Genomic DNA, 55,651 nt, shown 5'->3' with positions numbered 1-55,651 from the left:
CATCGATGTAGTCGATCGGCGGGTGGCTATCATGGCGCAATGAGCAGCGAGCGCAACTGGGCAGGCAACCTGACGTACCGGGCCTCGGCGGTCGCGCACCCCGAGTCGGTCGACGAACTCGACGCCCTGCTCGCGCAGGGCGGGCCGGTGCGCGTGCTCGGCTCACGGCACTGCTTCAACGACATCGCCGACACCGAAGGCGTGCTCCTCGCGCTCGACCGTCTGCCCTCGGTGTTCGAGGTGAACGCCGACCGGACGGCCGTGCGGGTCTCCGGTGCCGCGCGCTACGGCGACATCGCGCCCCTGCTCGACGCGGAGGGACTCGCGCTCGCCAATCTGGCCTCACTCCCGCACATCTCCGTCGCCGGAGCGGTGGCCACTGGCACGCACGGTTCCGGCGACGCCATCGGTTCGCTCGCGAGCGCGGTCCGAGGCCTCACGATCCTCACGCCCTCCGGCGAGACCCGCAGGCTGGAGCGGGGGGACGCCGACTTCGACGGCGCGGTCGTGAGCCTCGGGGCTCTCGGTGCGGTCCTCGATGTGACGCTCGACGTCGAGCCGACATACGAGATCGCTCAGCACGTCTTCGAGCATCCGGACTGGGACGCGGTGCTCGCCGACTTCGACGAGGTCACCTCGATCGGCACCAGTGTGAGCCTGTTCTCGACGTGGGAGCGCACCGATGTGATCGACCAGATCTGGGTCAAGCAGCGTCTGCCCGAAGCGCGCGAGGCCGCCCGGGTGTCCCTGTTCGAACGGCTCGGAGCCGTCGCTGCCGTGAGCAAGCGGCATCCCATCCTGGGCGTCGACCCCATCGCCTGCACCGAACAGCTCGGGGTCGCCGGGCCGTGGTTCGAGCGGCTGCCGCATTTCCGCCTCGACTTCACCCCCTCGGCCGGCGCCGAGATCCAGAGCGAGTACCTCGTGCCGCGTGAGGATGCGGTGGCCGCGATCCAGGCCGTGCGGACCCTCGCGGGGCAGATCGCGCCCCTGCTGCTGGTGAACGAGATACGCACCGTGCGCGCAGACAGTCTGTGGCTCAGCCCGTCGTACGGGACGGATGCGGTCGGTCTCCACTTCACCTGGAAGCCGGATGAGGAGGCCGTGCGCGCTCTGCTGCCGACGATCGAGGCAGCGCTTCCCGCAACGGCACGTCCGCACTGGGGCAAGGTGTTCACCCTCGACGGCGCCGAGACGCGCTCGCGATACACGCGCGGAGACGACTTCGCCGCACTCGCCGCCCGCTACGACCCGGACCGCCGCCTGGTGAACCCCTACCTGGAGCGGCTCGGCCTCTAGTCCGCTCGCGTCCCGCCCCTGCGCGCTCCGGTCCGTCCGGTCCCCGCACGGTCCCCGTGGCTTCCGGTCGCGATATGGCAGCCGAAACAGCGTTTCTCGCTGCCATATCGCGACCGCAGCACCGGGCGTCGATCGGAGCACAGGCGTCGGGCGGAGCACAGGCGTCGGCCGGACGACCGGGGGCTCACACGTGGTCGCGCCAGGAGTGCTGCGGGGCGTAGCCCAGGACGCGGCGGGCCTTGTCGATCGACAGCAGGGTCTCGTTCGGAGCCACCGCGCGGGTGACGGGCACGTCGGGGAAGACCTCGGCGAGCAGCTCGGCGTTGGGCCGCGACATCACGGTGTCGGCCGCCGCGATGATGAACCGATCGAAGCCCACCGGCGCGTTCTCGAGCGCCCGCTCGATCGCCTGGGCCCCGTCGCGGGCATCGATGTAGCCCCACAGGTTCCACTTGCGGCGCAGCGCGTCGGTGTCGAAGTCGGGGAACTCCGCGTAGTCCTCCGGCACCATCACGTTGGAGAACCGCAGGGCCGTGATCGACAGCTCCGGCTGCCACCGCACCAGCTCGGTCGCCAGCTGCTCCTCGAGCGTCTTCACGAGCGAGTACACGGATTCCGGACGCGGCGGATACTCCTCGTCGACCGGCACGTAGGGAGGCGGCGCATCGAACGGCAGCCCCAGGACCGTCTCGCTCGAGGCGTAGACGATGCGACGGATCCCGAGCCGCACGGCGGCCCAGAACACGTTGAACGTCGCCGGCATGTTGTTGTGGAACGTGGCGACGTCGGTGCGGATGCCGGGGGCCGGGATCGCTCCGAGGTGCACCACCGCGTCGATGCCGTCGTGCGTGTCGTTCACTCCCGCGAAGGCGTCGACGACCTGGCCGTAGTCCGTCAGATCGACCTGTACGAAGTCCGGCTCTCGGGCCCCCACCACGTCCATGCCGATGACCTCGTGGCCGCTCGCACGGAGTTCCCGTGCCACGACGCGTCCGAGCTTGCCCGTTGAACCGGTGAGAGCGATGCGCATGTCACCAGGGTGCCATGCCGACGGAGTGGCGGACGCCCACGCCGTACACTCGTCGGCGTGAGTGACACGAGCAACGGCCGCGGCCGATCCATCGGCGTCCGTGACGTCGCCGCCCGGGCCGGGGTGTCTCGTCAGACCGTGTCGCGCGTCTTGAATGACCACCCTGACGTCGCTCCCGAGACGCAGGAGCGCGTGCGCGCGGCCATGGCGGAGCTCGGGTACCGCATGAACAACGCCGCCCGGGCGCTGGGCACCCGACGGTCCCGGACTCTCGGGGTGTTGGCGTCGGACGCCTTGCAGTACGGTCCGTCGCGGAGTCTTGCCGCGCTCGAGGCGTCGGCGCGGGAGGCCGGCTACTGGGTGAGTGCCGCGTTCGCCGACGCGGCGGATGCGGAGGCCGTGGTCGCCGCGGTCGATCACCTCGTCGTGCAGGGTGTGGAGGGGATCGTCGTCGTCGCCCCGCACGCGCAGACACTCGAGGCGCTCGCCGCGCTCCGGATCGGGGTGCCCGTCGTGACCCTGCACTCGGCCGGGCTCGGTGAGACGGGGCTGTCGGTGGATCAGGTCGCGGGTGCGCGGCTGGCGGTGGCCGCGCTCGCGGACGCCGGGCACACGCGGATCGCGCACCTCGCCGGGCCGACCGACTGGCTGGAGGCGGAGTCGCGCGCCGACGGATTCGCCGCGGAGCTCGCCGCCCGTGGCCTGACGCCCGGCCCCGTGATCGCGGGGGACTGGTCGGCCGGGTCGGGGCACGCCGCGGTCGAAGCGGTGCGACGGTCCGGCGTGACCGCGGTGTTCGCCGCGAACGACCAGATGGCGCTGGGGTTGCTGAGCGCCTTGCACGAGGCGGGGCTCGACGTCCCGGATGACGTGAGTGTCGTCGGGTTCGACGACACTCCTGACGCCGCCTACTACTGGCCCGCTCTCACGACCGTGCGCCAGGACTTCGACGAGTTGGCCCGGAGGGCTGTCGCTGCGGTGATCGGGGACGGAGCCGCGGCCCCCTCCGATCTCGCCGCCGTGGCGCCGGTGCTGGTCTCGCGCGCCTCCATCGCTCCTCCGCGCTGAGAGCTGCGCTCGCCGGGGCGGCGGGTTGACGGGTGCCGAGCAGCCGTGACAGACTTCCGTGACCGGTCACAGTGACCGGTCACGACGATCGAGGTAGCCGTGAGCGACGACGCCCCCACCTTCGCCCCCGACATCGAGAGGGCGATCGCCACCGTCCGCGCGGATGTGTCCCGCCTGCACGGCGAACTGGTCCGTTACGGGCTGGTCGTCTGGACCGGAGGCAACGTCTCCGGGCGTGTCCCCGGTGCCGATCTCTTCGTGATCAAGCCGTCCGGGGTGAGCTATGACGACCTCGCGCCCGAGAACATGATCCTGTGCGATCTCGACGGGAACGTGATCGCCGGCACCGAGGGCAGTGAACGCTCACCCTCGAGCGACACCGCCGCGCACGCCTACGTCTATCGGCACATGCCGGAGGTCGGCGGAGTCGTGCACACGCACTCGCCCTATGCGGTCGCCTGGGCGGCGCGCGGCGAGGAGATCCCCTGCGTCATCACCGCCATGGCCGATGAGTTCGGCGGTCCGGTGCCGCTCGGGCCGTTCGCGATCATCGGCGACGACTCGATCGGTCGTGGCATCGTCGAGACCCTCAGCGGCCATCGTTCGCGGGCGGTGCTCATGCAGAACCATGGGCCGTTCACCATCGGCGCCGACGCGAAGGATGCGGTGAAGGCGGCGGTCATGGTGGAAGATGTCGCTCGCACCGTGCATCTCGCCCGGGAGGCGGGGCCCCTGATCCCGATTCCGCAGGCAGCGATCGACAGCCTCTACGAGCGTTACCAGCACGTCTACGGCCAGAGCACGGACTCCCGGCGATGAGCGCGCGCGACGACATCGCCGCCGGCCGCACGAGTCTCGGCATCGAACTGGGGTCGACGCGGATCAAAGCCTGCCTGGTCGGCTCGGACCCGGCCGAGGTGCTCGCCACCGGAACCTTCTCCTGGGAGAACCGCCTCGAAGACGGCCTGTGGACCTACGCGCTCGACGACGTCTGGACCGGGCTGCGAGCCGCATATGCCGGGCTCGTGGACGACGTCGAGCGGCGGCACGGCATCCGCCCTGAGACGTTCGGGGCGATCGGCATCTCGGCGATGATGCACGGCTACCTCGCCCTCGACGCCGACGGTGGGCTGCTCGTCCCGTTCCGCACCTGGCGCAACACGAACACGGGGCCCGCCGCCGCCGAGCTCCGCGCGGCTCTCGGGGTGAACATCCCGCTGCGCTGGTCGATCGCGCACCTGCATCAGGCCGTGATCGATGCGGAACCGCACCTGCCCCGCCTCGACTTCGTCACGACGCTCGCGGGGTACGTGCATCACGCACTGACCGGCGAGCGGGTCCTGGGGGTGGGCGACGCCTCGGGCATGTTCCCGATCGACGCGGCCACGGCCGACTACGACGCGGGGATGCTGCGGTCCTACACCGAGCTCGCGGGCGATCGGCTTCCCACCCCGCTGACCGCGCTGCTCCCGGCGGTGCGGGTGGCGGGGGCGGCGGCAGGGACGCTCACCGACGACGGTGCCGCCCTCCTCGACCCCACCGGAGCGCTGCGGCCGGGCATCCCCCTCTGCCCGCCCGAGGGGGACGCCGGAACCGGGATGGTGGCGACGAACGCCGTGGCTCCGCGCACCGGAAACGTGAGTGCCGGCACGAGCATCTTCGCGATGGTCGTGCTGGAGCGGCCGCTGGCGGAGCAGCACGACGAACTCGACCTCGTCACCACCCCGGCGGGAGACGCCGTGGCGATGGTGCACTGCAACAACGGGGCCAGTGAGCTCGCCGCGTGGGCGGGCCTGTTCGGACGCTTCGCCGCAGCGGCGGGGCAGCCTCTCGACGAGGACGCCGTGTTCGACGTGCTGTTCCGTGAGGCACTGGTAGGAGAAGCTGACGCCGGCGGGCTGCTCGCCTACAACCACCTGGCCGGAGAGCCGATCGCCGGGCTCGCCGCCGGGCGACCGCTGTTCGTCCGCACGCCCGACAGCGACTTCCACCTCGCCAACTTCGTGCGTGCGCAGGTGTACGGCGTGTTCGGCACCCTCGCCCTCGGTATGCAGGTTCTCACCGCGGAGGGCGTGGAGCTGGACAGGATGCTCGCCCACGGAGGCATGTTCCGCACCGCCGGGGTCGCCCAGCGGTTCCTCGCCGGGGCGCTCGCGGCTCCGGTCGCGGTCGGCGACCTCGCCTCGGAAGGCGGGGCATGGGGCATCGCGGTGCTCGCTTCCTACCTCGCCGCGGCCGACGAGTTCACGCTGGGGGACTACCTCGACCAGCGGGTCTTCGCCTCGGCATCCGTCGCTGTCGTCGACCCTGATCCGGCGGACGTCGCCGGCTTCTCGTCCTACCTCGATCGCTACCGCGCGGGTCTGGCCGTCGAGGCTGCGGCCGTCGCATCCCTCTGACGCATCTGCGCTTCACTCGAAAGGCACGCCCCATGGCTCTCACCACCTCGCTCGACGGCTACGAAGTCTGGTTCCTCACCGGCAGTCAGCACCTCTACGGCCCCGAGACGCTCGCGCAGGTCGCGGCGCAGTCCCAGGAGATCGCCCGGCTGCTGGATGAGTCCGCCGAGATCCCGGTGCGCATCGTCTGGAAGCCGGTGCTCACGGATGCGGCGGCCATCAAGCGGACGGCGCTCGAAGCCAACGCCGATGATCGGGTGATCGGTCTCGTCGCCTGGATGCATACCTTCAGCCCTGCGAAGATGTGGATCGCCGGCCTCGACGCCCTGCGCAAGCCCCTCGCCCATCTGCACACGCAGGCGAACGTCGAGCTGCCCTGGGCCGACATCGACTTCGACTTCATGAACCTGAACCAGGCCGCGCACGGCGACCGTGAGTTCGGATACATCCAGACGCGCCTGGGCGTGCCGCGCAAGACCATCGTGGGGCATGCTTCCGACCCGCGTGTGCGCCGGGAGCTCGGCACCTGGCAGCGTGCGGCCGCCCGGCTGGCGGCATCCCGCGATCTGAAGCTCGCCCGTTTCGGGGACAACATGCGATTCGTCGCCGTGACCGAGGGTGACAAGACCGAGGCGGAACTGCGCTTCGGCGTGCAGGTCAACACCTGGGGTGTGAACGAGCTAGCGGATGCCGTCGCGGCAGCATCCGACGGTGAGATCGACGCGCTGGTCGCCGAGTACGAGGAACTGTACGAGGTCGCCCCCGAGCTCCGCCGCGGCGGCGACCGGCACTCCTCGCTGCGCGACGGTGCCGCGATCGAGCTCGGGCTCCGGTCCTTCTTGGAGGAGGGCGGCTTCAGCGCCTTCACGACCTCGTTCGAAGATCTGGGCGCCCTGACGCAGCTGCCGGGTCTCGCAGTGCAGAGACTGATGGCGGAGGGCTATGGCTTCGGCGCCGAGGGAGACTGGAAGACCGCGGTGCTCGTGCGCATCGCCAACGTCATGGGCTCCGGTCTCCCCGGTGGCGCGAGCCTGATGGAGGACTACACCTACGACATGACGCCCGGCGACGAGCTGATCCTCGGCGCCCACATGCTCGAGGTCTCGCCGTCGCTGACCACCGCGAAGCCCACGCTCGAGATCCATCCGCTCGGCATCGGCGGCAAGGACGACCCGGTGCGACTCGTCTTCACGGCGGACCCGGGGCCCGCGGTCGTCGTCGCCCTCAGCGACATGCGCGACCGTTTCCGTCTCACCGCGAACGTGGTCGAGAACGTGCCACCGCGCGCCGCGCTGCCCAAGCTCCCGGTCGGGCGTGCTGTCTGGAAGCCGCAACCGGACTTCACCACGAGTGCCGCCGCGTGGCTGACGGCGGGGGCCGCACACCACACCGTCATGTCGACCGCGGTCGGCATCGAGGCGTTCCGCGACTTCGCCGAGATGGCAGAGGTCGAGCTGCTGGTGATCGACGACAGCACGACGCTGCCGGAGTTCCAGAAGCAGGTGCGCTGGAATCAGGCGTACTACCGCCTGGCGCAGGGGCTCTGATGGTGGCGCCTCGCTCCGGTCGACAGCGGCGTCTCACCGGCCACGGCTATGCGGCGGAGATCGCGAGCGTCGGCGCTACTCTCCGGACGCTGACGTTCGACGGGCGCGACCTGGTGGTCCCCTTCGATGCGGATGAGGTGCGCCCGGCCTATCGTGGGGCGACACTCGCTCCCTGGCCCAACCGCATCGTCGACGGACGCTACCGGTTCGCCGGTGCCGAGCACCAGCTGGCACTGACCGAACCGGAGCGCGGCCAAGCCCTCCATGGACTCCTCGTCTGGGTGGAGTTCGAAGATCGCCTCGTAAGCGAGGATCGCGTCTCACTGGCCGCTGTGATCGAGCCTCAGGCCGGCTACCCGTTCCGCATCGAGGTCGAGGTCGACTATCGCCTCGATGCCGATGGACTGCACCAGACCGTCACGGCGCGCAACCTCGGTGCGGATACGGCGCCGTGGGGTACCGGACCGCATCCTTACCTCGTGGCCGGGCCCGGACGCGTGGACGACTGGACGCTCACCCTTCCGGCATCCGAGGTGCTGACGGTTACCCCGGAGCGGCTGAGCCCGGTCACCGTGGAGTCCGTGAGGGAGCACCCGGAATGGGACTTCCGCGAGGGGAGGCGGATCGGCGGTGTGTTCATCGACCACGCGTTCACCTCGCTCGCTCGTGCCGACGAGATCGCGGAGGTCCGCGTCGTGACAGCTGCGGGGGAGGGCGTCGGGATCGCGTGGGACCGGCGGTGCCCGTGGGTGCAGGTGCATACCGCCGACACCCCCGCCGTTGCGTCGACCCATCGCATCGGACTCGCGGTCGAACCGATGACGTGTCCTCCCGATGCCTTCAACTCCGGCGTCGACCTGGTGACCCTGGCGCCGGGCGAGGCGCACGCCGCCTCGTGGCGGATCTTCGGGATCTAGAACCGGGCGGCCTCCGGTCGCGAAAATGCATGGCTCCCGGCTCAATTCGGTGCCATTCCGCGACCGGAGCGAAGGGCGGCACGTACGCGGCGCACGAGCACCTCGGGCTGAGCGAGCAGAGGCGCCGTCACCTCGATCACCGTCCACCCCGCCGCACGCAGCGCCGCGGCACGCTCGACGTCCGCCGCCCACTGCGCGCCGTGCATCATGCCGTGGTACTCGATGAGCACCCGGTGTCGGCGGTAGACGAGGTCACCGCAGGCCAGGAAGACACCATCCTCGACGATGTCGACGTTGAGCTCGGGCTCCGGCAGTCCGGCCTGGACCAGGAGGCAGCGCACCCGACTCTCACGCGGCGACCAGGAGTCCTCGCGGATCAGCGGGAGCGCTTCCCTCAGGTTGCGGATTCCGACGCGGCGCCCTGTGCTCAGGGCAGCTTCGAGCTCAGCGATCGTCGTTAGCGGTGCCCGCCCCGGTGTAGGGCGACCATGACCGGAGCGCCAGGCGCGGCAGAAGTAGTCGCCGAGTGCGACGAGATCGAAGATGGGCAGTCGGCCGAGAGCGGCCCAGGTGGTCGCGGGATCCGAGAGACGGATGCCCTCGAGGTGCGTCGTGGCCGTGCGATCCTCCTTCCCGCGATGCCTGACCACGCCGCGGACCCGGGATAGTGGGCCCGTGCCGATCGTGGTGACATGCACGCCGAGCGCGTCCGCCTCCGCGATAGCCCCCTCCAGGGTGCGGGTCAGGGGCAAGGGAGCACCCCAGAGCGCAGCCGCCGATTCATGGCTGATGTGCTGCCGCTCGTGCATGCGGTGGGCGTAGGCCCGGGCGGCGGTGACACGCGCATCCCGTTGGCGTCGGTACGGGTCCGGCTGTTCTGAGCGGTCTGGAGGGAGTCGCCGCCGTACGGCCGGGAACGGGCGCTCCAGATCGTCGGCGCTGAGTCGGCCTCGTCCGACCCCCGCGCGATATGCGGCTCGCAGACTGAAACTGTCGCCGAGGTTCGGAGGAAGGGGGTCTCGTGTGCGTCCCATCCCTCGACGCTGGCACCGGACGCGTGCCGCGTGGACGGCTCTCCCCAGGGTTGCTCCTCCTCCGGTCGCGATATGTCAGCTCTGGGAGGCGAATTGGCTGCCAGATCGCGACCGGAACGTGGGGTGCGTGCGCCGACAAAACCGGCTGTGGAGGACGGGATGCGGATCGGCTGTGGAGGACGGGATGCGGAACCGGCTGTGGAGGACGGGGCGGGGACGTGGAGGGGCGGGTCAGAGCAGCGCGGCAGCCTGACGGGCAGCGCCCAGGGCGACGTACTCGCCCGCGGCGGGCACCTCGACGGGGATGCCGAACACCTGCGGTGCGATCTCCCGCACGGCCTCCGACTGCGCCCCGCCGCCGATCAGCAGCCCTCGCCGCAGCGGCACTCCCGCCTCCCGCAGGGCGTCGAGTCCTGCGCGGAGCCCCGACAGCATGCCCTCCACCGCGGCGCGCGCCAGGTTCTCGCGCGTGGTCGAGGCGAGGGTCATACCGCTGAGGGTCGCCGTGGCATCGGGCAGGTTCGGGGTGCGCTCACCCTCGAAGTAGGGGACGAGCGAGAGCCCTGCCGCTCCGGCCGACGCCGACAGAGCCAACCTGCTGAGCTCGTCATGGTCGACTCCGAGCAGGGCCGCCGTCACGTCGAGCACCCGCGCCGCATTGAGCGTGCAGACCAGGGGGAGGAAGTGGCCGTCGGCCGACGCGAACCCCGAGATGATGCCGGACGGGTCGGCGGAGGGCTCCGCGCTCACCGCGAAGACCGTGCCGCTGGTGCCGATCGAGACCACGACGTCGCCGGGGCCCGCGCCGAGTCCGAGTGCGGCCGCCGCGTTGTCGCCTGCCCCCGGCCCGACCCGGCGGCCGCTCGCATCCTCCACGGATTCGTCCGCACCGAGCACGCGCGGCAGCACGACGTCGTGTCCGAGGGCTGCGATCAGCAGCTCGCGATCGTAGCGTCCGGTCGTGGGGCTCCAGTATCCGGTGCCGGACGCATCGGAGCGGTCGGTCACGAGCTGATCCAACGCGGGTCCGAGGGGCGCGCTTTCGGCCCCTGCCGGTCCGTAGCCGCGGAGTCGCCACGTCAGCCAGTCGTGGGGGAGGGCGACCGCCGCCACACGAGCCGCGTTCTCGGGTTCGTGGTCGCGCAGCCAGCGCAGCTTCGAGATCGTGAACGACGCCACCGGCACCACGTTCGTGCGCTCGGCCAGCTCCTGCGCACCGAACTCGGCGACGAGGTCGGCCGCTGCCTCCGCGGAGCGCGTGTCGTTCCAGAGCAGCGCATCGCGGATGACGGCGCCCGAGGCGTCGAGCGCCACCATCCCATGCTGTTGCCCGCCGATGGCCCACGCCGTGATGTCATCGAGACCCCCGGCAGCCTCGATCGCGGCGGTCAGTGCGGACCACCACGCTTCAGGATCGACCGAGGTGCCGTCGGGATGAGGGGCGCGACCGCTGCGCACCACCGCTCCCGTCTCGGCGTCGACGACGACGACCTTGCATGCCTGCGTCGACGAATCGACGCCGAGGACGAGCGCCATCAGCCGATCACCGGGCGCCCAGCAGGTGCTCGGTCGCGAGCTGCTGGAGGCGGACGAACCCGAAGCCCTTGCCGCCGAGGTAGGCGTCGGCATCGAACTCCTCGTAGGCGCTGCGGTCGGCCAGGAAGGCGTCGTAGGACTCGCCCTCGTCGAGCGTCGGCGTCGAGAGTTCGGCGACCTTCGCGGCGGCCAGCGCCTCCTGCACCTCGGGGTCGGCGCGGAAGGCCGCAGCACGCTCCTTCAGCAGCAGGTAGGTCCGCATGTTGGCGGCAGCCGAGTCCCAGACCCCCGTCTCGTCCTCCGTGCGAGAGGGCTTGTAGTCGAAGTGACGGGGGCCCTCGTAGGCGGGCACGCCGTTCGGGCCGCCGTTCTCGAGCAGGTCCACCAGGGAGAAGGCGTTGTGCAGGTCGCCGTGGCCGAACACGAGGTCCTGGTCGTACTTGATGCCGCGCTGGCCGTTGAGGTCGATGTGGAAGAGCTTGCCGTGGTACAGAGCCTGGGCGATGCCGGCCGTGAAGTTGAGACCCGCCATCTGCTCGTGTCCGACCTCGGGGTTGACGCCGACGAGCTCGGGGCGCTCCAGGGAGTCGATGAACGCGATCGCGTGGCCGAGGGTGGGGAGCAGGATGTCGCCGCGCGGCTCGTTCGGCTTCGGCTCGATCGCGAACCGGATGTCGTAGCCCTTGTCGGTCACGTAGTCGCCGAGCAGGTTGACGGCCTCCCGGTAGCGCTCCAGCGCGGCACGCACGTCTTTCGCCGAGTCGTACTCCGCGCCCTCGCGACCACCCCACATGACGAACGTGCGCGCACCGAGCTCTGCGCCCAGGTCGAGCTGACGGAACACCTTGCGCAGCGCGAAGCGGCGCACCTGGCGGTCGTTCGAGGTGAAGCCGCCGTCCTTGAAGACCGGGGCGCTGAACAGGTTCGTGGTGACCATCGGCACGACGAGACCCGTGTCGGCGAGCGCACCCTTGAGGCGGTCGATCTGCGTCTGGCGCTCGGCATCCGTCGACCCGAAGGCGAACAGGTCGTCATCGTGGAAGGTGAGACCGTAGGCGCCGAGTTCCGCCAGCTTCTCGACGGCGTGCACGACGTCGAGGGCCGGACGCGTCGGACCGCCGAAGGGGTCGGAGCCGTTGTATCCGACGGTCCAGAGACCGAACGAGAACTTGTCGGCGCGGGTCGGGGTGAGGCTCATGATGCTCCTTCGCACGGGCGCACGGCGGCGTGCGCGTATATGTTGTTGACAGCAACTTATACGGAGAAGAGCAGGATGTCCAGCCTCCTAGACTGAGACACCGAGCGGGAATGCGAGGACCACGTGACCGAACCCGGGGAGGGCGCCGCCGCCAAGGACGCGAACGGCGGGGTGCGTGCCGGCAACCTCGCCCGTGTGCTCCGTCTCGTCCATCTGGGCGGCGAGCAGTCGCGCGCCCAGCTGACCGCCGCGACCGGACTGAACCGCTCGACCATCGCGGACCTCGTCGCAGAACTCGCCGGTGACGGCTGGGTCGTCGAGCGCGAGCCGGGACCGGTGGGCCGGGTGGGGCGCCCGTCGCCCGTGGTCGCCGCAGCTCCGACGACGGTCGTGATCGCCGTGAACCCCGAGGTCGACGCGGTCGAGATCGCAGCGATCGACCTCGCGCGCACGATCGCGGTGCGGGAACGGATCGAGTCGACCTCACTGCTCGGTGCGGACGAGGTGGCGCCCCTCGTCGCCGGAGTGATCGACCGCTGGACACGCGGTGCGCTCGCAGGGATGCGCGTGATCGCGGTGGGGGTGGCGGTGCCCGGTCTGGTGCGTGCCGCGGACGGACTCGTGCGCAATGCGCCGCACCTGGGATGGACCGATCTGCCGTTGCGTGCATCCATCGCCGCGGCGACCGGGCTCCCGGTGGCGGTGGGCAACGATGCGAGTCTCGGTGCGCTCGCCGAGCACCTCTTCGGCGCCGCCCAGGGCGTGGACGATCTCGTCTACCTCAACGGCGGCCCCTCCGGCATCGGCGGGGGGATCATCGTGCACGGGGCGCCGGTGGGCGGTGTGGGCGGATTCGCCGGTGAGTTCGGCCAGAACCGCGTCGACGTCTCCTCCGATGCGGTCCTGGAAGACGTCGTCAGCAGGGCGCGGTTGCTGGCGGCGCTCGGTCTCGCGGTGGCGGACGAGGCGACGCTCGCCAGCGCGCTCGCCGCGGCTGCCGATGAGGACGCCGTCCGCGCCGAGTGCTCTCGCCAGCGGGCCTTCCTCGCGCAGGCGATCGCCGACGCCGTCAACATCCTGAACCCCTCCGTCGTCGTCCTCGGCGGATTCCTCGCCCTCCTCGAGAGCGTCGACGCGGAGGGCTTCGCCGCGGACGTGGCAGCTCGAGCGATGACCGAGAACGCAGAGGGACTGCGCATCCTCCCCGCCTCCCTCGCGGCAGACCGCCTGCTGCTGGGTGCCGCCGAACTCGCATGGACGACCGCCCGCGTCATCTGACACCCCCTCCGAGAACACCCTGCAGTCGCGGAGAGTCGGACACTACGCTGAGTCACGTGACGAACTCGCGCGACATGGTCCACATCCCGGGCGGCACGTTCCTGATGGGGTCCGAGGATTTCTACCCCGATGAACGCCCGGTGCACGAGCGTGAGGTCGCCTCGTTCTTCATCGACCGCTATCAGGTGACCAACGCGCAGTACGCCGAGTTCGTGGACGCGACGGGGTACGTGACCGTCGCCGAACGGGAGCTCGATCCGGCCGCGTTTCCGGGCGCCGACCCTGCCGACCTCGTGCCCGGAGCGATGGTCTTCACGCCGACGTCGGGACCGACGAATCTCGGGGACTGGCGCAACTGGTGGCGTTGGCAGCCCGGAGCCTTCTGGCGTCGACCCTTCGGACCGGACTCCTCGATCGACGACCGGATGCAGCATCCGGTCGTGCACGTCGCGTTCGAGGACGCGGTGGCGTACGCGGACTGGGTCGGGATGCGGCTGCCCACCGAGGCCGAGCACGAGTACGCGGCGCGCGGCGGCCTGGAAGGCGCGCCGTTCGCGTGGGGGGACGAGCCGTACCCGGGCGGCGTCGCCCAAGCGAACTCCTGGCTCGGTCGTTTCCCCTACGACAACCAGGGTGTCGGCGGCACAGCGCCCGTCGGCTCCTATCCGCCGAACGGCTACGGCCTGTACGACATGATCGCCAACGTCTGGGAGTGGACGACCGACTTCTACACCCCGCGGCACCTGCGTCTCTCCGACACCCCGGTCGATGCGGGGAAGCGGACGAACCTCCTCGCCGCAGCGAGCGCGCAGGAGGGCTTCCCCGGCATCCCTCGTCGCGTGCTCAAGGGTGGATCCCACCTGTGCTCGCCGGACTACTGCCTGCGGTTCCGGCCTGCCGCGCGCTCGCCGCAAGCGGAGGACACGGGGATGTCGCACATCGGGTTCCGCCTCACCCGCTCCGAGTGAGGCGTCCTGGGTTTCGGCCCGTGGACCTGTTTGGCTTCGACCGAGGGCATCCGCCCCCTCTCACCGGTTGAAGCAAGGAGTCACCCATGGCCGAGAAGCCCAATATCCTCATCATTTGGGGCGATGACATCGGCATCAGCAACCTGAGCACGTATTCCGACGGTCTGATGGGCTATCGGACGCCGAACATCGATCGGATCGCCGATGAGGGCGTGAAGTTCACCGACTACTACGGCGAGCAGAGCTGCACGGCGGGACGTGCGGCCTTCATCACCGGCCAGAACCCCTATCGGACCGGACTCACCAAGGTGGGGATGCCCGGCGCGAAGCTGGGCCTCCAGCCCGAGGACCCCACGATCGCGGACGCGCTCAAGCATCACGGCTACGCCACGGGGCAGTTCGGCAAGAACCACCTCGGAGATCGAGACGAGCACCTGCCCACCGCGCACGGCTTCGACGAGTTCTTCGGCAACCTCTACCACCTCAACGCGGAGGAGGAGCCCGAGCATCCGGACTACCCGACCGACGAGGAGTTCCCCGGCTTCAGCGAGAAGTTCCGCCCGCGCGGTGTGCTCCACAGCTGGGCGAACGCCGACGGAACGCAGCGGATCGAAGACACCGGACCGCTGACCAAGAAGCGCATGGAGACGGTCGACGAGGAGTTCCGCGATGCGGCGGCGGACTTCATCCGCACGCAGGCGGACGACGACACCCCCTTCTTCGTCTGGTTCAACTCCACCCACATGCACTTCCGCACCCACACCAAGGAAGAGAGCAAGGGGCAGGCCGGACGCTGGCAGTCGGAGTACCACGACACGATGATCGATCACGACGGCGTCGTGGGCAGTCTGCTCGACCTCCTCGACGAGCTGGGACTGGCCGAGAACACGATCGTCATGTATTCCACCGACAACGGTCCGCACATGAACAGCTGGCCGGACGCCGGCATGACGCCGTTCCGCAACGAGAAGAACTCGAACTGGGAGGGCGCCTACCGCGTGCCCGCGATGGTCCGCTGGCCGGGTCACATCCCCGCCGGGACGACGCTCAACGGGATCGTGAGCCACAACGACTGGTTCGTGACCCTGCTCGCGGCTGTCGGCGATACGGACATCGCGGAGCGGCTGAAGTCGGGCACGGAACTGCACGGGACCGAGTTCACGGTGCACCTCGACGGCAACAACCAGCTCGACTACATCACCGGTGCCGTCGATCAGAGTCCGCGCCGACACTTCTTCTACGTCTCGGATGACGGCGACCTCACCGCACTGCGCTTCGACAACTGGAAGCTCGTGTTCCTCGAGCAGCGCGCCTCCGGGACCCTGCAGATCTGGCAGGAACCGTACATCGAGCTGCGATTCCCGAAGCTGTTCAACCTCCGCACGGATCCCTACGAGCGGGCGGACATCACGTCGAACACCTACTGGGACTGGGTGCTCGACCGGATCTTCCTGTTCGTGCCGGCGCAGGCATATGTGGCGCGCATGCTGCAGACCCTCGCGGAATTCCCGGCCCGGCAGGAATCGGCGTCGTTCACGATCAACCAGGTCATGGAGAAGCTGGAGGCGTCGACCGCCGGCAGCTCCTAAGCCCCCCTCCCGCGAGGCTCCGGTCGCGATATGGCAGCCAGAAATGGCCCGGAGGCTGTCATATCGCGACCGGAGCGACCGGAGTGGGGCGGAGCGGGGGTCAGCTCCGGGGCGGGCCGGAGGACTGACGGATGATGAGCTCGTGCGCGGTCGTGATCGTACGGGCCTCATCGCTCGCCGGGCGAAGGATGAGCGAGACCGCATGCTGCCCCATCTCGAACATCGGGATCCGCGCGGTGGTGAGCGCGGGCGCGACATCCGGTGCGACGGCGATGTCGTCGAAGCCGACCACCGACATCTCTTCCGGCACGCGGATGCCGTGCTGGCGCAGTTCGCTGAGAATGCCGATGGCCATGGCGTCGTTGAGACCCACGATGGCCGTCACGTCCCGATCGAGCAGGTCTCTGGCACCCGCGATGCCGCCCTCCCGGGTGAACTCCTGTGAGACCACGGTGAGTTCGACGTCTGTGTCGGCGGTGCCTTCGCGCAGACCCGCGATGCGGTCGGCGACCGTGTTGAGGTCGAGGGGTCCGGCGACGACGCCGATGCGGCGGTGTCCCAGCTCGGCGAGGTGACGGCCGACGGAGATACCGGCGCGGTGGTTGTCGGGGAGCACGGCGTCGACCGGAAGGTGGTGTCGACCGATGACGGCGGCGCGGCCACCGGCGAGGGTGAAGTCCAACAGGGCTTCGGACATGCCCAGCTCGCGGCGGTGGTCGGCGTAGCCGGAGCCGGCGATGATGATGGATCCCACGCGCTGGCGCAGCAGGGATTTGACCTGAGCGAGCTCGCTGTCAGGAGTGCGGTCGGCTTGTGCGATCTGCACGGAGCGGTTCTCGAGCGTCGCGCTGCGGATCACACCGCTCGCGATGTCCGAGAAGTACGGGTCGCCGATCTCGTGCACGACGAGGCCGATCGTCGGGACGAGGCCGCCGGCGAGTCCTCGCGCGTGCATGTTCGGTTCGTAGCCGAGCCGATTGGCGACCGTTCTCACGTGTTCGGCGACCTCGGGCGATATCCCCGGTCCGCCCGTCATCGCCCGCGACGCACTCGCGAGGGAGACCCCTGCGGCTTCGGCCACATCAATGAGTCGTGGCGCGCCTTCACGCTTCACGAAACCTCCCCCTGTGGAGCAAGATCAACGCTGATTGCGAGGTAGGTTGCTCTTCGTTCTTCGATCCCACTATAGTGGCGGAAGCGCTTACGAAAGCGCTTTCGCTACGATGACGTAGGAGACTCGGATGACTGCACCCAGACACGGTCGACGGATCGCTGCGGCGATCGGGACGCTGTCGATCGCCGCGCTCACGGTTTCGGCCTGCTCGGCCCCCGGCGATGAGGCGGAGGGAGGTGGCTCGGACGATCCCATCGTCATCGGCATCTCGCTGCCGCTCACCGGCGACTTCTCCGAACCGGGCAAGGGTGTCGAGCGAGGCTACGAAGCCTGGCGCGACATCGTGAACGAGAGCGGGGGTCTCCTGGGCCGTCAGGTCGAGTTGAAGATCCTCGACGATCAGTCCAATGCCGACCGGGTGGTCTCGGACTACGAGTCGCTGATCGCCCAGGACGGAGTCGACCTGGTGTTCGGTCCGTTCTCGACGCGACTGGTCGTGCCCTCGGCGCGCGTCGCGCAGGAGTACGGGATGTTGTTCGTCGAGCCGGCCGGCGCTGCCGAGGAGGTCTTCGAGCAGGGTTTCGACAATCTCTTCTACGCGGCACCGGCCATCGCGAACGACCACTACAACAACCTCGCGGACTATCTGCTGGCACTTCCTGAGGACCAGAGGCCGGAGACGGCCGCGGTCGCGGCCATGGACGACCCCTTCGCCCAGGGCACCGCCTACGGACTCCGGGACAAGCTCGAAGAGGCCGGCGTCGAGATCCTCGTGAACGAGGTCTACCCGCCGAACACCACGGACTTCTCCACGATCGCCGCGAAGATCGCGCAGTCGGATGCCGACATCGTGATCGGCGGCACGCAGTATCAGGATGCCGTCAACCTCATCATCGCGCTGCAGCAGCTGAACTATCAGCCGGAGCTCGCGGCGTTCTCGACCGCTCCGACGAATCCGGAGTTCGCCGCCGCGATCGGTGGTGCGACCGAAGGCATCCTCGCCCCCACGGGGTACTCGCCGAAGTCCCAGTTCCCCAGCAACATCGAGTTCGTCGAGAAGTACACCGAGATGCACGGCAACCCGCCGTCCGAGGACGAAGCCAATGCCTACACGACCGGTCAGGTCGTCGCGGCTGCGGTCGAGGCCGTCGGCTGCGCCGAGCAGGGGGACTGCCAGCAGGAGCTCATCGATTGACTGCGGGACAACTCCGTCGACACGGTCGTCGGAGAACTCAGCTGGGATGAGACCGGCAAGCCCACGGGTGCGCACCTGATCCAGCAGTGGATCGACGGCGAGATCCTGATCGTCCTCCCCGAGGACGTCAAGGAAGCCGAGTTCCTCTACCCGAAGCCGACGTGGTGATCCGCACATCGTGAGTGGAGCACTGCTGCTGCAAAGCCTGATCCTCGGTGTCCTGCTGGGAGGGCTCTACGCCCTCCTGGCGGCCGGGCTCACGCTGTACTTCGGGATCATGCGCGTGGTCATGATCGCGCACTCGGCCTTCCTCATCCTGGCCGCCTACCTCGCGTGGTGGTTCAACAGGGAGACCGGGATCGATCCGCTCGTGTCGCTCGTCGTCACGGTGCCCCTGTTCTTCGTGACCGGTGTGGTGATGCAGCGGCTGCTGGTGTCGAGGCTCAAGCCCTTGACGCTGACCATGATGTCGGTGCTGCTCACGTTCGCGGTGGCGCTGATCATCGAGGGAGCGCTCGGGTTCTTCTTCACCGGTACCCAGCGGCGCATCCCGCTGCCGTACGCCAGCGCCAGCCTCGAGGTGTTCGGCGCACAGGTGCCGGTGGTCAAGCTCATCGCCTTCGGGCTGGCGGCCGTGGCCCTCGCTCTCCTCTTCGTGCTGCTCAAGTACACGAAGTTCGGTCAGGCGCTGCGGGCGACCATCCAGCATCCGGAAGCCGCACGGCTGGTCGGCATCAACACCGATCGTGTCGCCGGCTACGGGTTCGGTCTCGGACTCGCGACGGCGGCGATCGGCGGCACCGCGCTCTCACTCGATGCCACGATCTACCCCTCGCTCCACTGGCACTGGATCGGACCGCTCATGGCGATCATCGTCGTCGGAGGGCTCGGCAGCATCCCCGGTGCCGCGATCGCGGCGCTCATCCTCGGCGTCGCGCAGAGCCTGCTCCAGCTTCCGCTGGGGCCGACCTGGGCGCAGACGGTCTTCTACGTCGCGCTCTTCGCCACGCTCATGTTCCGTCCGCAAGGTTTCTTCGGAGGTCGTCTTGCCCAGCGTTTCTAGCAGAGAGCCGATCGCCACCGAGACGGTCGTGATCGCGCCACCCGCTCCCGTGCGGAGAAGGTCGACGACGTGGGTGAAACTCGTCCTCCTCGTCGTCGGAGCCGCGCTCGTCCTCTCTTTCCCCACGATCGCCCCGAACCCGTACATCCTCTCGGCGGGCGTGGTGATCCTCAACTACGCCGTGCTGTCGACGGGGTGGAACTTCATGGGCGGGTTCACGGGATACATCTCCCTCGGACACGCCGCGTACTTCGGGCTCGGCGCCTACGGCACCGGTCTGCTGATCAAGTTCCTCGACCTTCCCGGATTCCTCGCCTGGATCGTGGCAGCCGTGGTCGTGGCGATCATCGCGATCCCGATCGGCATCGCCGCCCTTCGCGTCCGCGGTGCGTCCTTCGTGATCGTCTCGATCGCCTTCGTGCTGATCATGCTGCTGGTGTTCCAGAGCTGGCGCGACGTGACCGGTGGATCCGAGGGCCTGAACGTCCCACGTCCGTTCGACGTTCTGCGGCCGGAGCACCACCGCATCTTCTACTACCTGTTCGCGGGACTCCTGGCGTTCGCGCTGGTGGTGTGGTGGATCATCGATCGGTCCAAGTTCGGCACAGCGCTCAAGTCGGTCCGCGAAGACGAGGACAAGGCGCAGTCGCTCGGTGTTCCGACCACGCGGTACAAGCTGATCGCCTACGTCCTGTCCGCGCTCTTCGTAGCGCTCGGAGGCGGTCTGTACGCGCTGTGGTTCGGCGACCTGGATCCGATCTTCCAGTTCTCGATCCTCATCGGCTCCTACATGGTGCTCATGGCGCTGCTCGGCGGGGTGCGGAACCTCTTCGGCCCGCTGCTCGGCGCTGTCGTGGTCGGGGTCGCCCTCGAGTACTTCAAGCTCGAGTTCGGAGACACGCAGTTCCACCTCATCGCCACCGGCATCCTGCTCGGCATCGTCGTGCTCTTCATGCCGGACGGCATCATCCCGGCCGTGAAGGGGCTCTTCACTCGCTCGTCGAACGCGGCCTCGATCCGTGAGGTCACCGCCGGCGAGCTGCTCGAGCAGAACAAGACGCGAACAGCGGACGCCTCGACGAAGGAGACGTCGTCATGAACGCCCCCACGGCACAGCCCATGACCACACTCGAAAGCCTGAGCACGGTCTCGATGACGAAGTCGTTCGGCGGCGTCACCGCGGTCGACGGCGCCACGGTCACTTTCCAGGAGGGCAAGGTCAACGGTCTGATCGGGCCGAACGGCTCGGGCAAGACCACCTTCTTCAACTGCGTGACCGGGATGATCAAACCCGACTCCGGAGAGGTGCGCTACCGAGGGCAGGCGATCACCCGCAAGTCGCCCGACCGCATCGCGCGCGCCGGCATCGGGCGCAGCTTCCAACTGTGCCGGGTGTTCCCGCGCATGACGGTGATGGAGAACCTGCTCGTCGCGGTGCGCAGCACGAACATCCGTCAGCAACTCCGTTCGGCGCACGATCCGGAGGAGCTCGAGCGGGCGCGCAACTGGCTTCGACGCGTCGGAATCGACCACCTCGAGCACGCCGAGGCGCGAAACCTCAGCTACGGACAGCAGAAGCTCCTGGAGCTGGCAGGTGTGCTCATGGGCGAGCCCGACACGATCATGCTCGACGAACCCGCCGGAGGGGTGAACCCCGCGCTCATCGGCCGCATCGCCACGCTCGTGCGCGAGCTCAACGAAGAAGGCAAGACGTTCATCATCGTCGAGCACAACATGGAGATGGTCATGAGCCTGTGCGACCACGTCGTGGTCTTCGACCGCGGCCGCCAGATCGCCGAGGGAACCCCGGAGATCATCCAGCAAGACCCCCGAGTCCTGGAGGCCTACCTTGGAGTCTGAAGCGAAGAATCTGCTCGAGCTGCGCGACATCGAGGCCGGATACGGCCGTGCGGCCCTCGTGCTCCGCGGTCTCACGGTCGAGGTGCCGCCCGGGTCGGTGGTCTGTCTGGTCGGTCCGAACGGAGCGGGCAAGTCGACGGTGCTCAAGGTGGCCAGCGGCATGCTCAAGCCGCGGTCCGGAAGCATCCGCGTCGATGACCGCGACATCACCGGTGAAGGACCGCAGTCGATGCTGCGTCACGGGCTTGCACACGTCCTCCAGGGGCACAGTGTGTTCCGTGAGATGACGGTCGGCGAGAACGTGATGCTCGGTGCGTTCACGCTGAAGGACCAGACGGTCATCCAGGAGCGCATCGAGTTCGTCCAGAACCTGTTCCCGATCGTCGGGGAACGGTGGAAGCAGCTCGCGGGTCTCCTCTCCGGCGGTCAGCAGAAGCAGGTCGAGTTCGCACGCTCGCTCATGGTCAGCCCCAAGGTGGTGCTGCTCGACGAGCCGTCGATGGGACTCGATCCCAAGACCACGGAGAAGGTGTTCGAGCAGATCGTGCGGATGCGCGATGCCGGCACCGCCGTGCTGCTCGTGGAGCAGAACGCGCGGAGGGCGCTCGAGACCGCGGACATCGGTTGTGTCCTCGATCTCGGTCGCGTTCATATCTCCGGTCCGGCTTCCGAGCTTCTCGCAGATCCGACACTCGCCGCTCTGTACCTGGGCGGCAAGCCCTCGGTCGCCGACGCGGGCTGAGGCCCTTCGTTCCTGCTCCTCCGCTGCAGTGCCGCCCCGGAGGAGACGCACGGCACTTATCGGCACGACACCGCACGACGATGACGTTGAGAGGTCTGTGATGCACGAACGAACCCTGCGACCGGCGAACCGCGAGACCCGAGCGGATGCGCCCCCGCGCTCCCGACGACTTCGAAGGTCTGCAGCCGTGGTGGCCGCGGCGACCGTGGTCGGAGCCCTGTTGACGGCGGTTCCTGCGGCCGCCGCGGAACCCTTCACCGAGCTGATCGACTTCGAGGCCTATGAACGGGTCGCATTGAACGGGCAGGACGGGTGGGTGGCCTCGACGGCCCCGCGCGTGGTCGCCGACCCGTTGAACGGCAACAACCAGGTCGTCGAATCCGTCGGCGGAGGGCAGCAGTCGTACCGGGAGATCCCCGCGATCGCACAGGGAGAGACCGGCACATTGTTCTTCCGGTTCCTGCGCACCGGGAGCGTGGACACCTCGTTCGGCCTCACCGATGTGGACGCGCCGAACGACTACGTGCACAGCCGGGCCTACGTGAACAATCAGAACGACGACATCCTTCGCGTGCGTGACGGCGGAGCCTTCAAATCTGCCGGTGTCTGGTCTCGTGACGCCTGGCAGTGCGTCTGGATCGTCGCCGACAATGCGACCGACAAGGTCACCGTCTACAGCCAGGGCGGTGCGTACGAAGAGAGGACCCGCCTGCCCGAGGGCACCGAGCAGCAGTTCGGCTTCCGTCAGGCGGTGAGCGGCGCACTCGATCGATTCTTCTGGAAGAACGGCGCATCGAGCACAGGACGACTGCTGCTCGACGACGTGGCTGTCGACACCACGGGGGAGAACCTCGCGATCGCCACCGGGAACCCGGGTGACTGCGCACCCGGAGGCACCGCGACCGAACCCCTGCTCAACCCGCTCCCCGATCCCGCGCTCGCCGACCTCGGTATCGAGGTGACCGAGCTGGCGCAGCTGCCGGAGTCGCACACGACCCCGGCCACGCAGGACCAGCGCCTCGTGCGCCACAACCGGATCACGCACCTCGACGAGGTGCCCGACGACTCCGGTCGGCTGATGGTGCCGGACAACAACGACATCCTGTATCTGGTCGACAAGGAGTCGGGCGAGTACGTTCCCTACCTCAACGTCCGCGACGAGTTCATCGACAATTTCCACAACAGCGCAGGCCTCGGCACCGGTCTGGGATCGGCGGAGTTCCACCCCGACTTCGCCGAGAACGGGCTCTTCTACACGGTGCACACTGAGGGCGGATCGGCTCTCACGGAGGACACTCCCGACTTCCCCGCCTTCGGGAACACCGCCTTCCACAGCGTGATCACCGAGTGGAAGGCCGACGACCCGTCTGCGGAGACCTTCGCGGGCACGCACCGCGAGGTGATGAGGATCCCGTTCGCCGGTCGTGTCCACACCGTGCAGCAGATCGCCTTCAGCCCGACCGTCTCGGCCGGTGACGCCGACTACGGCAACCTGTACGTGCTCGTGGGCGACGGCGGCAACGGGGTCGGCAACGGCAATCCGCAAGACCTCGCCACACCGCAGGGCAAGATCCTCCGGGTGGACCCGACCGGCGACGACAGCGCGAACGGCGAATACGGTGTGCCGACGGACAACCCGTTCGTCGACGAGTCGGATGCCCTTCCGGAGATCTTCGCCGTCGGCATGCGGGACCCCCACCGCATCAGCTGGGACCCCGAGGGCGACCACACGATGTACCTCGCCCACATCGGCGAATGGCAGGTCGAGTCGATCTACGCGGTCGAACCCGGGGACAACTTCGGTTGGTCTGTTCGCGAGGGATCCTTCGTGGCCGACAACCGGCAGATCTTCCCGCTTCCGGAGGACGATGCGGAGAACGGCTTCACCTATCCCGTCGCGGCCTACGATCACAATCGCGATCCCGGTCAGACCGGCGACGCGGGAGTGGCTGTGAACGGCGGATTCGTCTACCGCGGCGAGATCGCGGAGCTGCAGGGGCGCTACCTCTTCACCGATCTGGTGCGCGGGTGGGTGCTCTCCACCGATGCGGAGGAGATGGTCCGCAACGACGGCGACATCGGTGACCTCGCCACGATCGAGGAGCTGCGGGTGTTCGCAGACGGCGAGGAGACGACGTTCCAGGACCTGGTCGGCGACAAGCGCGTCGATCTGCGATTCGGCTCCGACGCCGACGGCGAGCTCTACCTCGTGTCGAAGGCGAACGGGAAGATCTGGAAGGTCACCGGTGCGCGGACCGTCGACGAGCCCTCGTCACCGTTCGTGCTCCCGGCGCTCGCTCCGAACCTCGTCACGCACTACGACTTCGATCACCCCGATGCGGCGAAGCCGACCATCGAGACCGATCAGGGTCGCTCCGGTACCGACATCTCCCTGATCAACGGCGGAATCGAGATGCGGGTCGCCGATCGTGCCTATCCGGGCGCGGGCGAGGCGCTGCAGACGCAGCAGATGAGTCCGCGGACGGCGTCGAACGACGACTGGAAGGCGGGCATCTACGACGCCGACGGTGTCGAGTCGCTGGACAGGTTCGCCGGCACGGACAAAGTGTCCGTCATGGGCTGGTTCAAGCCCACCGGCGATCACCCGGCGCTGAACTCGGGCACGACGAATCCGGACGACGTGTACAACGCGATCGGTCTCGCGGGGGTGCTCACCGGAACGTCGGACGGACACGCGGTGCGCGCGCTGCTCGAGGTCATCACGGTCGGGGGCGAGCTCAAGCTCGTCGCGCTCGGGAGACGCGTCGACGGTGCCGGCTCGTGGACGTTCGCGGCAGATCTGCCCTGGAACGAGATCCTCAAGAAGGGGCGATGGGTGCATCTGGCGGCGACCTTCGACTTCGGCAAGGGCGAGATGAAGCTCTTCATGAACGGCGAGGAGCTCGCGGGGAAGTACACCGCAGCCAATCCGTGGGGTGAGGGCTCGACGTCCGACACCGCGCCCGCGGGCATCAAGATCGGCGGGAGCTTCCCGCAGAACACCCGAGAGGCCAATCCGTTCAACGGACGGATGGACGACATCATGCTGCTCGACACGGTGCCCACAGCCGAGCAGGTGGCCGCGCAGTATGCGCTGTACGACGTGCCGGAGGTCGAGCCTCCGACGCCGCCGACCTGCACGCCGGACGGCACCGTCATCACCGATGTGATGTCGCAGGATGACTGGGCGCCGAAGACCCCTGCCAAGTGGGACTTCCCCGGTGACCAGGTCATCCTCACGGAAGCGGGGACGAACCCGAACGACGGGATCCGCCGTCCGTTCGAGTACGCCGTGCTCACCGAGGGCCCGGAGCTCGGTTCGTTCGATCTCACCGGCCAGGTGCGCCTCGACGAGAAGGCGTCGGTCAACAACCGCGATGTGATCATCGTCTTCGGGTGGAAGTCCGACACGGAGTACTACTACGCGCACCTCTCGCAGGACAACTCCATCTATGCCCACAACGGCATCTTCAAGGTGAACGGTGCCGACCGCGAGCGGATCGACGACCAGTGGGATGGAACGGTCGGAGCGCCACCGGCTGTCACCGACGAGGAGTGGCACGATGTGCGGCTGCTCCGATGCGCGGACAGCGGCGACATCGCCGTCTTCGTGGACGGGATCGACACACCGCTGATGACGGCGACCGACAAGACGTTCACCGAGGGGCGTGTGGGCTTCGGCTCATTCGACAACTTCGGACGCCTCCGCGATCTGTCCGTCACCATGGCGGCGACGGACACCACCGCGCCCACGGCGACCGTGAAGAGCGGCGCGACGTTCACCGTGGGGAGGGACGGCGTCTACAGCAAGGTGTCGTTCACGCTCCACGATGACGGAAAGGTCGACCGGTTGACGCTCAACGGCGTCGAGAAGGATCTGACGAACAACGCCTGGTCCGATCTGAACGCGGTGGTGCCCGGCGCCTTCGGCGCGGTGGAAGGCGCGAACACGCTGGTCGTGTACGACGTCGCGGGCAACGCGACGACCGTCCGCTTCACCCTCGATGCGACGGCTCCCACGGTCACGGTCAAAACGGGCGGCTCCTTCACGGTCGGCGCGAACGGCACGTACAGTCTGGTGTCTTTCAAGCTCCACGATGCCGGGAAGGTGGATCGCCTGACCCTCAACGGGGTGGCGAAGGATCTGACGGACAACGCGTGGTCCGACCTCAATGCGGTGAAGCCGGGTGCTTTCGGTGCGGTGGAAGGGGCGAACACGCTGGTCGTGTACGACGTCGCGGGCAACGCGACGACGGTCCGCTTCACCGTGACGGCCGGGTAGTCGCGTCGGCGGATGCGGGGTGCCCATCGCCCCGCATCCGCCGAATGCCGGAACCCTGCTCCCATGCCCGCCCCAGCATCCCCGGCTACCCTCAGTCACATGCGCCGTCTCCTCGTTCTGCCCCTCGTGCTCGCTGCCGGATTCCTCGTCGCCGGATGCTCGCAGGTCACGCAGCTGGCCGGTGATGCTCTCGGCGTCGACGTGCAGGCGACGTGCGCGACGATCGACGATGCGTACGGTCAGTACCAGGCGCTGCTCGAGCAGGGCGAGGTGTCGGCGGAGCAGGCGGATGCCGCGCGGGATCAGCTGGTCGCGTCGCTCGACGGGCTCGCGGACGGCGTCGACGGGGCGCTGGGCGATGCCATCCGCTCCGGTGCCGAGAAGATCAGCGGGATGACCGATCTGCGGGCACCCGAGACCATCGAAGCGGTCGAGCAGCTCAGGGAGTCGGCGTCGGCGTTCTGCGGCTGAGCCGGATCGCGCCGGCGACCGTGGCGGCGACGAGCGCGCTGGAGCGGGCGCCGAGGTGGATGCCGTCGCGGTGGCTCGTCACGGTCCGGGCGGTGACCTCGAAGACGTCGATCAGGTCGATGTGGAGGTCGCTCGCCACGCGTCGCACCAGCGGGGCGACCTCGCTCTCGATGATCCGCTCATCGACGCCGCGGCGGTTCTCGAAGGCGACGGGTGGCGTCAGGAGGAACACGGTCGCTCCCCGTGCGCGGTAGCGTTCGGCGAAGTCGGCCAGCTCCGACGCGTATCGTTCCGGATTCCAGTTGTCGCCGCGCGCGTCGTTCGAGCCGAGCATGATGAGCGCGATGTCGGGCTGGGACGCGAGCGATGCTGCGGCGTGCGGAGTCTCGTCGTACGGCCAGTCGCCGTCGCGTTGCAGGGTGCGCCGGTTCACGCCGTAGTTGAGCACCTGATACCGGTCGCCGAGGATCCGCTGGAGGCGGCCGGGGTACGCGCGCCGCGCACGGCCTCGGAACAGCACGCCCGCGCCGTAGGTGTTGCTGTCGCCGACGGCTGCGACTCGGATCCGGTCTTCTCTGAGGCGGGGGACCGGCGGATACATGATCCTTCGATACATCACAGCGATGGTGCCCACCAGGAGGGCGACGCTCGCAGCGGCCGTGAGGATCCTCCGGCGCGCGTCGGACAGCACGGGACGGATCACCCGTCCATTTTCTCTCAATCCCCGCACCTGCGGGGGAAGGAAGGGAGACTGTCACTGAGTGCTGAGACGTGCAGAACAGGAGAGCGATGACGACCGTGTTCCCTCGTTCCGTCTCCGTCGTCATCCCGGTGCGCAACGACGCCCTCCTCCTCGAACAGTGTCTCCGCGCCCTGGAGCGGCAGACGCGCAGAGCCGATGAGGTCATCGTCGTCGACAACGGCAGTACGGATGACACCGTTGCGGTCGCCGAACGGCACGGAGCGCGCGTCGTGTCGGAACCCGTGCAGGGGATCCCTCGCGCCTCGTCGGCCGGCTATGACGCGGCGTCGTGCGACATCATCGCGCGCCTGGACGCCGATTCCCGCCCCGGACCGGACTGGATCGAGCGGATCGAGCGGACGTTCCGCGAACGGGACGATCTCGACTTCGTCACAGGCGACCCACGCTTCTACGGCTCGACGCCGCTCGTGCACTGGGTGGGAGAACGCCTCTACATCGGTGGCATGTACGCCGCCCTCACTCCGCTGCTCGGACACGCGCCCCTCTTCGGCTCAAACATGGCCATGCGGGCCGAGACCTGGCGGATCCTGAGCGGTGAGGTGCACCGCGAGCCGCAGAACATCCACGACGACTTCGACCTGTCGTTCCACATCCGACCCGGGATGACCGTGCTGCGTGATCGTCGTCTCGTCGTCGAGGTCTCGGCGCGGCCGTTCCAGGACTGGGCTTCGCTTCGACGTCGGCTGAGCTACGTGCTTCCGACCGTGTGGCTGCATCTGCCGCAGGAGCCGCTGTATCGGCGACGGCAGGCCCGGCGGCGGGAGGAGTCGTCGGCGCGCGGCCGGTGAGTCAGCCGCGGGCGCGAGCGTACAGGTCGAGTAGATCCGCCGTCAGCTGGTGCGGAGTGGTCTCGCTCGGGCTGTGCCCTGTCGCATAAGCACGGAAATCCGCATCGATGTCGCGGGCGAACCTCTGGTGGGCGGCCAGCGGCCACAGGTCGTGCGCGCCGGCGACGACGAGTTTGGGCACCGGGAGTGCGCGCACGCTGCTGCGCAGGTCGGGCGTCGCCATCATCAGCCCGATGATCTCGTCGACGCTGCGCCTCCGTGTGAGGGCGAACCGGGAGCGCACGAACTCGAGCCGCCGGGGTGGCACGCGGTTCTTGTTCGTCACGATGCCCCAGATCATCAGGCCGGCGCCGCGCCGCGGGCTCGCGATCGGGGCGATCGGACCCAACCACTTCATGGTGGCGAAGACGTTGCCGGCGCCCGGGGGAGTCGTGAGAAGGGCGAGCGAGAGGACGAGCTCAGGGCGGCGGATCGCCACGGACTGCGCGATCGTGCCCGCGAACGAATAGCCCAGCAGATGGGCCGGGGCGCCTGCTTCGAGGAACGCGACGAGGTCGTCGATGAACAGGTCGTACGTGTAGGCCCGGTCCGCGCCGGCGGCATGCGATTCGTACTGGCCGGCAAGGTCGAAGGACTGCACGAAGTATCCGGCCTGTGCCAGAAGTGGCAGCATCAGCGCGAAATCCTCTTTGGATCCCGTCGCACCCGGCACCAGGACCGCACGAGGGTGCGTCGGATCACCGAGCGACACGACGGCCAGCTCACCGCTCGGCGCCGAGAACCACGACCTCACTGAGCCGACGGGCGGAATCGTCCAATCGATGTCACCGATCGCGGCATCGAGCGCGGCGGCGGATCCGGCTGCCCGCTCACTTCGCGAATCCGTCGACACGCTGACACGGTACTCCCGCGCTCCGGTGCGCGGGCGGAGCGCGCGCCGGGAGATGCGCGGGCCGCGGATCGACCGAACGACGAGGCTGCGCGCTAGCATCGACTCCATGAACTTCAACCGCTCGGCATGGTGGTGGCTGCACTAGCGGCCGGTTGAAGTGTGTTCACGGGCTGCACGGCAGCTCGTGGCAGCACGCGAGGACTCCGTGTGGCTCCCTATCGATGGGAGAAAGACCGATGGAGTCCTTCATTGCAACGGCGCAGCGCTCGGCGGAGGTCGCGGCCGCCGTGGACCGACACCCGGAGCGGTTCCGAGTGCTCACGGGGGAGCGGCCGACCGGACCGCTGCACCTGGGCCACTACTTCGGGACGATACGGGAGCGCGTCCGGCTGCAACAAGCCGGAGTCGAGACATTTCTCGTGCTCGCCGACTACCAGGTCATCACCGACCGCGATACGACGGACAACGTCCGTGAGAACGTCCACGGTGCCGTGCTCGACTACCTCGCCGCCGGAATCGACCCGGAGCGCACCACGATCTTCACGCACTCCTCGATCCCTGCTCTGAATCAGCTGCTGCTGCCGTTCCTCAGTCTCGTCACAGAGGCGGAACTGCACAGGAACCCGACGGTCAAGTCGGAGTACGCGGCGTCCGGCCGCGCGTTGAGCGGTCTGCTGCTGACGTATCCGGTGCACCAGGCGGCCGACATCCTCTTCTGCAAGGGCAACCTCGTTCCGGTCGGGAAGGACAACCTGCCGCACGTCGAGATGACCCGGGTGATCGCCCGACGGTTCAACGAGCGCTACGGCGAGCTCTTCCCTGTGCCGGATGCGCTCGTCACGGCGACACCGGAGGTGCCGGGGTTGGACGGACGGAAGATGTCGAAGAGCTACGGCAACGCGATCTCCCTCTCGATGACACCGGAGGAGACCGTTGCGGCGATCCGCCGAACCCGGACGGATCAGGAACGGCGGATCACGTTCGATCCCGAAGCGCGTCCCGGTGTCTCCGCACTGCTGACGACGGCTGCCTTATGCCTGGATGTCACGCCCGCCGAGCTCGCGGACGACGTCGGTGACGCGGGAAGCAACGCGCTGAAGACCGTGACCGCCGCGGCGGTGAACGACTTCCTGGCGCCGATGCGTGAGCGTCGGCGGAGTCTTGCGGCAGACGGCGAGCTGGTGCGCTCGGTCCTGCGCCGCGGGAACGAGCGTGCGAATGCGGAGGCGGAAACGACGTTGGACGAGGTGCGCGAGGCGATGGGGACCGTGTACTGCTGAGGCGTCGAGTCGCGAGCCCCGAGCCCCGAGCGCCGGGGCGCCGCTACGGGCGTCGGGCCTCGATCAGGTGACGGGTCGAATGCGCGACGAACGGTCCGTCGGCCTGGATCCTGTCGTGCAGGTCACGGAGCCGGTCGAGACTGTTCTCGACCGTGAACCCGGGCACCCACCAGATCACCTTGCGGAGCAGGTAGACCGCCGCGGCGACGTCGTGGATCTCGATGCGAAGCCTCGCGGTTCGCAGATCGATGACCTCGAGCCCCGCAGCCCGCGCGGCGTCGGCTTCATCGTCGGGGTGGCGTCCGCGGCGCGCTTCCGGCTGGGGGCCCAGGAAGAACTCGATCAGCTCGAACGCGCTCGCTGGCCCCACGTGCTGTGCGAAGTAGGTTCCGCCCGGCGTCAGCACCCGTGCGATCTCCGACCACCAGATCGTCGCCGGGTGCCTGCTGGTGACGAGGTCGAAGGCTTCATCGCCGAACGGTAGCGGCGGCTCGTCGGGGTCCGCGACGACCACCACACCACGGGGATGCAGGAGCCGCGTCGCGCGACGCACGTTCGGTGGCCAGGACTCGGTCGCCACGGCGGCGGGCGGGAAGGCCGTGGCCTCGGCGAGAACCTCCCCGCCGCCGGTCTGGATGTCGAGCGACGCGGACGCACCGCCGAGGCGCTCGGACAGGAGGCGGGCGTAGCCCCACGGAGGTCTCTCCTCGGTGGCTCTTCCGTCCAGCCAGCCGAAGTCCCATCCGGTCACGTCGGCGGTCCTTCCGGCTTCGATCAGTGCCTCGAAGGAATCGGTCATGGATCGATTCTCTCAGCGACCACCCCACCGGCGCCTTTAGTTGCACTTTGGCAACTAAAGGCGTATGGTTGACCTCGATCAACTTTCTACGCAGGAGCATTTCCCCTTGGCACACACCCCATCCGCAGTATCCGAGACACGCTCGGCACGCGAAGTCTTCACCGCGATCTCCGGGCTCGTCGTCGGCATGTTCGTCGCCGTGCTCTCCGGCACGGTCGTGTCGACCTCGATGCCGGTCATCATCGCCGACCTCGGCGGCACGCAGTCGCAGTACACCTGGGTGATCACGGCGAGCCTGCTGGCGACCGCGGTCTCGACCCCGATCTGGGGCAAGCTGGCCGACCTGGTCGACCGCAAGGTGCTCGTCCAGATCTCCCTCATCCTCTTCACCGTCGGCACCGTGATCGCCGGCTTCTCGACCGACACGAACATGCTCATCGCCGTCCGCGTCGTCCAGGGAATCGGTGTCGGCGGCCTGATGTCGCTGGTCATGATCGCGGTGGCTCTCATCATCTCCCCGCGTGAGCGCGGCAAGTACATGGGCGTCGTCGGTGGCATCATGGCCCTCGGCACCATCGGCGGCCCGCTGCTCGGCGGACTCCTCACCGACGTGTGGGGCTGGCGCTCCAACTTCTTCGTCGGCGTGCCCTTCGCGATCCTGGCCCTCGTGCTGCTGCAGTTCACCCTGCACCTGCCCAAGCCGCAGCGCGACTCGAAGGTGTCGATCGACTACTTCGGCATCGTGCTGCTCGCGGTCGGTGTCTCGACCCTGCTCATCTGGGTCTCGATGGGCGGCAACCAGTTCGACTGGGACTCCTCGACCAGCATCATGCTCGCCGTCACGGCCGGCGTCGCCATCGCCGCATTCATCACGGTCGAGTTCTTCGTCAAGGAACCGATCGTGCCGATGTCGCTGTTCCGCAATCGCACCTTCACGCTGTCGGTCGTCGCGTCGATCGCGATCGGCGTCTCGATGTTCGCCACCTCGGTGTTCCTCGCGCAGTACTTCCAGCTCGCTCGGGGCGCCACGCCCACCGAGTCGGGTCTCATGACCATCCCGATGATCATCGGTCAGATGGGCGCGTCGATCATCATCGGCCAGCTCGTGAGCCGGTTCGGCAAGTGGAAGGGGTGGATGCTGACCGGTTCGGTCCTGGCGACCGTGGGCGTCAGCCTGATGTCCACGCTGCGCTACGACACCCCGTTCCCGCTGGTCGCCGTGTACATGTTCGTCCTCGGTGCCGGACTCGGCATGGTCATGCAGAACCTCACGCTCATCGTGCAGAACGACACCGCCCCGCAGCAGCTGGGGGCCGCCTCGTCGAACGTGAACTTCTTCCGCACGATCGCGGGCACCATCGGCGTGACCGTGATGGGCTCGCTCCTGTCCACCAGCGTCGGCACGTACGTCACGGACGGGCTCGCCGGCTTCACGCCGACCTCGCAAGAAGAGGTCGACGCCTTGAAGCACCTCGCCTCGGGTGACGTCCCGAAGGTCGGGCAGCTGCCGGACACGATCCGCTCGATCGTCGAGAGCGCCTACGGTCACGGCATCGCCGATGCCTTCATCGTCGCGATTCCGCTCGCCGTGATCGCCATCATCGCCATCGCGTTCATCAAGAACAAGCCGCTGTCGACGAAGAACGCCGCGGAGCAGATGCTCGAGCAGGCGGAGGAGTCGGTGATCGAGGTCTCCGAGGCCGAGGTCGGCGCCTCGCTCTCGACCGGAGCCATCCGGATCGACGGTAGGGAGTCCGCGACTCCGAAGACCGGTTCGGTGGGAGTGCTCGAACGCGAAGATCGGGACCAGGAGCGCTGACATGTCGTCCCCGGGAGCGGTCGCCTCGACGGATGTCGACAGTGCGCTCGGCGACCTGCAAGCGCATCTGAACCTCATCTTCGCGCGGACCAGGTCGCTGTGGAAGGAATCTGCCGCTCGGGTCCACCCCGAGTTGCAGGTCGCCGGCTACAAGCTGCTGACGTTCATCGATCGAGCGGGCACGGCCAATGCCCACGAGCTCGCAGACCGGTTCGAGATGGACAAGTCGGTCATCAGTCGCCAGGTGCGGATGCTGGAGGAGCTGGCGCTTCTGGAGTCACGACCGGATGAGCGCGACGGACGACTCCGGGTGCTGACGGTCACGGCCGGTGCGGGTGCGGCGCTCGCGGAGGTCCGCCGCGAGTACGGCTCCCGCCTCCAAGCCGTGATCGATGAGCTCACCCCCGAGGAGATCCGCGCCGCGTCCAAGGTCTTCCGGCTGCTCGCAGAAGTGTGAGACGAAGCCCCGCTGTCATGATCGACAGCGGGGCTTCGCCGTACACTGGCGTTCTCGTGCAGTCCGTGGCGGGGGCTCGCGGCCCGTATCCGACATCGACGGTCACATCCAGATCCGATATGCCCGTGGCGAGCTTCACCTTGTGAAGGATCGGATTCTGGCTGCGTTGGTGCGGCGAACCCATCAGTAGGGGACCTCACCCCGGCTCACGAGCTACACCATGCCGCTCGTTCTTGCGTATCCAGGGTGATCGCACGCACCGCTTGACGCGTGTTGCGCGCTCTGTCGTGTTTACTCCGAATAGAGAGCCGCATCTAGTCCCGTGGCCCGATAGGGCACCGCAACAGGCGTAAGCAGAACTGGGAGTCCGCTATCAGCCGCGTATTTGTCCTGGAATTCGTACGCGTCATCTTCGACATCGAAAACACCGATGAAGCCAGGAGTATCTTCCAAGTGCACAATCCACACCCTCATGAACGGAATGTAGCACTGACCTCCGGGCCGCTCCGCCCCTCGAACGTCCTCAACCGGCACCGACGTCGCCCTCATGGCGTGACTACAGACCGTCACGTACCGGTGCGGCAGGCCCATCGTCCGCAGGGTCTTCATCCGGTGATGGGGAACTGGGCGAGCCCGCGGTGCGCGCGAGCGCCGTGACAGCGGCGGTGGCCGCTGCTGCGATGCTGCGGCGCAGGTGACGAGCAATGCTCATGGTGGGACAGTAGCGCAGCAGCTGGCCACCCCCTTCGCCGTACACTGGCGAGCATGAGCGCCTCCTCCGACGCCCCCGCCGAGACCCCCGAATCCGACGCCGACGCGGAACTGCTGGGGGATGCGGAGATCGATCACGCCATCACCCGGGTCGAACAGGAACTCGGGCGTCTCTTCGCACGGATCCGCGTGAGCTGGCGTGAGGCCGCGGCCACCGTGCACCCCGACCTGCAGCCCCTCGGCTACCAGGTGCTCACCTCCATCGCGACGGGCAAGGCGACCTCGGCCGGGGCGATCATCGAACGCCTGCAGACCGACAAGTCGGCCGTGAGCCGCCAGGTGCGCCAGCTCGAACAGCTGGGACTCGTCGAGAGCATCCCGGACCCGGAGGACGGCCGGGCGCGCGTCCTCGTGGCCACCGACCTCGCCCAGGAGCGGGTCGCGCTCGCGCGGTCGCAGTACGAGGGGCGCATCGGGGAGCGGCTGCGCAGGTGGACGGCAGCCGACCTCGACCACTTCGCCGACCTGCTCGCGGCGCTCGGCGGGAACTGAGGGAATACGGGGAGCGCTCCGGGCCTTACCTCCCACTGTGAATCTCTACGAACCCGCCCGCTTCGGCGCCCTCCCGCTGACCAATCGCGTCGTCATGGCGCCGCTCACCCGCACGCGTGCCGATGACGACGGTGTGCCGACCGCGACGATGGCGGAGTACTACCGGCAGCGCGCAGGACAGGGACTGATCATCTCCGAAGGTGTCTGGCCGGCTCTTGAAGGCAAGTCCTACTCCGGACAGCCGGGCATCGTCACGCCCGCACAGATCGAGGCGTGGAAGTCGATCACCGCGGCGGTCCACGCCGAGGGAGGAACGATCGTGATGCAGCTCATGCACGGCGGTCGTGTGGGTCACCCCGCGATCTCGGGGGAGCCCCGGGTCGTCGCTCCGAGCGCGCTCGCCGCACCGGGACAGACCCACACGCCCGAAGGCAAGGCCGACCTGCCCATCGCCCACGCCCTCACGCTGGAGGAGATCCCCGAGGTCGTCGAGCAGTTCGCTCAGGCCGCACGTAACGCGATCGCCGCCGGCTTCGACGGCGTCGAGGTGCACGGTGCCAACGGCTACCTGGTGCACGAGTTCCTCTCGCCCGTGTCGAACGTCCGCGACGACGTGTACGGCGGGTCTCCCGAGAACCGGGCACGCTTCGCGATCGAGGTCGTGTCGGCCGTCGCTGCCGCCGTCGGAGCCGATCGCACCGGCATCCGTCTCTCGCCGCAGCACAACATCCAGGGAGTGCTGGAAGAGGACGACGCCGACGTGCACGCGACCTACACGACCGTCGCCGACGGGCTCGCGCCGCTCGGCCTCGCCTTCATCGACGTGCTCAACGCCGATCCTGCCGGCGAGCTCGTGCAGCACATCCGCCGCACGGCGGGCGCCCCGCTGATCGTCAACACCGGCTTCGCGATCGAGACCACGCGGGAAGCCGCAGAGGCACTCGTCGCCGACGGCATCGCCGATGCGGTCGCTGCCGGGCGTCCGGTGATCGCCAACCCCGACCTGATCGAGCGCTGGCGTCAGGACTCCGAGCTCAACGAACCCCGCCCCGCGCTGTTCTACGGCCGGACCGCGGAGGGATACACCGACTACCCGTCGCTGGAGTCGGTGCGCGTCGGAGCCTGACCTGCTCATCCGTGGGAGGGTGGCCGTTCTGTTCACGACCAGGTCGGTGGGCCGGCCGTAGCGTGGGGTCCATGACATTGAGACTCGGCTTCATTGGCATCGTGACCCACGACATGGCGGCCTCGCTCGCCTTCTACCGCGCCCTGGGCGTCGACATCGCGGCGGGGCAGGACGATGCCCCGCACGTAGACGCCAAGCTCGACGACGGCGTGGTCCTGGCCTGGGACACGATCGAGACGATCCGTGGTTTCGACCCCGGGTTCGTGCCGGCGACCGGTGGGCACCGCATCGCCCTCGCCTTCGACAAGGGGTCGGCAGCGGGGGTCGACGCGGCTTTCGCTGCTCTCGTGAGCGCAGGGCACACGGCGCACGTCGAGCCGTGGGACGCACATTGGGGTCAGCGCTACGCCACGCTGCTCGATCCTGACGGGAACTCGGTCGACCTCTATGCGGAGCTTGCCGCGAACTGACCCGGACTGACGCCGACCAGCCGTCGGAACTCGCGCGAGAGATGAGGCTGGTCGGCGAAACCGGCCTCCGCGGCAGCGGTGACGAGGGGGGCTCCTCGCCGCAGCAGCGCCTGCGCACGGCGGGAACGTTCGAGGCGCATCAGGGTGGCGTACCCGTAGCCGAACGTCGACAGCATCCTCCTCCGGAAGGAGCGCTCCGAGGTCCCGTGCGCCGCGGCTGCGCGGGCCGCCGACTCGCCGGTCGCCGCGAAACGATACACGTCGGCGGACCAGCGGCTCGATTCCGCCGCGTCTCCCGCGAGTGAGGACACCGCGCCCGTCGAGCGCGCGCCGTCGGCGAACGGCACCATCGCCGCGCGCAGTCGTCGGGCATGCCCCCGAGAGGCGACGGCTTCGAGAGGAACGAGCTGGTCGGCGATCTCCGCGAGGTCGAGGCCGAGCAGGTGCCCGGCGCGTCCGGGAGGGAGGCGGAAGCCGAACGAGTCGCCGGCCCCGTCGCCGCCGGCCGTGATCCACCGCGTGGAGGGCCCGGCGACGGAGATGCAACCGTCCCGCAGGATCAGGTCGACGCAGCCGTCTGCGGGGATGGGCCCGCCACCCACGCTGCCACGAGAACGCCACAGTGCAGCTCCGTGGGGCAGGCGCGACTCGGAGAACACCCCGTCATTGTCTCAGGCGCGGACGGCGGTGGTCAGAGCACGATGTCACCGGCCGTGTCGAGGGCTCGCCATCCGGTCTCCCGTGCTCCCGGCTGCGTGAGCACGTCGGAGGCGAGTAGTGGCCCGAGGTCGAGCCCGGTCAGGGTGGCGATGTCGGAGATGGGCACCTGGAACGTGCGGAACGCCGCCAATGGTGGGACGACGAGTGTCGTCTCACGGGTGTCGACCAGCGCGGACTGATCGAGCACGAAGCCGGCCGCAGTGAGCTCGTCTCCGCTGCGCCAGGCGGCGATCTTCCAGAAGCGGCGCGGGATCCGGACACCCCGGTAGGGCGGGTCATCGTCGGCGAGGATCGGCGCGGTGAAGACCGACACGCGCTGGTCTGTGGTCTCGGCGTAGGCGAGCACGTGATCCTCGAGGCCGAGCCAGAGCTCCTTGGACTGGTTGAACGCCGCCGCCTGGGGTGCGGCGTTGGGATAGAAGAAGGTCGCCTCCGCCGCCGACCTCGCCTCGGAGAGTTCGCCCCAGCCCGGGTCGCGCCGCCGCACCAAATGGCCGCGATCGAGATCGTTGCGCGCGTAGACCGCCGGCCCCGTCTGCTCATTGGCGGGGATGCGGGGATCGAGCCGCCACTCGCCCGTGCGGGGGAGTTCCCGGAGCCGGGCACCGTCGATGTTGACCGCCGTCACTGCAGCCAGTCTGCGTGCGGGGTCGAGCAGCACGGTGAAGCGCGGGTAGGGAAGTTCACGGCTCGGTTGCGCGGGGCGCGGAAGTGGCAGTGGCGTGCCGAGGAAGTCCGGGTCGTAGCCGTCAGTCATGCTCCTATCGTGCACGGGGCCTCCGACGAGGGCTATCCGGATCGAAGGGCACTACCTCTTTCGTCACCGGGCTCGACGATCACGTCGAGCGCAACTCCCTCGCAGCCGACGCGCGGAAGAGCGGCGAGACCGCTGCCGCGCACGGAGTCTCCCGTGGCCCATCGAGGATCGGTCGATACCACGACCCGACCGACGCCGTTCGTCAAGGTCACCTCGCATCCGAGTGCGGCGAAACGCGGAGTGAGGTCCTGTTCGACGGCCGACACCAGCAGGTCGAGTCCGGCGACTCCGATGCGCGCGCCGTCCACCTCGGCGGGGACCGCGATCGTGATCGTGTATTCGTCGCTGCACAGGTAGTCGACGTAGGGGCCCGCGACGTGCGGCTCTCCGGTGGCCATCGGCACCCGGAACCACTCCAGCGCGCTGTAGTCGATGTTCTCCTTGTTCAGCGACTGGGAGGCGAGAACGAGCTGTCTCCGATCCTCGCCCTGCCACCAGGCGAGGTGACTGTGCGCGTCGGTGAGGAGGTCGATCGCCGCGATGAATCCTGCTCCATAGACGGGTCTCTCCTGCAGGGCAAGGGTCGTCAGGGCGTGGGGTTCCACGAGCGTGTCGATCTTCGAGCGGGTGAGCGGGCCGGTCGCTCTCGCCTCGGTGACCTGGGCGGCGAACGGATCCACCCAGTCGAGGAGCGTGCGCACGGGCGCCGTGAAGTAGTCCTCCACGATCGCCGCTGCGGCCTGGATGGCGGTGTCGGTTGCTGTGTTCATCATCGCGTCCTCCTGTGCACGTCGATGGGGGCTGTGTTCTAGCCGGTGGTGGCCTGGAGCCGGATCAGGGCATCGATGGTCTCCGCCGCCATGAGCTCGGTTCTCGCCCCGGCGGCATCGGGGTCTCCGGCCTCCACGGCGTCGATCACGGCGGCGAGGTGAGCGGCCTGCCGTCGGAGGTTCTCGGTCTCGTAGGCGACGAGGCGCAGAAAGGGGGAGAGCTCCGCCTGCAGCTTCATCTGCTCGCGGGTGAGTCGCGCCGACTGGCTCAACGCGACGATCTCGATCTGCACGTCGTCGAGGAGGCGGCGCTGTGCTTCGGGGTCGAGGTCTTCGATCCGCTCCAGCCGGCGACGCACCCGCTGTGTTTCGCTGGGATCGGCGCGCCTCGCCGCGAGTCGGACGCATGCTCCGGTGATGGCGGCGTAGTGGGCACCGAGGTCTCGCAGTGCTAGGCGCGACGTGCGGCGCACGGCCTCTCTGGCGAAGGTGAGCGGATCGGCGTGCGCGGCGACGAAGCTGCCTCCGTTTCGCCCGCGGCGGGTGACGACGAGGCCGCGGCCCCGGAGGGCGAGGAGTGCTTCACGTACCGTCACCGGGGCGACCCCGAGGCTCTTGCTCAGGTCTGCTTCCGATGGGAGTCTCTCGCCGGCGCGGAGGTGCCCCCGCGTGATCGCATCGACCAGGCGACGCTCGACGAGTTCCGCCCTGCCTTCGTCGCCGATCGGCTGGAACAACGCCCCCTGGAGTCGATGCGGCTGCGCATGCTCCGTCTCTGTGTCGAGTCCGGGGGAGAGCTCCGCAGAGGCGTGCGTCGGGTGCGTCGTCGAGCTCGATCCCATCCTGCGATTCTCCCTTCCGCGATCACGATACCCAAGAAGTTCCTGTTGACATATTACCTATGGGTTTATATGTTTTGGTGAATCTTCCGAGTTCGACGACGATCTGAGGAGCGCGAGATGATCGCCACGGCACCCGCAGCACCCACAACACCCGAGGGCACACGCCCGGACGGGAGGGTGACTCTGAGCGGCGTCACCAAGTCCTTCGGCGAGTTCACCGCCGTCCGCGACCTCGACCTCGAGGTCGCGTCGGGGGAGTTCCTGTCGATGCTGGGCCCCTCCGGCTCCGGCAAGACCACGGTGCTGCGCATGATCGCCGGCTTCGAAGACGTCACCGCGGGCAGCATCCTCCTTTCCGGGGTGGACGTCACGCGTACGCCACCGCATTCGCGCCCGGTGAACACGGTCTTCCAGGACTACGCGCTCTTCCCGCACCTGACCATCGCCGACAACGTCGGCTACGGGCTCCGCGTGCGCGGCGAAGGCAAGGCCGCCCGGGCCGCCCGGGTGCACACCTCCCTCGAACAGGTTCGCCTCGACCATGTCGCCGACCGACTGCCCCACCAGCTCTCGGGCGGCCAGCGTCAACGCATCGCCCTGGCCCGAGCGCTGATCCTGCGCCCGCAGGTGCTGCTGCTCGACGAGCCGCTCGGCGCGCTCGACAAGCAGCTCCGCGAGCAGATGCAGATCGAACTCAAGCAGATCCAGCGCGAAGTCGGAATCACCTTCATCTTCGTCACCCACGATCAGGAGGAGGCGCTCACGTTGAGCGACCGGGTCGCGGTGTTCAACGGCGGCCGTGTCGAACAGGTGGGTGCCCCTCGAGATGTCTATGAGCGACCGGAGACGGAGTTCGTCGCGCGCTTCCTCGGCCTCTCGAACCTCATCGGCGGGGAACTCGCCGAGGCCCTCACCGGCGACCGGCGGACGATGAGCGTGCGACCGGAGCGCATGCGGCTCACGGGCCGCGATGTGGCGCTCTCCCCGGGGGAGGTCTTCCTCGACGGCACGATCACCGAGATCGTCTACACCGGCCCGGCCACCCGCTACCTGATCGCGACTGACGCGGGGATGGACGTCACCGCCGAACGTCCCAATGCCCGGCACTCCGCCGCCGACGACCTCGCCCGCGGTCACCACGTCCGTGTCGTCTGGTCTCCCGACCAGGCGGCTCGGCTTCCCTGAAGAACGCAACAACCGAACACCCGATGCACACCTGCAGCACTGATCACGAAGGAGCGATCCATGCGTAAGAAGATCCTGGCCACCACGGCGATGGCAGCCGCCGCCGTCCTCGCCCTGTCCGGCTGTACCACCGGAGGTGAGGCCACCGAAGGCTCCGGCGAACTCCAGATCGACGTTCCCGACATCGCCATGCAGGAAGCCCTCGGCGACTACGAGGGAGAGGTGAACATCGTCGCCTGGAGTGGATTCGTCGAGCCGGCGTGGAGCGACGCCTTCACGAGCGAGACCGGTTGTGTGGTGAACCGTCGTGTCGCCGGTACCAGCGACGAGATGGTCCAGCTCATGCGCACCGGCGACTACGACCTGGTCTCCGCTTCGGGGGATGCGAGCCTGCGTCTGATCGCCGGCGGCGACGTGCAGCCGCTCAACCTGGAGCTCATCCCGAACTTCGGCGACGACATCGTCGAGGGCATGAAGGGCCAGATCTACGACACGATCAACGGCAAGTCGTACGGCATCCCGATCGGTCGAGGCGCGAACATCCTGCAGTACAACAGCGAGATCGTCACCGAGGAGCCGACCAGCTGGGACGTCGCCTGGGAGAAGGACAGCCCGTATGCGGGCAAGGTCATCGCCTACGATGCTCCGATCTACATCGCCGACGCCGCGGTGTACCTGATGGCGCACGAGCCCGACCTCGGCATCACGAACCCGTACGCGCTCGACGAGGAACAACTGGAGGCGGCGATCGACCTGCTCAAGCAGCAGAACGAGATCGTCTCCGAGTACTGGTCCGACCCCGCGGCGCAGATCACGTCCTTCGCGGGCGGGACCACCGTGCTCGGCACGTCGTGGGAGGTGCTGCGCAAGCTCACGGAGGATGACAGGTTCCAGAGCGTGCTGCCCGAAGAGGGCTCGACCGGCTGGTCGGACGCCTGGATGCTGGCCACAGAATCGAAGAACCCGAACTGCGCGTACGCATGGATGGACTACTCGTCTTCCCCGGAGGTGAACGGCGCGATCGCGATGAACTTCGGCATGGCGCCGGCCAACGCCGCCTTCTGCGACACCAGCGAGGAGGCGAAGGCGCACTGCGAGTACTTCAACGCGACGGACGAGGAGTACTTCAAGAACGTCTGGTTCTGGACGACGCCGATCGAACAGTGCATCGACGGTCGCACCGACGTCACCTGCACCAACTTCCAGCAGTGGACGGACGCCTGGCTCTCGGTCAAGGGCTGAGCCGCCTCGAGGGGGTGGGTCGGCAGGCCCATCCCCTCATCCGCCCGCATCTTCCGCAACCACGAACGGGATCGACATGAAGCGCCGCCTCCGGATCGCCGGGCTCCTGGCCCTTCCGATGACCTGGCTCATCGGGATCTACATCTTCTCGCTGGTCATGCTCCTGGTGACCGCGTTCTGGATCACCGACCCCTTCACCTCGAAGGTGAAGCCGGGGTTCACGCTGCGCAACTTCGAGCAGCTCCTCGTCAATCCCGCCTACCTGTCGACATCGATGCGGACGCTGGGCATCGCGCTCGCGGTGACGGTGCTCGCCATCCTCATCTCGGTGCCTCTCGGCATCTTCATGGCCAAGATCGCGTCGCCGTGGCTGCGGGCGCTCCTGGCCGTGTCGATCACCCTGCCGCTGTGGGCCGGGTACCTGGTGAAGGTGCTCGCGATGCGCATCACCTTCACCGAGCAGGGGTTCGCGAATTGGTTGCTGGCACCGTTCGGGATCTCCGGTCCGGGGTTCAGCGTGCTCACCGTCGTGCTCACCCTGACCTACCTGTGGCTGCCGTACATGGCGGTCCCGGTGTACACCGCGATCCGCCAGGTGCCGCCCAACCTCTTCGATGCGTCCGCCGACCTCGGTGCCGGATCATGGCGAACGATCGCATCGGTGGTCCTGCCGATCATCAAGCCGGCCCTCATCGCCGGCTCCGTCTTCACGTTCTCCCTGAGCCTCGGCGACTATCTGGTCGCCCGCTTCGTCGGCGGCGACACGCAGATGATCGGCAGCGTGATCGCGTCGAACATCAACCTGAACCCGCCGCTGGCGGCCGCGTACTCGCTGGTCCCCATCGCGTTCGTCGTCATCTATCTGGTGAGCGTGCAGCGCACCGGTGCTCTCGAAAGGATGTGAGTCGCATGCTGAGACTGTCCCGCACCTCGAAGGTCGTGCTCGGCGTCATCGTCGCGGTCGTCCTCGCCTTCATGTACATCCCGCTCGCGCTCGTGGTGCTCAACTCGTTCAACGCCGCGCGCATCGTGAGCTGGCCCGTGAGCGGGTTCTCGCTCGAGTGGTGGGGCAAGGCGTTCACCAGCGAACCGGTGCGCGCGGCGCTCCTGAACTCCGTGCTGGTCGCTTCCGGCGCAACCGTGATCGCCGTGATCCTCGGCACGCTCGTGGCCTTCGCCCTCCAGAGGTATTCGTTCTTCGGACAGCGCGCCGTGAACCTCCTGGTGGTGCTGCCGATCGCGTTGCCGGGCATCGTCACCGGCGTCGCCCTCAACAACACGTACAACCAGATCCTCGAGCCGATCGGCATCCAGGTCGGCTTCTACGGCATGATCATCGCGCACGGCACCTTCTGCATCGTCATGGTGTTCAACAACGTGCTCGCCCGGCTGCGACGAATGAACCCCGGCATCGAAGAGGCCTCGAAGGACCTCGGTGCGAGCCCGTGGCAGACCTTCCTGCTGGTGACCCTCCCGCAGTTCCGCAGTGCGCTGATCGCCGGAGCGATCCTCGCCTTCGCGCTCAGCTTCGACGAGGTGTACGTCACGATCTTCACGGCTCCGCCGGGCGTCGACACCCTGCCGCTGTGGATCATGAACCAGATGGCGAGACCCAACGAGGCCAACGTCGTCAACGTCGTCGCGACGGTCGTCATCGTCGCGTCCTTCATCCCGGTGTGGATCTCACAGCGGCTGGGGAAGGAGGTCGACGAGCGCAACTGATGCAGTGCACGAGGGGGCGACGCCGAACCCGGCGCGCGTGACATCTGGGGACGACAGGTGGTTTCTACGATCAAAGGAGTTCGTTGATGGAAAAGCGCATGGGCGACGTCGTGTTCTCGCGACGTGCACTGCTGGGCGGAATGCTCGGTGCGGGAGCGATCATGCTCGTCGGCTGCGGCCCGGATGAGACGGCACCGTCGCCGTCGGCAGGGAGTAGCGGAGGACATTACGACGTCATCGTCATCGGTGCGGGATCCGCGGGAATGGCGGCGGCACGGCAACTCGTCGACGCGGGCAAGAAGGTCATCGTGCTCGAAGCGCGAGATCGCGTGGGCGGACGGATGTGGACCGACCGCACGCTCCTGTCCATCCCGCATGAGCGCGGTGCTTCCCTCTGTCATGGCGGCCCCGACACAGAGACCTGGGCATGGGCGCAACAGCTCGGGATCAAGGCCAGAAAGTTCGAGAACACCTTCTCTCGCTACAGCCCCAGCACGCCGTGGGTCGGATGGGACTCTCCGGATTTCTATGCGTTCCCGGAGGGGGCGCCGGGGCTCCCGCTCCCGCTGCCGCAGCCGGGGGAGAAGGAGTCAGCGTTGCAGTACCTGGAGCGCCTCGGCATCGCTTCGAGCAATTACCCCCTGGCGCTTCTGGGAATCCAGGTCGACACGGAGCAGTTCGCTGTGTACCCGGCTTCGGGTGTGGTCGACACCCTGGCCACCTGTCTCACCGTCTCGAAGACCGGCGTGATCGAGCCCGACGACTATGCGGGCGACTACAAGCTGCTCGGCCCGTACGTCGACGTGCTGAACGCCGTGGGAAAGGGAGTGGACGTGCGTCTCGAGACGCCGATCGAGACGATCGACTACTCGGGATCCGGAGTGAGCGTTCAGGCGGGGGAGGAGGCTTTCGAGGCCGACGCCTGCGTCGTCACCGTTCCCATCGGCGTGCTGCAGGCGCGGTCGATCACGTTCTCACCGCCTCTCGAAGACGACCGGATGGCGGCCATCGACGCGGTGAAGCAGACGGTCGCCTACAAGACCATCCTCGAATTCGATCACCCAGTGCGGCCGCAAGACTTCGACATGGTGAACCAGCACGATGAGGGGCCCTGCCAATTCTGGGACGAGTCCACCGGGATGCCCGGCTACAACGGACAGCTCATCGTGGCGTGGGACACCGGTGACCGCGCACGGGAACTGCTCGCGCTCTCGGAGCAGGAGCGATACGACGCCGCGCTCGCCGGCGTCCGCAAGCTTGCCGGAGATCAAGGGCTGAACTGTGTGGGTGCCTCGAACTACGACTGGCGCAACGATGAGTTCGCTCTCGGCGCGTATGCGACGGGTGAGCGCGACCAGGAGACGATCTATCGGCCCGCGAAGGACACCCTGTTCTGGGCTGGTGCGATCAAAAGCTCCGTCGCGAGTGCGCACTCCAGTGGGCTCGAGGCAGCTCAAGCGGTTCTCGTCGCTTCCTCGTGACGCCTGAGCTGACCGGGGGGAGCGGAGTCGACACCCTCCCCCCGGGTCAGTCGTCGGTGCGGAAGCCGGCCACCTTGTGCGTGCCGTCGCAGAAGGGCTTGAGGGCGGAGAGGCCGCAGCGGCAAAGGGCGACCGTCCGGCGGTGCGGCGCGATCGGATCCCCCTCGACGGTCAGCACCTCGATGTCGCCCCGCACCAGCAGCGGGCCATCGGGGTACGGCGTGATCGTCACAGGCTCCCGTGCGGCGCTCATACGCCCGCCCGCTGCCGGAGCGCGGAGGCCCCCGCCGTCCACGCCTCCAGAGTGGCGGTGCCACCCCAGCCGTCCACCGTCAGGCAGGCGGCGGCCCCGAACATGATGTCGGGGAGCAACTCCGGATGATCTTCGGCGAGGCTTCCCGCGAGATCACGGGCGGCGATCTGCTCGTGCACCGCATCCGCTTCCACATGCTCGTCGAAGTACGCGGTGACCGCGGCGTCGAAGCCCAGACGACGCAAGCCGTCGGCGTACAGGCGGCAGGGGATGGAGGAGGTCATCTCGTAGGCCGCCAGGTGTCCGACGATCGCTCCCACCAGGCGGCGGTTGAGGCCGAACAGCGACATCATGTTCAGCGAGGCGAGGGTGAGCGCGGGCAGATCGTCGATGTACGCGCCATAGGTCGCGTCGAGACCCGCGGCCGTCATCGCACGCGCGAAGAGCGCGGCGTGCACACGCTGTGGACGCCCGCCTCCGTACTCGTCGGACTGGATCTCGACCAGCGCGGCCTTGGCGCGACCGTCCAGCCGCGGGATCGCCCACGAGTGCGGGTCGGCCTCGCGCAGCGTGTAGGCCGAACGTTGGATGAGCATCTCCCGCGCCTGCTCCTCGGTCGCCTTCTTCACGAAGTAGCGCGAGAGGCTCGGCCCGGTGTCGGCCTCGGCGAGGGCGAAGAGGGCGCGGCCGACGGCATCCACGGTCGGGTCCGGCAGGTCGGGCGTCGGAATGCGCGCGCGCAGTGACCTCTCGAACGCCGCCTCGAGGACCTGTCTGGTCCGCAGGAGCGCGGGGTCCCACTCGAGGTCGGCGTCCAGCTGCGGCAGCGATCCGTAGGCGGAGGCGTAGAGGACGAACAGCGCGAGCTGGATGTCGTCGTCGCGCACGACGTCGGTGCTCGCTGCCACGGCGTCGGCGGCGAGTGCGGTGTGGTCGGACGCGGTGCCCTCCGTGAGATGTGCGATGACTGCGCGGCTCAGCGGGCCTCGATCGCGGAAGGCGAGGGCGGTGGGGGCGACGAGGGTGGATGCGGTCATAGGTCGGGCTCCTGACGATGGGGACAGGAGCATCCTGTGCGCAAACCCCTGACAGGTACAGGGACTTGACGCGGCGGCTCCGACGCCTCCCTAAGGGCAGGTCTCGAACGCGTACCCGTCGTCACCGGGCGTGACGAGATCACGGTCGCGGAGGACCATCGAGGAGGGCGCGTCGCTGTCTGCGCACATCTCGATGAACGGGCGGGGGAGTTCATCCGTGTACTCGATGTCGATGACGTGTTCTCCGTAGACCGCGGTGTACACGCCGCACTCCCGGTACACCGCGCATTCCTCGGTGACCGCGAAGTCGAAGCCCGCTTGCTCGTGCAGTGTGGATGCGTCTTCCGCGGCGTTCTTCTGTCCGGCAGCGAGCCCCGCCGCGTGGGCGGCCTCGACGTAGAGGGTCGCCAGCGCGAGGTTGTCCTCGAGCGAGAGCGCGCCGTCCGACCGCGAGTACGAGTCGAGGTTGTCGAACTCCACGGCATCGAAACCCGACTCGGCGCAGCCCTCGATCCACGCGGTCACGGTGTCGGCGATCCGCTCGCGGCGCTCGGCGCTCGCCGTGTCGGGCAGGGCCTCATCCGGCCAATCCGGATCGAACACGACCTCGCCGTCGTGCCGCAGCAGGAGATCGTCGGGCCAGGAACCGAGCTCAGCCGGTTGGGTCTGGAAACCGTTGACGTAGCAGATCGAGTAGACGCCCGGTGCGGGATCGGCACCACGGTCGCGCCCCACGATGCCGACTTCCGGCGCGGGATCATAGGCACCACCGAGCTGATAGTCCGGAACAGCGCCGGCCGGCGGGAGCGCAGGGGCGCGCTCGGACTGGGGCGTCGCCGGAGCAGCTGCACACCCTCCGAGCGTGAGCACCAGTGCCACGAGGGCGGAGAGCGGCGCGCCCCGGCGCGTCCGACCGTCGGGTCTGCGCGGGCCCCTCGACGAGGTCAATGCGGATCCGTGCCGGAGGCCGCGATGTCCGCCGGGACGGGCTCGGCCGGATTGCGACGGATGCCGATCCACGACACCACCCCGCCGATCACGAGCAGTATCGCGGTGACCCACGCCGCACTGTGGAACCCGTCGAGGTCGAGCTGCCCTCCGACGATCGTGGAGAGCATCGCGACCACGAGCAGCCCGGCGACGCGGGAGACGGCGTTGTTGACTGCCGAGGCGATGCCGGAGTGGTTCTCATCGATCGCACCGAGGATCGCGGCGGTCAGCGGGGCCACGGTGAGAGACAGACCGAGACCCATCACGATCATCGCGGGCAGCACCTGCCACCAGTAGTCGAAATCGTCGGCGACCGACAAGAGCATCAGTGCTCCGACGGCCATGATCAGCGGTCCGACCGTCATGAAGATGCGCGGACCCCACCTGCCCGCCCAGCGACCGGCGCGCGAGCTCACCAGGATCATCAGGATGGTCATCGGCAGGCTCGCGAGGCCGGCGGCCGTCGCGCTCAGCCCGGCACCCTGCTGCAGATAGACGCCCACGACGAAGCCGTTGAGCGACAGGGCGGCGTACACGAAGAGGGTGGCGAGGTTTCCCCAGCCGAAGTCGCGCACGCGGAACAGCCACAGCGGCATGAGCGGGGAGGCGGAGTGCTGCTGGCGCCACAGGAACAACCCGAACAGCGCGGCGCCGGCGACCGCGGGGATCCAGATGGCGGGCGACTGCCATCCCATGTTGGGCTGCTCGATCAGCGCGAACACCACGGCGCCGAGCCCGATGGCGCACAGGGCACCGCTCCACCAGTCGACCTTGATACCGCGCGGATGCTCGGGCAGATGCAGACGGGCCAGCAGGAACAGGGTGATCGCGATGGGGACGACGTTGATGAGGAAGACGAACCGCCAGGAGATGAAGTCGACGAACAAGCCGCCCAGCAGCGGCCCGACCAGTTGCGCCCCCGTGGTGAACGCGGTCCACACCCCGATGGCCCGGGCCTGGACATCGGCGCGCATGGTCGCGGTGATCAGCGCGAGCGAGCTCGGGACCAGCAGTGCTCCGGCGGCGCCCTGTGCGGCCCGGGCGACGATCAGCATCAGCGGGTCGACGGCGGCGGCGACCGCGATGGAGGCGATGCCGAAGGAGACCAGGCCGATGCGCATCACGAGGACGCGTCCGTACGCGTCGGAGACGGAGCCTGCGAGCAGGATCAGGGCGCTGAGAGTGATCAGATACGCGTCGACCACCCACTGCTGTGTGGTGATGCCGCCGCCGAGTTCACGACTGATCGCCGGCAGTGCGACGTTCACGACCGTGCCGTCGAGGAACGTCACGAACGAGGCGAGCACGGCGATCGAGATCACGAGGCGCTGGAGAGGGGCGAAGGATGCCACAGGCCGACCTTACTCCCGGTGACGGACCCCGGGGGCGGTGGGGGGTCAGGCCACCGGTGCCGGGGTGCCTGCGGCGAGCAGACGGGCGAGCATCGGCGTCCCGCCCTGGTCGAGGGCCCGACGTTGCCGGTCGGCGCCGGTGCCGACCGCCCGCAGTCGGGCGATCCCTTCGCGGACCCGCTCGTCGTCGCCGAGGTCACGGAGAGTGGGGGCGATGACGGCGAGCATCCGATCGGCGACCGCCCAGGCGGCGGCGACCGCTCCGGTCGTGGGATCGATCATGCGGGCGTCCATCCCGTGGCGGGCGGCCGTCCACAAGGAGGCGTCGAGGCCGTCGGTCCCGGCATCCCCGTGCGGCTGCTCGTCGGTGAGGACGATGGCGCGGGAGAGGACGGCGGCGAACACGGCATCCTCCGCGGTCAGCTGCGCATCGAAGACCCGAAGCTCGACCGTGGGGAAGCGATCCGAGATCCGCGCCGCCCAGGAGAGGGCCGCCGGGTCGGTGATCGCCCGCAGATCGACGAGCCGCTCCACCTGCGTGCGGTAGTCGTCGAAGTCGCGGAACCGCGGTGGGCTCCACGATCCCGGCAACCGGCGGATCAGGATGCTCCGCCAGCTCGAGAAGCTCGAGTCGCGTCCGCCCGCGAACGGGCTGTTGCCGGTGAGGGCGAGCAGCACCGGGAGCCAGCCCCGCACCCGGTTGAGTGCGCGCACCCGATCCTCGTCGTCGAGCACCTCCACATGCACATGCAGGCCGTTCACCTCGTGGTCGCGGGTGAGGTGGCCGAGCCACGACGCGACGTCGTCGTAGTGCGCGGAGGGCGACACCCTCGAGGAGCGGGTCGTCGCGAAGGGGGTACCGGTACCCGCGGCGATCGCGCTCTGCTCGCGGGCGTGCCAGCCGATCAGGCCGCGGAGATGGGTCGACTGCGCCTCCGCATCCGCGGCGGTCGACACCGGTTCCGTGAGGCATTCGATCTGCGAGGTCAGGAACTCCTTCGTGACCTCACCGCCCGTTCGCAGCCGGGTGATGCGCTCGCGGGTCCCTGCGGCGAGGGTGACCGGCGTGAGCGAGTGCGCATCGACGAAGAGGAACTCCTCCTCGATGCCGAAGCGCGTCATCCGCAGCCTCAGTGATCTCTGAGCGCGGAGATCAGCTCCGACTTCCGTTTTCCGCTGTAGCCGGTCAGACCCAGCTCCTTGGCTCGTCTGCGCAGCTCGGGGACCGTCCAGTCCTCGTAGTCGCCGTGCTCCCCGCCGCGGCGCCCGACCGCACTGCGGCCCTCTTTCGCGGCGGCGTTCGAGATGCGCGCGGCTTTCTCCTTGGATGCCCCGTCGTTCCGAAGCTCTTCGTACAGTTCGGGATCCTTCAGCGAGTTCTCGCGTCTTCCTGGCATGTGCTCGTCTCCTTCGCGCACTCGGAGGGTGGAAGTCAACCCCCTCGGGCAGATGGTCTTCTCGGGCTAGCGTGAGGGCACCGCAGTCGGGCGTCCGCGCCTGCCGAAAGAAGGGAAAGACCGATGAACATCCTCCTGATCATCGTCATCGTCGTCGCCGTGATCCTTGCGATCACCGGAGGACTGGTGCAGTCGCTCCAGTTCCTCCTGTGGGTCGGGCTCGTCCTCCTCGCGATCGCTGTGATCGCCTGGTTGATCCGAGCGATCAGCGGCAGCCGCAAGGTCTGACGACTCACAACGTCTGACCCATCGAGGTGAGGCCCGCCCTTCGGCGGACCTCACCTCTTCGGTGTCCGGGGGACCGGTCCTTACTTCTTGTCGAACGCGTCGCGGACGCTGTCTCCGGCCTTGCCGGCTGCGTCCTTCACGTCCTCGCCGGCCTGCTTGGCCGAAGCCTTCACCTGGTCCGCCTGGCCCTCGGCCTCGAGTCGCTCGTTGTCGGTGAGCTTTCCGACGCCTTCCTTGACCTTTCCGGCGGCCTTCTCGGCAGCGTGCTTCATGTCGTCTGCAGCACTCATGTTCTGCTCCTCTCGTGGGCGGATTCGATTGGGTCCGACCTTTCCACGCGGGCGCGGAAGCAGCTACGGGATTGACAATCGAGGCGGGTCGTGTCAACGTTCTGCCCCCCATCGACGCAGCGGGTGCGGAGGACTAGCCTGGCGCCAGGCGGGTGGTCGTGCCCGTCGACCCGACCGAGGAAGCGGTGTGCGATGGACTCGATGATGATGGGCGCCATGTCGAAGAACATGGAGTCGATGCCGGACATGCAGATGATGGACATGTCGGTGGTGCAGGCGTGCATGGATGCGTGTGCGGCGTGCGAACAGGCCTGCACGGTGTGTTCGACGCAGATGATGGACTGTTCTCCGGCCTGCATGAACTGCGCGGACATGGCGAGCACGATGATGCGATCGATGCTGCGGATGCAGGGGATGACGCCGGCCTCGATGATGGCCATGCTCGATGCGTGCATCGCCATGTGTCAGACCTGCATGGATGAGTGCATGGAGCACGCCGACATGAGCGAGGTCTGCCGCCTGCGCGCTCAGGCCTGCCAGGCGTGCATGGACGCGTGCGCGGCGATGAGGGACATGATGATGGCGGGTGCCTGAGCCGCGGTCGGCTCAGACGGCGGCGACGTTGAACTGCGTGCGTCCCACCGCGAGGACCGCGTAGCGGGCGTGCAGCGCCACCGGTGTTCCGGGCCCCGCCTCGAGTGCCGCGCCCGAGGCGTTCCACAGCGCGTGCACGGCGCCGTCGAGCGTGCGCACGACGAGGTCGCCCGCCACCGGGTCGGACGCCTCCACGATGCCGTCGACCCATTCCGCGGAGGTCGCCGAGGCGATGCGCGCCTGGATCAGGTGCAGAGCGTGACCCGGAGCGAAGGACGAGCAGCGGCCGCCGTTGCTGCACATGCACGCCGCACGCTCACGCACCGGGACGGGCGAAAGGCGGTTGAGCGGCGTGGACACGGTGGTCTCCTTCGGATCGATGTTCTGAAAAGAGTAGGTCGCCTGCCGATCCCGGGCGAGGCGGCCCGACATGCGGCGAAACATACGGGTGTAGAATCGCCGGGTGCTGTCGTCGATGAGCGCCCCTCGGGCGCAGAGCGGAGCTGCAGGCGCCCCTCGCGCCGCAGACAGAGGCTGAGGACCGGCCGGAGGCGGAACCCCGTCGCCGGTGTCGCGTCGTACCCGGCTTCCCTGTCCGGGCTCCTCACTCCGATCGACTCGCCCGTCGCGGCGAAAACCTGAAAGCACTGCTCCCATGCGTCCCATCGACGAGCGCGCCATCCGCGCCTCCTTCCTCAACGCCTCCCGCAAGGAGGTCTCCGACCTGTCCCTTCCGCCCGGCTTCGCTGAGATCGACTTCGAGCGGCTCGACTTCCTCGGCTGGGTCGACCCGAAGATCCCCCGTCGGGCCTACGTCGTCACCTGGGTCGACGACGCCGTGGTGGGCGTCTTCCTGCAGCGCGCCGAGCAGCGGGTGCTCGCCCGCGCCCAGTGCTCGTGGTGCGAAGACGTCACGCTCCGCAACGACGTGCAGCTGTACGTCGCGCGCAAAGCCGGACCTGCGGGGCGCAAGGGCGACTCCGTGGGCGTCCTCACGTGCGCCGAGTTCGGCTGCAACCGCAACGTGCGCATCCTGCCGCCGCTGGCCTATCAGGGCTTCGACCGGGAGTTCGCGCGCGACTTGCGCATCCTGCGCCTGCAGGAACACGTGGCGGGATTCCTCGCCGAAGTCGGCGGGCGCGCGGACTAGACGGAATGTGCGCGCTCGGTGATCCGGGCGCGCACGTGCTCCCACGCAGGTTCCGCCAGAGCCGCCGACCGGCGGGCGAACTCGTCGAAGCTGCGCCGACCGGGCCAATCCGTCGGCAGCATCGACGGCGGCAGGCCCGGGTCGGTGTACGGCAGCACCCGCCAGCGGTCGATCAGCTGCACAGACGCGGCGAAGGGCTCCGTCGGCAACGTCGCGAGAGACGCCTGGAAGGCGAGGTGCTCGGCGCGCAGCGCGTCGAGGTCCCACCACTGGGCAGCCGCCTCGACGAGCGTGCCGGCCGGGGCAGGGGCGGAGGCCAGGAACAGCGTCGTCCAGCGCCGCGCGTCGAGCTCGTGGAGGATCTGCAGGGCCTCGTCCTTGAGGTGCCCGGGACAGATCCACAGCGCGGGCGACACGACTCCGGCACCGATCCACTGCAGTCGGCGACGCAGTTGATGACGGGTGCTGCGAGCGCTCTCCGGGATCGAGAAGGAGACCAGGCACCACGGGTCGGTATCCGTCATCTCGCGCATCTCGAAGATGCGACGGTCGCCGCGCTCCAGCATCGGGATCGCGGCCGGGTTCAACCGGTAGCCGATCGTGTCGTCGCGCTCGGCGAGCAGCAGCCCTTTCTGCTTGAGGCGGGTGATACCGGTGCGGGCTTGCGTGGGCGGGATGCCGAGGTCTCCCGCGAGTGCCACCAGGTCCGCCGCCGAGATCCATCCGCCGAGAGGACGCAGGAAGACGCCGATGAACGTCCGCAGCAGCGAGGCCGTGCTGCCGGGACGCGCATCGATGTCGTCGAGGACGGGGGCGTCCGGGAAGTCAGAAGTCACCGGACTCCAGCGCGTCGCGGACGGCGAGCACACCCGTGATCGTCTCGACGTGCGAGGTGCTCAGCGGGGAGAGGCCGAGGCGGATGCCGTCGGGGAAGCGAAAGTCCGGGATGATCCCCTCCGCCCACAGCTTCCGCGTCACGTCCCGGAAGTCGGCATGGCCAATCGTCACGTGTCCGCCCCGGAGTTCGGCGTCGCGCGGGCTGAGCAAGCGCACCCCGAGGGGCGCGAGGACGGCATCGTAGGCCCGGACCGCCAGATCGGTCAGGGACCGGGATTTGGCACGCACGCTCTCGATCGTCGACCCCTCGATCAGGTCGAGCATCCCCTGCATCGCGAGCATCGATGTGACCGGCGGTGTGCCGCTGAGCAGCTGGCGGATATCGCCGGACGGCACGTACTCGGGGCCCATCGCGAAGATGTCGGCGGCACTCCACCACCCCTGGATCGGCTGCCGCAGCACTCCGTGGAGCCCGCGGCGGAGGTACGCGAAGGCGGGGGATCCCGGGCCACCGTTCAGGTACTTGTACGTGCAGCCGACCGCGAGGTCCACGCCCCAGTCGTCGAGCTGCATCGGCACGACGCCGGCGGAGTGACACAGATCCCACATCATCAGCGCGCCGGCCTCGTGCGTGACCGAAGTGATGCCGGGCATATCCGCCAGGGCTCCGGATCGGTAGTCGACGTGGCTGAGCGACACCAGGGCCGTGCGCTCCGAGACGACCGCGGCCACGTCGGCGACGGTCACTCCGGCCACGGGGTCGGGTTCCAGCCAGCGCAGGGTCAGGCCGGTCTCGGCGGCGACGCCTTCGGCCAGGAAGCGGTCGGTGGGGAAGTTCCCCGCCTCGATCACGAGTTCCGTCCGGGTGGGATCGGCGGTCGCGGCGGCACGCATGAGCTTGTAGATCAGCACGCTGGTCGAATCGGCCACGACGGTCTGGCCCGCGCCGGCTCCGAGTGCCACGCGTCCGATGCGGTCGCCCAACTCCATCGGCAGCGCCATCCACTGTTCGTTCCAGGAGCGGATGAGCCGGGTGCCCCAGTCCTCGCGCACGAACGCGGCGAGCTTCTCGGGGATGTCGCGCAGCGGACGGCCGAGGGAGTTGCCGTCGAGGTAGGCCGTGACCCCCGGGGCGTCGGCGAACGCGTCGAGGTGCGAACGCAGCGGGTCGGCGGCGTCGAGGGTGCGCGCGAGGTCGAGCAGTTCACGGTCGAGGGGGTCGGTCATGTCACACCTTCAGGTCTGCGGGGATGAGGGGGCGGGCGGCGAGCGGGTCGGCGGTCGGGGGAGAGGCGCCGGGAAGGAACAGGAGCGTCGCCGACGGGGCGAGCGGATCCATCGGGGCGAGCGCGTGCAGGAGCGCATCGGAGTGGAGGCCGGCCTCGCGGAGGGCGGCGATCTCCCGGGCGTTCAGGTCGTTCGGCATCGGTCCGTTGCCCAGGTCGGTGCCGTAGAGCACGGTCCCTCCTGCCGCGTGGAAACGGCGGACGTTGTCGATCGCGATCGCGCGCGCGGGGCCGTCGTGGATGGCGAGGGTCGAGATCCACGACGCCGAGGCCGCCTGTCGTGCGATCTCCTCATCGTCGAGCCGTTCCGTGAACGGCGCATGGGCGAGGCGGGCGGCGCCGAGGGCGATGACGCGCTGCGCCTCACCCGGCCCCTCGGCGTGGGCGACGACCGGGAGGGAGCGGCTCGCAGCGAGGCCGACGATCGTGCGGAACAGGTCGTCCGAGAAGACCGGTCCGGCCGTGCTGTTGCTTGTGACCTTGAGACACGAGGCCCCGGCATCCGCCATCTCGGCCACCGCATCCGCCGCTGCTCTCTCGTCCGCGACCTCGCGCACCGAGCCTTCCGGCGCCCACTCGCGGTCGGAGGGGTATCCACCCGGGGCGGCGACGAACGCCCCCGCGAACTCGACCACGAGCGCGTGCGCATGCGGGTGCGGGTGCGGGTACGGGATCGAAAACGTGCCGGAATCGCGGGTCGCGGGCGCGTTTTTGATCCCGCCACGCGCGAGTCGGCGCAGCACGCCCGGGTTGCCGCCGAGGTCGACCACGCGTCCCAGGCGCGAACTCGACAACTGCGCGTGGTCGACGAGTTGCAGGTGCACGTGGTGGTCCGTGAACCCGCCCAGCACGACACCGTCGAGGCGGGGGAGGTCGGCGTCGGGGTGCCCATCGCTCAGCCGCACCCGCCCGTCGACGAGCTCGACGACGCCCTCACGCCAGCCGACCCCGTCGAAGAACGTCGCGGCGTGCATCAGCTGCCGATCTCGGTGCGCACCGTGTAGAGCTCGGGGAAGAACGTCAGATCCAGGGCGCGCTGCAGGAAGCCGACGCCGCTGGATCCGCCGGTGCCCACCTTCATGCCGATCGTGCGGGAGACGGTCTTGAGGTGCCGGAAGCGCCAGAACTGGAAGTTGTCCTCGAGGTCGACCAGGTCTTCGCACGCTTCGTACAGGTCCCAGTACCGGTTCGGGTCCTGGTAGATCTCGCGG

56 protein-coding genes (1 of these 56 cut by a window edge) are annotated in these 55,651 nt (G+C 68.5%); 31 read left to right on the top strand and 25 right to left on the bottom strand.

What is annotated here, in order from left to right; genetic code table 11:
* Positions 1-39 precede the first annotated feature (39 nt).
* The gene (locus FGL91_RS01735; protein WP_153242899.1) at positions 40-1,299 is read left to right on the top strand and encodes an FAD-binding protein; all 1,260 of its coding nucleotides are present in this window, start codon (positions 40-42) and stop codon (positions 1,297-1,299) included.
* A gap of 184 nt (positions 1,300-1,483) precedes the next feature.
* On the opposite strand, the gene FGL91_RS01730 is transcribed toward FGL91_RS01735, so the two are convergent.
* Complete coding sequence (locus FGL91_RS01730; RefSeq protein WP_153242898.1) at positions 1,484-2,329, bottom strand: NAD-dependent epimerase/dehydratase family protein; 846 nt, start codon at positions 2,327-2,329, stop codon at positions 1,484-1,486.
* A gap of 57 nt (positions 2,330-2,386) precedes the next feature.
* On the opposite strand from FGL91_RS01730, the gene FGL91_RS01725 reads away from it, so the two are divergent.
* The 5 genes from FGL91_RS01725 (at position 2,387) to FGL91_RS01705 (ending at position 8,260) form a co-directional block, all read left to right on the top strand.
* Positions 2,387-3,397 carry a LacI family DNA-binding transcriptional regulator gene (locus tag FGL91_RS01725; protein WP_153242897.1) on the top strand — a complete coding sequence of 337 codons (1,011 nt, stop codon included), beginning with the start codon at positions 2,387-2,389 and terminating at the stop codon, positions 3,395-3,397.
* A 99-nt stretch (positions 3,398-3,496) separates the two neighbouring features.
* Positions 3,497-4,216 carry an L-ribulose-5-phosphate 4-epimerase gene (locus tag FGL91_RS01720; protein WP_131492292.1) on the top strand — a complete coding sequence of 240 codons (720 nt, stop codon included), beginning with the start codon at positions 3,497-3,499 and terminating at the stop codon, positions 4,214-4,216.
* Positions 4,213-5,796, top strand: coding sequence for a xylulokinase (locus tag FGL91_RS01715; RefSeq protein ID WP_131492293.1), 1,584 nt, complete (start codon positions 4,213-4,215; stop codon positions 5,794-5,796). The genes FGL91_RS01720 and FGL91_RS01715 overlap by 4 nt, the downstream gene beginning before the upstream one ends.
* A gap of 32 nt (positions 5,797-5,828) precedes the next feature.
* Positions 5,829-7,343: an L-arabinose isomerase gene (araA, locus tag FGL91_RS01710; RefSeq protein WP_153242896.1), complete on the top strand. Its 1,515-nt coding sequence runs from the start codon at positions 5,829-5,831 to the stop codon at positions 7,341-7,343.
* Complete coding sequence (locus tag FGL91_RS01705; RefSeq protein ID WP_153242895.1) at positions 7,343-8,260, top strand: aldose 1-epimerase family protein; 918 nt, start codon at positions 7,343-7,345, stop codon at positions 8,258-8,260. The genes araA and FGL91_RS01705 overlap by 1 nt, the downstream gene beginning before the upstream one ends.
* Before the next feature lie 41 nt (positions 8,261-8,301).
* Here FGL91_RS01705 and FGL91_RS01700 read toward each other — a convergent pair whose 3' ends face one another.
* The 3 genes from FGL91_RS01700 to xylA all read right to left on the bottom strand — a co-directional run bounded on the left by FGL91_RS01700 (position 8,302) and on the right by xylA (position 12,028).
* Positions 8,302-9,294, bottom strand: a complete 993-nt coding sequence (locus FGL91_RS01700) for a DUF559 domain-containing protein (RefSeq protein ID WP_153242894.1) — start codon at positions 9,292-9,294, stop codon at positions 8,302-8,304.
* 231 nt (positions 9,295-9,525) lie between these two features.
* The gene (gene xylB / locus FGL91_RS01695; RefSeq protein WP_153242893.1) at positions 9,526-10,830 is read right to left on the bottom strand and encodes a xylulokinase; all 1,305 of its coding nucleotides are present in this window, start codon (positions 10,828-10,830) and stop codon (positions 9,526-9,528) included.
* Between the two features lie 7 nt (positions 10,831-10,837).
* Positions 10,838-12,028 (bottom strand): xylose isomerase, encoded by a 1,191-nt coding sequence (gene xylA, locus FGL91_RS01690; protein ID WP_131492297.1) that lies wholly within the window; start codon positions 12,026-12,028, stop codon positions 10,838-10,840.
* Between the two features lie 123 nt (positions 12,029-12,151).
* Here xylA and FGL91_RS01685 point away from each other — a divergent pair, with 123 nt between their 5' ends.
* The 3 genes from FGL91_RS01685 to FGL91_RS01675 all read left to right on the top strand — a co-directional run bounded on the left by FGL91_RS01685 (position 12,152) and on the right by FGL91_RS01675 (position 15,863).
* The gene (locus FGL91_RS01685; protein WP_153242892.1) at positions 12,152-13,306 is read left to right on the top strand and encodes an ROK family transcriptional regulator; all 1,155 of its coding nucleotides are present in this window, start codon (positions 12,152-12,154) and stop codon (positions 13,304-13,306) included.
* A gap of 74 nt (positions 13,307-13,380) precedes the next feature.
* Complete coding sequence (locus tag FGL91_RS01680) at positions 13,381-14,274, top strand: formylglycine-generating enzyme family protein (protein WP_131492330.1); 894 nt, start codon at positions 13,381-13,383, stop codon at positions 14,272-14,274.
* 86 nt (positions 14,275-14,360) lie between these two features.
* Positions 14,361-15,863, top strand: coding sequence for an arylsulfatase (locus FGL91_RS01675; RefSeq protein ID WP_153242891.1), 1,503 nt, complete (start codon positions 14,361-14,363; stop codon positions 15,861-15,863).
* A gap of 100 nt (positions 15,864-15,963) precedes the next feature.
* Here the strand turns inward: FGL91_RS01675 and FGL91_RS01670 are convergent, their stop codons facing one another.
* The gene (locus tag FGL91_RS01670; protein WP_047524432.1) at positions 15,964-16,977 is read right to left on the bottom strand and encodes a LacI family DNA-binding transcriptional regulator; all 1,014 of its coding nucleotides are present in this window, start codon (positions 16,975-16,977) and stop codon (positions 15,964-15,966) included.
* Positions 16,978-17,104: 127 nt separating this feature from the next.
* On the opposite strand from FGL91_RS01670, the gene FGL91_RS01665 reads away from it, so the two are divergent.
* From FGL91_RS01665 to FGL91_RS01635, 7 genes are all read left to right on the top strand, one after another.
* Positions 17,105-18,172, top strand: coding sequence for an amino acid ABC transporter substrate-binding protein (locus tag FGL91_RS01665; RefSeq protein ID WP_227991806.1), 1,068 nt, complete (start codon positions 17,105-17,107; stop codon positions 18,170-18,172).
* Between the two features lie 178 nt (positions 18,173-18,350).
* Complete coding sequence (locus FGL91_RS01660) at positions 18,351-19,235, top strand: branched-chain amino acid ABC transporter permease (protein ID WP_047524433.1); 885 nt, start codon at positions 18,351-18,353, stop codon at positions 19,233-19,235.
* Positions 19,236-19,308: 73 nt separating this feature from the next.
* Positions 19,309-20,334 carry a branched-chain amino acid ABC transporter permease gene (locus tag FGL91_RS01655; protein WP_047524434.1) on the top strand — a complete coding sequence of 342 codons (1,026 nt, stop codon included), beginning with the start codon at positions 19,309-19,311 and terminating at the stop codon, positions 20,332-20,334.
* The gene (locus FGL91_RS01650) at positions 20,331-21,095 is read left to right on the top strand and encodes an ABC transporter ATP-binding protein (RefSeq protein ID WP_194239288.1); all 765 of its coding nucleotides are present in this window, start codon (positions 20,331-20,333) and stop codon (positions 21,093-21,095) included. The genes FGL91_RS01655 and FGL91_RS01650 overlap by 4 nt, the downstream gene beginning before the upstream one ends.
* Positions 21,085-21,837, top strand: coding sequence for an ABC transporter ATP-binding protein (locus FGL91_RS01645; RefSeq protein ID WP_153242890.1), 753 nt, complete (start codon positions 21,085-21,087; stop codon positions 21,835-21,837). The genes FGL91_RS01650 and FGL91_RS01645 overlap by 11 nt, the downstream gene beginning before the upstream one ends.
* Before the next feature lie 100 nt (positions 21,838-21,937).
* Positions 21,938-26,119: a PQQ-dependent sugar dehydrogenase gene (locus FGL91_RS01640; RefSeq protein WP_227991804.1), complete on the top strand. Its 4,182-nt coding sequence runs from the start codon at positions 21,938-21,940 to the stop codon at positions 26,117-26,119.
* A 99-nt stretch (positions 26,120-26,218) separates the two neighbouring features.
* A complete protein-coding gene (locus tag FGL91_RS01635; protein WP_153242889.1) occupies positions 26,219-26,590 on the top strand; it encodes a hypothetical protein in 372 nt (123 codons plus the stop codon).
* On the opposite strand, the gene FGL91_RS01630 is transcribed toward FGL91_RS01635, so the two are convergent.
* Positions 26,559-27,293 (bottom strand): GDSL-type esterase/lipase family protein, encoded by a 735-nt coding sequence (locus tag FGL91_RS01630; protein WP_153242888.1) that lies wholly within the window; start codon positions 27,291-27,293, stop codon positions 26,559-26,561. The two genes, FGL91_RS01635 and FGL91_RS01630, sit on opposite strands and share 32 nt — an antisense overlap.
* Positions 27,294-27,379: 86 nt before the next feature.
* Here FGL91_RS01630 and FGL91_RS01625 point away from each other — a divergent pair, with 86 nt between their 5' ends.
* Positions 27,380-28,141 (top strand): glycosyltransferase family 2 protein, encoded by a 762-nt coding sequence (locus FGL91_RS01625; RefSeq protein ID WP_131492302.1) that lies wholly within the window; start codon positions 27,380-27,382, stop codon positions 28,139-28,141.
* 1 nt (position 28,142) lies between these two features.
* On the opposite strand, the gene FGL91_RS01620 is transcribed toward FGL91_RS01625, so the two are convergent.
* Positions 28,143-29,033, bottom strand: coding sequence for an alpha/beta fold hydrolase (locus FGL91_RS01620; RefSeq protein WP_227991802.1), 891 nt, complete (start codon positions 29,031-29,033; stop codon positions 28,143-28,145).
* Between the two features lie 236 nt (positions 29,034-29,269).
* Between FGL91_RS01620 and trpS the strand changes: the two genes are divergently transcribed.
* The gene (trpS, locus tag FGL91_RS01615; protein ID WP_131492303.1) at positions 29,270-30,313 is read left to right on the top strand and encodes a tryptophan--tRNA ligase; all 1,044 of its coding nucleotides are present in this window, start codon (positions 29,270-29,272) and stop codon (positions 30,311-30,313) included.
* A gap of 43 nt (positions 30,314-30,356) precedes the next feature.
* Here the strand turns inward: trpS and FGL91_RS01610 are convergent, their stop codons facing one another.
* Entirely contained in the window at positions 30,357-31,112 is a 756-nt protein-coding gene (locus tag FGL91_RS01610) for a class I SAM-dependent methyltransferase (RefSeq protein WP_131492304.1), read from the bottom strand.
* 106 nt (positions 31,113-31,218) lie between these two features.
* Between FGL91_RS01610 and FGL91_RS01605 the strand changes: the two genes are divergently transcribed.
* Both FGL91_RS01605 and FGL91_RS01600 read left to right on the top strand, forming a co-directional pair.
* Positions 31,219-32,931 (top strand): MDR family MFS transporter, encoded by a 1,713-nt coding sequence (locus FGL91_RS01605; RefSeq protein WP_153242887.1) that lies wholly within the window; start codon positions 31,219-31,221, stop codon positions 32,929-32,931.
* A 1-nt stretch (position 32,932) separates the two neighbouring features.
* The gene (locus FGL91_RS01600; RefSeq protein WP_047524442.1) at positions 32,933-33,388 is read left to right on the top strand and encodes a MarR family winged helix-turn-helix transcriptional regulator; all 456 of its coding nucleotides are present in this window, start codon (positions 32,933-32,935) and stop codon (positions 33,386-33,388) included.
* 556 nt (positions 33,389-33,944) lie between these two features.
* On the opposite strand, the gene FGL91_RS01595 is transcribed toward FGL91_RS01600, so the two are convergent.
* Entirely contained in the window at positions 33,945-34,100 is a 156-nt protein-coding gene (locus FGL91_RS01595; RefSeq protein WP_153242886.1) for a hypothetical protein, read from the bottom strand.
* 53 nt (positions 34,101-34,153) lie between these two features.
* Between FGL91_RS01595 and FGL91_RS01590 the strand changes: the two genes are divergently transcribed.
* The 3 genes from FGL91_RS01590 (at position 34,154) to FGL91_RS01580 (ending at position 36,247) form a co-directional block, all read left to right on the top strand.
* Positions 34,154-34,651 (top strand): MarR family winged helix-turn-helix transcriptional regulator, encoded by a 498-nt coding sequence (locus tag FGL91_RS01590; protein WP_153242885.1) that lies wholly within the window; start codon positions 34,154-34,156, stop codon positions 34,649-34,651.
* Positions 34,652-34,688: 37 nt separating this feature from the next.
* Positions 34,689-35,777, top strand: coding sequence for an alkene reductase (locus FGL91_RS01585; RefSeq protein WP_153242884.1), 1,089 nt, complete (start codon positions 34,689-34,691; stop codon positions 35,775-35,777).
* A gap of 71 nt (positions 35,778-35,848) precedes the next feature.
* Positions 35,849-36,247 (top strand): VOC family protein, encoded by a 399-nt coding sequence (locus FGL91_RS01580; protein WP_047524445.1) that lies wholly within the window; start codon positions 35,849-35,851, stop codon positions 36,245-36,247.
* Here FGL91_RS01580 and FGL91_RS01575 read toward each other — a convergent pair.
* Genes FGL91_RS01575 through FGL91_RS01560 form a run of 4 tightly spaced genes read right to left on the bottom strand, consistent with a single transcriptional unit; the run spans position 36,223 to position 39,336 of the window.
* On the bottom strand, positions 36,223-36,906 hold the full coding sequence (locus FGL91_RS01575) for a helix-turn-helix transcriptional regulator (protein WP_153242883.1): 684 nt from the start codon (positions 36,904-36,906) through the stop codon (positions 36,223-36,225). The genes FGL91_RS01580 and FGL91_RS01575 overlap by 25 nt on opposite strands.
* Positions 36,907-36,938: 32 nt before the next feature.
* The gene (locus FGL91_RS01570; RefSeq protein ID WP_153242882.1) at positions 36,939-37,724 is read right to left on the bottom strand and encodes a DNA/RNA non-specific endonuclease; all 786 of its coding nucleotides are present in this window, start codon (positions 37,722-37,724) and stop codon (positions 36,939-36,941) included.
* 32 nt (positions 37,725-37,756) lie between these two features.
* A complete protein-coding gene (locus FGL91_RS01565; protein WP_227991800.1) occupies positions 37,757-38,497 on the bottom strand; it encodes a cache domain-containing protein in 741 nt (246 codons plus the stop codon).
* A gap of 35 nt (positions 38,498-38,532) precedes the next feature.
* Entirely contained in the window at positions 38,533-39,336 is an 804-nt protein-coding gene (locus FGL91_RS01560; protein ID WP_131492310.1) for a FadR/GntR family transcriptional regulator, read from the bottom strand.
* 117 nt (positions 39,337-39,453) lie between these two features.
* Between FGL91_RS01560 and FGL91_RS01555 the strand changes: the two genes are divergently transcribed.
* The 5 genes from FGL91_RS01555 (at position 39,454) to FGL91_RS01535 (ending at position 44,966) form a co-directional block, all read left to right on the top strand.
* On the top strand, positions 39,454-40,521 hold the full coding sequence (locus FGL91_RS01555) for an ABC transporter ATP-binding protein (protein WP_153242881.1): 1,068 nt from the start codon (positions 39,454-39,456) through the stop codon (positions 40,519-40,521).
* A gap of 60 nt (positions 40,522-40,581) precedes the next feature.
* Positions 40,582-41,763, top strand: a complete 1,182-nt coding sequence (locus FGL91_RS01550; protein ID WP_153242880.1) for an extracellular solute-binding protein — start codon at positions 40,582-40,584, stop codon at positions 41,761-41,763.
* A 76-nt stretch (positions 41,764-41,839) separates the two neighbouring features.
* The gene (locus tag FGL91_RS01545) at positions 41,840-42,667 is read left to right on the top strand and encodes an ABC transporter permease (RefSeq protein WP_131492313.1); all 828 of its coding nucleotides are present in this window, start codon (positions 41,840-41,842) and stop codon (positions 42,665-42,667) included.
* Between the two features lie 5 nt (positions 42,668-42,672).
* On the top strand, positions 42,673-43,485 hold the full coding sequence (locus FGL91_RS01540) for an ABC transporter permease (RefSeq protein WP_131492314.1): 813 nt from the start codon (positions 42,673-42,675) through the stop codon (positions 43,483-43,485).
* Positions 43,486-43,571: 86 nt separating this feature from the next.
* Positions 43,572-44,966, top strand: coding sequence for a flavin monoamine oxidase family protein (locus tag FGL91_RS01535; RefSeq protein WP_153242879.1), 1,395 nt, complete (start codon positions 43,572-43,574; stop codon positions 44,964-44,966).
* 46 nt (positions 44,967-45,012) lie between these two features.
* On the opposite strand, the gene FGL91_RS01530 is transcribed toward FGL91_RS01535, so the two are convergent.
* From FGL91_RS01530 to FGL91_RS01505, 6 genes are all read right to left on the bottom strand, one after another.
* A complete protein-coding gene (locus tag FGL91_RS01530; RefSeq protein WP_131492316.1) occupies positions 45,013-45,219 on the bottom strand; it encodes a CDGSH iron-sulfur domain-containing protein in 207 nt (68 codons plus the stop codon).
* The gene (locus FGL91_RS01525) at positions 45,216-46,256 is read right to left on the bottom strand and encodes an iron-containing redox enzyme family protein (RefSeq protein ID WP_134352165.1); all 1,041 of its coding nucleotides are present in this window, start codon (positions 46,254-46,256) and stop codon (positions 45,216-45,218) included. Before FGL91_RS01525 ends, FGL91_RS01530 begins: the two co-directional genes overlap by 4 nt.
* A gap of 90 nt (positions 46,257-46,346) precedes the next feature.
* Positions 46,347-47,135: an endo alpha-1,4 polygalactosaminidase gene (locus FGL91_RS01520; protein ID WP_416202655.1), complete on the bottom strand. Its 789-nt coding sequence runs from the start codon at positions 47,133-47,135 to the stop codon at positions 46,347-46,349.
* Between the two features lie 65 nt (positions 47,136-47,200).
* On the bottom strand, positions 47,201-48,598 hold the full coding sequence (locus FGL91_RS01515) for an MFS transporter (RefSeq protein ID WP_131492319.1): 1,398 nt from the start codon (positions 48,596-48,598) through the stop codon (positions 47,201-47,203).
* A 45-nt stretch (positions 48,599-48,643) separates the two neighbouring features.
* On the bottom strand, positions 48,644-49,720 hold the full coding sequence (locus FGL91_RS01510) for a carboxylate-amine ligase (RefSeq protein ID WP_153242877.1): 1,077 nt from the start codon (positions 49,718-49,720) through the stop codon (positions 48,644-48,646).
* An 8-nt stretch (positions 49,721-49,728) separates the two neighbouring features.
* A complete protein-coding gene (locus tag FGL91_RS01505) occupies positions 49,729-49,995 on the bottom strand; it encodes a Rho termination factor N-terminal domain-containing protein (RefSeq protein WP_131492321.1) in 267 nt (88 codons plus the stop codon).
* A gap of 123 nt (positions 49,996-50,118) precedes the next feature.
* On the opposite strand from FGL91_RS01505, the gene FGL91_RS18830 reads away from it, so the two are divergent.
* On the top strand, positions 50,119-50,283 hold the full coding sequence (locus FGL91_RS18830; RefSeq protein ID WP_017201713.1) for a hypothetical protein: 165 nt from the start codon (positions 50,119-50,121) through the stop codon (positions 50,281-50,283).
* A gap of 80 nt (positions 50,284-50,363) precedes the next feature.
* On the opposite strand, the gene FGL91_RS01500 is transcribed toward FGL91_RS18830, so the two are convergent.
* Positions 50,364-50,573, bottom strand: a complete 210-nt coding sequence (locus FGL91_RS01500) for a CsbD family protein (RefSeq protein WP_047524645.1) — start codon at positions 50,571-50,573, stop codon at positions 50,364-50,366.
* Between the two features lie 216 nt (positions 50,574-50,789).
* On the opposite strand from FGL91_RS01500, the gene FGL91_RS01495 reads away from it, so the two are divergent.
* Positions 50,790-51,167, top strand: a complete 378-nt coding sequence (locus FGL91_RS01495) for a hypothetical protein (RefSeq protein ID WP_227991798.1) — start codon at positions 50,790-50,792, stop codon at positions 51,165-51,167.
* Positions 51,168-51,179: 12 nt separating this feature from the next.
* Here the strand turns inward: FGL91_RS01495 and FGL91_RS01490 are convergent, their stop codons facing one another.
* Positions 51,180-51,599, bottom strand: a complete 420-nt coding sequence (locus FGL91_RS01490; protein ID WP_227991796.1) for a DUF1380 domain-containing protein — start codon at positions 51,597-51,599, stop codon at positions 51,180-51,182.
* Between the two features lie 223 nt (positions 51,600-51,822).
* Between FGL91_RS01490 and FGL91_RS01485 the strand changes: the two genes are divergently transcribed.
* A complete protein-coding gene (locus FGL91_RS01485) occupies positions 51,823-52,317 on the top strand; it encodes an FBP domain-containing protein (RefSeq protein WP_131492322.1) in 495 nt (164 codons plus the stop codon).
* Here FGL91_RS01485 and FGL91_RS01480 read toward each other — a convergent pair.
* The 4 genes in view from FGL91_RS01480 to FGL91_RS01465 are tightly spaced (at most 1 nt apart) and all read right to left on the bottom strand, a layout consistent with a single transcriptional unit that may run on beyond the window.
* Positions 52,314-53,153, bottom strand: a complete 840-nt coding sequence (locus tag FGL91_RS01480) for a PaaX family transcriptional regulator C-terminal domain-containing protein (protein WP_131492323.1) — start codon at positions 53,151-53,153, stop codon at positions 52,314-52,316. The genes FGL91_RS01485 and FGL91_RS01480 overlap by 4 nt on opposite strands.
* The gene (locus tag FGL91_RS01475) at positions 53,143-54,381 is read right to left on the bottom strand and encodes a kynureninase (RefSeq protein ID WP_153242875.1); all 1,239 of its coding nucleotides are present in this window, start codon (positions 54,379-54,381) and stop codon (positions 53,143-53,145) included. The genes FGL91_RS01480 and FGL91_RS01475 overlap by 11 nt, the downstream gene beginning before the upstream one ends.
* Position 54,382: 1 nt before the next feature.
* Complete coding sequence (locus FGL91_RS01470) at positions 54,383-55,414, bottom strand: amidohydrolase family protein (protein ID WP_153242874.1); 1,032 nt, start codon at positions 55,412-55,414, stop codon at positions 54,383-54,385.
* Positions 55,414-55,651 carry the end of a tryptophan 2,3-dioxygenase gene (locus tag FGL91_RS01465; protein WP_153242873.1) on the bottom strand. Its footprint extends 614 nt past the window's final position, so 238 of the gene's 852 nt are visible here — the last part of the coding sequence; its start codon lies off the right edge, out of view; the stop codon is at positions 55,414-55,416. Before FGL91_RS01465 ends, FGL91_RS01470 begins: the two co-directional genes overlap by 1 nt.

The organism is Microbacterium sp. CBA3102 (assembly GCF_007954505.1).
In the GTDB taxonomy this organism is placed as follows: domain Bacteria; phylum Actinomycetota; class Actinomycetes; order Actinomycetales; family Microbacteriaceae; genus Microbacterium; species Microbacterium aurugineum.
This window is presented reverse-complemented; position numbering and strand designations above follow the sequence as displayed.

What these genes read in the sequence shown, in the direction of transcription:
- FGL91_RS01495 (WP_227991798.1), top strand. Translation starts at nt 50,790, where the DNA reads ATGTCGAAGAACATGGAGTCGATGCCGGACATGCAGATGATGGACATG.
- FGL91_RS01730 (WP_153242898.1), bottom strand. Translation starts at nt 2,329, where the DNA reads ATGCGCATCGCTCTCACCGGTTCAACGGGCAAGCTCGGACGCGTCGTG.
- FGL91_RS18830 (WP_017201713.1), top strand. Translation starts at nt 50,119, where the DNA reads ATGAACATCCTCCTGATCATCGTCATCGTCGTCGCCGTGATCCTTGCG.
- FGL91_RS01600 (WP_047524442.1), top strand. Translation starts at nt 32,933, where the DNA reads ATGTCGTCCCCGGGAGCGGTCGCCTCGACGGATGTCGACAGTGCGCTC.
- FGL91_RS01475 (WP_153242875.1), bottom strand. Translation starts at nt 54,381, where the DNA reads ATGACCGACCCCCTCGACCGTGAACTGCTCGACCTCGCGCGCACCCTC.
- FGL91_RS01525 (WP_134352165.1), bottom strand. Translation starts at nt 46,256, where the DNA reads ATGACCGCATCCACCCTCGTCGCCCCCACCGCCCTCGCCTTCCGCGAT.
- FGL91_RS01530 (WP_131492316.1), bottom strand. Translation starts at nt 45,219, where the DNA reads ATGAGCGCCGCACGGGAGCCTGTGACGATCACGCCGTACCCCGATGGC.
- araA (WP_153242896.1), top strand. Translation starts at nt 5,829, where the DNA reads ATGGCTCTCACCACCTCGCTCGACGGCTACGAAGTCTGGTTCCTCACC.
- FGL91_RS01555 (WP_153242881.1), top strand. Translation starts at nt 39,454, where the DNA reads ATGATCGCCACGGCACCCGCAGCACCCACAACACCCGAGGGCACACGC.
- FGL91_RS01700 (WP_153242894.1), bottom strand. Translation starts at nt 9,294, where the DNA reads ATGGGACGCACACGAGACCCCCTTCCTCCGAACCTCGGCGACAGTTTC.
- FGL91_RS01665 (WP_227991806.1), top strand. Translation starts at nt 17,105, where the DNA reads ATGACTGCACCCAGACACGGTCGACGGATCGCTGCGGCGATCGGGACG.
- FGL91_RS01595 (WP_153242886.1), bottom strand. Translation starts at nt 34,100, where the DNA reads ATGAGCATTGCTCGTCACCTGCGCCGCAGCATCGCAGCAGCGGCCACC.
- FGL91_RS01500 (WP_047524645.1), bottom strand. Translation starts at nt 50,573, where the DNA reads ATGAGTGCTGCAGACGACATGAAGCACGCTGCCGAGAAGGCCGCCGGA.
- FGL91_RS01560 (WP_131492310.1), bottom strand. Translation starts at nt 39,336, where the DNA reads ATGGGATCGAGCTCGACGACGCACCCGACGCACGCCTCTGCGGAGCTC.
- FGL91_RS01675 (WP_153242891.1), top strand. Translation starts at nt 14,361, where the DNA reads ATGGCCGAGAAGCCCAATATCCTCATCATTTGGGGCGATGACATCGGC.
- FGL91_RS01580 (WP_047524445.1), top strand. Translation starts at nt 35,849, where the DNA reads ATGACATTGAGACTCGGCTTCATTGGCATCGTGACCCACGACATGGCG.
- FGL91_RS01490 (WP_227991796.1), bottom strand. Translation starts at nt 51,599, where the DNA reads ATGTCGGGCCGCCTCGCCCGGGATCGGCAGGCGACCTACTCTTTTCAG.
- trpS (WP_131492303.1), top strand. Translation starts at nt 29,270, where the DNA reads ATGGAGTCCTTCATTGCAACGGCGCAGCGCTCGGCGGAGGTCGCGGCC.
- FGL91_RS01590 (WP_153242885.1), top strand. Translation starts at nt 34,154, where the DNA reads ATGAGCGCCTCCTCCGACGCCCCCGCCGAGACCCCCGAATCCGACGCC.
- xylA (WP_131492297.1), bottom strand. Translation starts at nt 12,028, where the DNA reads ATGAGCCTCACCCCGACCCGCGCCGACAAGTTCTCGTTCGGTCTCTGG.
- FGL91_RS01705 (WP_153242895.1), top strand. Translation starts at nt 7,343, where the DNA reads ATGGTGGCGCCTCGCTCCGGTCGACAGCGGCGTCTCACCGGCCACGGC.
- FGL91_RS01540 (WP_131492314.1), top strand. Translation starts at nt 42,673, where the DNA reads ATGCTGAGACTGTCCCGCACCTCGAAGGTCGTGCTCGGCGTCATCGTC.
- FGL91_RS01510 (WP_153242877.1), bottom strand. Translation starts at nt 49,720, where the DNA reads ATGACGCGCTTCGGCATCGAGGAGGAGTTCCTCTTCGTCGATGCGCAC.
- FGL91_RS01550 (WP_153242880.1), top strand. Translation starts at nt 40,582, where the DNA reads ATGCGTAAGAAGATCCTGGCCACCACGGCGATGGCAGCCGCCGCCGTC.
- FGL91_RS01610 (WP_131492304.1), bottom strand. Translation starts at nt 31,112, where the DNA reads ATGACCGATTCCTTCGAGGCACTGATCGAAGCCGGAAGGACCGCCGAC.
- FGL91_RS01715 (WP_131492293.1), top strand. Translation starts at nt 4,213, where the DNA reads ATGAGCGCGCGCGACGACATCGCCGCCGGCCGCACGAGTCTCGGCATC.
- FGL91_RS01570 (WP_153242882.1), bottom strand. Translation starts at nt 37,724, where the DNA reads ATGACTGACGGCTACGACCCGGACTTCCTCGGCACGCCACTGCCACTT.
- FGL91_RS01625 (WP_131492302.1), top strand. Translation starts at nt 27,380, where the DNA reads ATGACGACCGTGTTCCCTCGTTCCGTCTCCGTCGTCATCCCGGTGCGC.
- FGL91_RS01640 (WP_227991804.1), top strand. Translation starts at nt 21,938, where the DNA reads ATGCACGAACGAACCCTGCGACCGGCGAACCGCGAGACCCGAGCGGAT.
- FGL91_RS01535 (WP_153242879.1), top strand. Translation starts at nt 43,572, where the DNA reads ATGGAAAAGCGCATGGGCGACGTCGTGTTCTCGCGACGTGCACTGCTG.
- FGL91_RS01635 (WP_153242889.1), top strand. Translation starts at nt 26,219, where the DNA reads ATGCGCCGTCTCCTCGTTCTGCCCCTCGTGCTCGCTGCCGGATTCCTC.
- FGL91_RS01505 (WP_131492321.1), bottom strand. Translation starts at nt 49,995, where the DNA reads ATGCCAGGAAGACGCGAGAACTCGCTGAAGGATCCCGAACTGTACGAA.
- xylB (WP_153242893.1), bottom strand. Translation starts at nt 10,830, where the DNA reads ATGGCGCTCGTCCTCGGCGTCGATTCGTCGACGCAGGCATGCAAGGTC.
- FGL91_RS01545 (WP_131492313.1), top strand. Translation starts at nt 41,840, where the DNA reads ATGAAGCGCCGCCTCCGGATCGCCGGGCTCCTGGCCCTTCCGATGACC.
- FGL91_RS01650 (WP_194239288.1), top strand. Translation starts at nt 20,331, where the DNA reads ATGAACGCCCCCACGGCACAGCCCATGACCACACTCGAAAGCCTGAGC.
- FGL91_RS01735 (WP_153242899.1), top strand. Translation starts at nt 40, where the DNA reads ATGAGCAGCGAGCGCAACTGGGCAGGCAACCTGACGTACCGGGCCTCG.
- FGL91_RS01565 (WP_227991800.1), bottom strand. Translation starts at nt 38,497, where the DNA reads ATGATGAACACAGCAACCGACACCGCCATCCAGGCCGCAGCGGCGATC.
- FGL91_RS01485 (WP_131492322.1), top strand. Translation starts at nt 51,823, where the DNA reads ATGCGTCCCATCGACGAGCGCGCCATCCGCGCCTCCTTCCTCAACGCC.
- FGL91_RS01470 (WP_153242874.1), bottom strand. Translation starts at nt 55,414, where the DNA reads ATGCACGCCGCGACGTTCTTCGACGGGGTCGGCTGGCGTGAGGGCGTC.
- FGL91_RS01680 (WP_131492330.1), top strand. Translation starts at nt 13,381, where the DNA reads ATGGTCCACATCCCGGGCGGCACGTTCCTGATGGGGTCCGAGGATTTC.